Origin of the sequence: Methylobacterium sp. J-090 (assembly GCF_022829345.1) — a bacterium.
GTDB lineage: Bacteria > Pseudomonadota > Alphaproteobacteria > Rhizobiales > Beijerinckiaceae > Methylobacterium.
In genome coordinates, this window is record NZ_JAKSXV010000075.1 from 115,344 (window position 1) to 170,710 (window position 55,367).

Below are 55,367 nucleotides of genomic sequence, written 5' to 3' on the forward strand. Positions count from 1 at the left end.
GGCTCACCTCGTTCTTGAAGCCGGGGGTGTGGCAGTCGGTGCAGGTGCGGGTGTCGCTGCGGCGCTCGCGGAACAGGGTCTCGGTGTTGCGGCCGCCCTGGCGGTCGACGGTGAGCACGATGGCGGGGGCACCGGCCTTCTCGGCGCGCTTCACCAGGGCCTCGGTCACGGCCCAGTCGTCGGTGGGGTACAGCATGTACCAGACGGGCGAGCCGCGCTCCTTGATCACGTCCTCGATGGAGGTGCTGCCCACGGTGGACAGGATCATCTGGTGATTCTTCGCCTTGCAGGCGCGGGCCACGGCGCCCTCGGCCTCGGGATGGAACGCACCCTGGCTGCTGATGGGTGCCAGGGCGATTGGGCTGCCCCAGGTCTCGCCGAAAATCTTCACCGTGGTGTCGATCTTGCGCACGTCGATGAGGCGGCGGGCGCGGATGGCGATCTTCTCGAAGCCCTCGCGATTGGCCTTCAGGGTCTCGTCGCCGTCGACGCCGCTGGCGAGGTAGCCGTAATGGGCCGGGGGCAGGGCCTTCTTCGCCACCGCCTCGAAATCGAAGACATTCAGCGCCTGGGCGGGATTGGCGATGAGGTCGCCGTCCATCACGGGGGCCTGCCGGAGGACGTCGTAGCTCTGGGCCAGGGCCCCGGACGTGCCGGCGGCGAGGAACCCGGCCACGGCGCTGATCGCCCCGGGCGCGAGGATCGGGCTGGCCGACAGGAACTCCAGCAGTTTCCTGCGATTGAGCGCGGTGTTCTCGCCGTTATTCTGCTGATTGAGTCGTGACATAGGAAATATCTATCTCGCTGGCCGAAGTCGATCAATTGTCGTTTTGATCTATTCGAATTCCAGGGCCAACCGACCGCAGTGCAAACCAGGCATGTTGCAGTGCAAATTTCCGGGGTGTGTCCCGGCTGCATCCCGAGGTTGAGACGCGCGTCAGCCCCGGGGCCCGTAGAGGATCACCCCGGCGCCAGCGAGGCACAGGGCGGCCCCCAACCCGTCGAACCGATCGGGCCGCTGGCCTTCCGCGCCCCACATCCACAGGAGCGAGGCCACGATGTAGAGGCCGCCATAGGCGGCGTAGGCGCGGCCCGCCGCCTCGCTCTCGACGCGGGTGAGGAGCCAGGCGAACAGCCCCAGCGCCACGGCCCCCGGCACGAGCCACCAGGCCGAGCGGCCGAGGCGCAGCCAGGCCCAGACCGAGAAGCAGCCGCCGATCTCGAACAGGGCGGCGGCGGCGTAGACGAGGACCGTCATTGGGCGGTGAACCGGTAGGTGGTTGTGGCCCCGAACCGCTCGCCCGGGCGCAGGGTGGTGCTCGGAAACTCCGGATGATTCGGCGCGTCGGGAAACCCCTGCGCCTCGAAGCATACGGCGTCCCCGGCCCGGTAGAGCCCGCCGCCCGAACCCGTCACCGTGCCGTCGAGCATGTTGGCGGTGTAGAGCTGGAGGCCCGGCGCGGTAGTCGCCACGGTGAGGTGCCGGCCGGTTCCCGGATCGTGGGCCGTGGCGACGGGGCGGACGGTGCCGGGATCGCGCAGCACGAAGGTGTGGTCGTAGCCCTTGCCCCGGACGAGCTGCGGGTCCGCCGCGCGGATGCGGGCGCCGAGGGCCGTGGGCGTGCGGAAATCGAACGGCGTGCCGGCGACGGACAGCCGCTCGCCCGTGGGGATCTGGCCTTCGTCGAGGGCCAGATACGCGTCGGCGGCGATCGTCACCACATGGTCGAGGACGCTGCCCGCCCCCTCGCCGGCGAGGTTGAAGTAGCCGTGGCTGGTCAGGTTGAGGATTGTGGGCCGGTCGGTCCAGGCTTCGTAGGCGATGGACAGGGTCTCGTCGTCGGGCAGGCTGTAGGTGATCCGCACGTCGAGGGTGCCGGGGAAGCCTTCGTCCCCGTCGGGCGAGCGGTGGGCAAGGGTGAGCGCCGTGTCGGTGGCCGCCTCGACGCGCCAGACCTTGCGGTCGAACCCCTGCGGGCCGCCATGCATGGTGTTGCGACCCTCGTTGCGGGGCAGGTCGTAGGCCTGCCCGTCGAGGCTGAACCGGCCCCCCGCGATGCGGTTGGCGAAACGCCCGATGAGCGCACCGAAATGCGCGTCGCTCGCCTCGTAGCCGGCGAGGTCGGCAGCGCCGAGCACTACGTTGGCGAGCCGGCCCGCCCGGTCGGGCACCTCGATCCGGGTGACGATCCCGCCGTAATCCAGGATCTGCACGCGCAGGCGGCCGCACCCCAGGGTGTGGCGGGAGACGGCGTGTCCGTCCGAAGTGCGGCCGTAGGGCTCTGGTGTCATCGGGTCCTGCCCTCCGCCATGTGCGTTGCGCCGGGGTGAACGCATCCGGCGCCGGTTCGCTTCAGGGCGCCAGGGTTTCGTCGGGCGCGTCGCCCGAGAGCTGCATCCGGTGCAGGCGGGCATAGGCGCCGCCGCGGCGCATCAGATCATCGTGGGTGCCGGTCTCGGCGACGCGGCCGGCCTCCATCACCACGATGAGGTCGGCGTCGCGCACCGTCGAGAGGCGGTGGGCGATGACGAGGGTGGTGCGCCCGTGCATGAGGCGCAGGAGCGCGGCCTGGACGAGGCGCTCGGATTCGGAATCGAGCGCGCTCGTCGCCTCGTCGAGGAGGAGGATCGGCGCGTCCTTGAGGAAGGCACGGGCGAGCGAGAGGCGCTGGCGCTCCCCCCCAGAGAGGCGGCCGCCCGCCGGGCCGACGCGGAACGCGTAGCCCTCGGGCAGGCGCGAGACGAAGCCGTGGGCGGCGGCCGCCTCCGCCGCCGCCTCGATCTCGGCCTGACTCGCGCCGGGGCGGCCGAAGCCGATATTGGCCGCGATCGTGTCGTCGAACAGCACCACCTCCTGGGACACCACCGCGACGGCGCGGCGGAGCGAGGCGAGGGTGACGGACCGGATGTCCTGTCCGTCGATGGACACCGCCCCGGCCTCGACGTCGTAGAGGCGCGGCACGAGGTTGAGGAGCGAGGATTTCCCCGAGCCCGAGCGCCCCACGAGGGCCACGGTGGCGCCGGCCGGCACGGCGAGGTCGATGCCCTCCAAGGCCGGGGCGTCGGGGCGGTAGCGGAAGCGCACGTCGGTGAAGCGGATCGCCCCGCCCGCGACCTGCAATTCCCTGGCGTCGACCGCCTCGCGGATCACCGGCGCCTCGTCCATGAGGGCGAAGTAGCGCTGGAGCGCCGCGCCCGCCTCCTGCAGGATGGCGTTGAGGGTGCCGAGCGCGCGGGCCGGCTGGGCGGCGAGCAGCAGGGCGGCGACGTAGCCGGTGAAATCCCCCACCGTGCGCTCGCCCGACATCACCCGCTGGCCGACCAGCACCAGCACGGCGGCCACGGCGAAGCCGCCGCCGATCTCGAGCAGAGGATCGAGGCGCCCGCGCGCGTTGGCGGCCTTCATCTTGAGGCGCCGCACCTCGTCGAACGCGCCCTGCGCCCGGCCCTTGAGGTAGCCTTCAAGCGCGTAGGTCTTGGCGATGCGGGCGCCCTGCAGGCTCTCGGAGATGAGGCTCGCGGTCAGCCCCATCTGCTCCTGCGTCGTCGTCGAGACCCGGCGCAGCTTCTTGCCGACGCGGCCGATGGGTCCGGCGACGAACGGCACGGTGACGCCCGCCACCAGGGTGAGGAGCGGGTCCATCCAGACCAGGGCCGCCACCAGGGCGATGAGCATGGCGATGTCGCGCAGGAGCACCGTCGAGATGCGGGTCAGCGCCTCCTTGATGAAGGTGAAATCCGTGGTGAAGCGCTGGGTGAAGGCCGCCGGGCTCTCGCGGCCGAGCTGGGCGAGATCCGAATCGATGAGGTGGGCGTAGAGCGCCGCCTGCATGTCGGCCTCGACTCGCGTCACCACCCGGTTGGTCAGCACCGTCTGGCCGAACAGGGCGAAGCCCCGGATCGACGTGATGGCGATGACGATGAGGGGACCGTAGGCCAACGCCGCCGTGTCCTTGCTGTCGAAGGCGTCGAACGCGCCCTTGATCAGCGCCGGGTAGAACCCGGTCGCGGCGCCCACGATGGCGATGAGCACGAGCACCACGGCGAGCGTCGCCCGGTGGGGGCTCAACCACTCGCGCCAGACGCGGCCCAGGAGGGGGAGGGTATCACCCCTCAGGAGCGGCCGACGCGCCATGTTGTTTCGTACGTCCCAACGCCCTTGCACACAGGCCCGGCCGGTGTTTGCGGCCGGGGGATCGAGAGATCAAGTCGGAGCATCCAGCCTTGGCAATGTGATAATGTTACATTACTGGCTTGAGGCACCCTGATCCGAGGACTCTTGCCGATGCCCCGTGGACGCCTCCCGACCGGACTGCCGATGGCGTTCGCCCTGCTCTTCGCCGCACTCTGCGGCGCGGCGCCGGCCCTGGCCGCGTCCGAGAAGCTGGGGGTGGTGGCGACGTTCTCGATCCTCGGCGATCTCGCCGCGCAGGTCGGCGGCGAGCGGGTGGCGGTGACCACCCTGGTCAAGCCCGATGCCGATGCCCACGGCTACGCGCCCGCGCCGAGCGACGCCCGGACCCTGGCGGCGGCCGACCTCGTCGTCGTCAACGGCCTCGGCCTGGAGGGCTGGATCGACCGCCTGATCAAGGCGTCCGGCGCGAAAGCGCCCGTGGTGGTGGCCTCGAAGGGGATCAAGCCCATCGAGGAGGCCGACGACCACGGGCACGGCCACGCCCACGACCATCACGCCGATCCGCATGCCTGGCAGAGCATCGTCAACGCCAAGGTCTACGTCGCCAACATCCGCGACGGGCTTAGCCGGCGCGATCCGACCCACGCGGCGGAATACGCCGCCCGCGCCACGGCCTATCTCGGCGAACTCGACGCCCTGGAGGGCGAGGTCCGCGCCACCATCGCGAAGATTCCCCCCGCGCAGCGTCGGATCATCACCACCCACGACGCCTTCGGCTACTTCACGGCGGCCTACGGCCTCACCTTCATCGCACCGCAGGGGGTCTCGACGGACAGCGAGGCGAGCCCGCGCGACGTGGCCCGCATCGTCCGTCAGATCCGGGCGGAGAAGATCCCGGCGGTGTTCCTCGAGACCATCGCCGACCCGCGCCTGATGGAGCAGATCGCCCGCGAGAGCGGGGCCGCCCTCGGCGGCAAGGTCTATTCCGACGCCCTGTCGGGCCCGGACGGCCCGGCGCCGACCTACGTGGCGATGATGCGCAACAACCTGAACGCCTTCGCCAAGGCGCTCGGCCCGCGCTGACGGTTTAGCGCCGCGCCTCGGTGGCCATGCGCAGGGCGAGGCCGGCCAGCACCGTGCCCATGAGCCAGCGCTGCGCCACCTGCCAAGCCGGGCGGCCGCCGAGGAACACTGACACCGACCCGGCCCCGACGGCGATGAGGGCGTTGACGCCGACGCTCACCACGATCTGGATCGTGCCGAGGACGAGGGCCTGGGCCAGGACGCTGCCGCGCGCCGGATCGATGAATTGCGGCAGCAGCGACAGGTACATCACCGCGATCTTGGGGTTCAGCAGGTTGGTGACGAACCCCATCGCGAACAGCCGGCGCGGGCCGTCATGGGGCAGGGCGCGGGCCGCGAACAGGCTGCGTCCGCCCGGCCGCACGGCGTTCCAGGCGAGATAGAGCAGGTAGGCCGCCCCGGCCCAGCGCAGGGTGTCGTAGGCGAACGGCACGGCCAGCAGCAGGGCGGTGATGCCGAAGGCCGCGCACAGCATGTAGACGAGAAAGCCCAAGGCGACGCCGCCGAGCGAGATCAGGCCCGCCCGCGGCCCCTGCGCGAGGGAGCGCGAGACGAGGTAGATCATGTTCGGCCCCGGCGTCAGCACCATGCCGAAGGAGACGAGGGCGAAGGCGAGGAGGCTGGACGGTTCAGGCATGGACCGACGGTAGGCGCGCATCATGCTCCGGACCAGGGACAGTTCTTCGCCATAGCGCCGGACAGTCAGGGTCGGCCGAGCGCCTTCGCGAGTTGCGCCAGGAGGGAGCCGGCCTCCCGAAATTCGAGCGTCACGGGCAGCACCGCGACCCGCGCGGAAAAATCCGGCGGCAGGCGGACATGGTCCTTGTGGGTGGTGACGAGCTCGGCCCCGAAGCTTGCCGCCTCTGCCGCGAGGGCGGCGATTTCGGCGCGCGTGTAGGAATGGTGGTCGGCGAAGGCGCGTGTGCCAGCGACCTCGGCGCCGGCCTCCCGGAGGGTCGCGAACATCTTCTCGGGCCGGCCGATCCCGGCGAAGGCCAGCACCCGGCGCCCCGTCCAGTCGCCCCCGGGCACGAGACGGGCGCGGTGGACGGGCAGGCCGCGCCGGAGGGCGTCCTCCGCCACGGCCTCCCCAGCCGCACCGGCCCCGACGAGGACGAGGCCGTGGACGTGACCCCATTGCCGGGCGAGCGGCACCCGCAGGGGGCCGGCGGGGAACACGTGCCCGTTGCCGACGCCCGCACCCGCATCCACCACCGCGAGGGACAGATCCTTGGCGAGCGCCGGGTTCTGGAGCCCGTCGTCCATCACGATCACGTCGGCGCCGTGCGCGACGCAGAGGCGCGCTCCGGCCACGCGGTCGCGCGCCACGATGGTGGGGGCGTGGCGGGCCAGCAGCAGGGGCTCGTCGCCGGTCTCGACGGACCCGTGCCGGTCGGGATCGACGCGCACCGGGCCGGCGAGGTGCCCGCCATAGCCGCGCGTCAGGAAGGCGGGAGCGGCACCGAGCCCGCGCAGCAGCTCGGCCAGCGCCAGGGCGGTGGGCGTCTTGCCGGCGCCGCCGAGGGTGAAATTGCCGACGCACAGGATGGGGCAGGGGCCGGCCGCGCCCGGACGGTCCATCCGCGCGGCGCTGCGCCGGCCGTAGAGGGCGGCGAAGGGCGCGAGCGCCCGCGCGGCGGGGTGCTCCGGCCCGGCATCCCAGAAGGCCGGCGCGCGCATCAGGCGCGGCTCACTGGGCCGCCATGGCGGTGAGCCGCATCTGCGCGATGAACGGATCGAGCACCGCCAGGGTGCGGTCGACGGCGCCCTCGAACGGTGCCAGGGCCGCCGCCCCCGCCCGGGCCATGGTGTCGATGCGGGTCGGATCGGCGAGGAGGTCGGCGAGCGCCGCCGTGAGGTCGGCCTCGTCGGCGACGCAGCGGGCGCCGCCGGCCCCGTCGAGCGCCCGGTAGACCTGGGTGAAGTTGAAGATGTGGGGCCCGTGCAGGACGGCGGCGCCCAGGCGGGTCGGCTCGATGGGGTTCTGCCCGCCCCGCTCCACCAGGGATCCGCCAAGATAGACCAGCGCGGTCAGGCGGTAGAACAGGCCGAGTTCGCCGAGCGTGTCGGCGACGTAGAGGTCGACCCCGCCATGCGGGCGTCCGCCCTGGGAGCGCCGGGCGCTGCGCAGGCCTTCCGCCGCGGCGCGGGCGACGACGTCGCCGCCGCGATGGGGATGGCGCGGCACCACGATGGTGAGGAGCCTCGGCCAGCGTTGCTTCAAGGCCGCATGGACGCGGGCCGCCATGGCGTCCTCGCCAGGATGGGTGCTGGCCGCGACCCAGACCGGGCGGTCGCCGAGGCAGTCGCGCAGGTGGGCGAGTTGCTGCTCGTCCACGGGGGGCACGTCGGAATCGTATTTGAGGTTGCCCGACACGCCGACCCGTGGGGCTCCGAGCTGGGCGAAGCGCGCCGCATCCTCGTCCGTCTGCGCGAGGCAGACCGCGATGCGCGACAGGAGGGCGCGGGCCGTGCGCGGGCTGCGGCCCCAGCCCCTGTACGAGCGCTCGGACATCCGCCCGTTGACGAGGATGAGGGGGATCGCGCGCGCGTGCAGGCCGACCAGGGTGTTGGGCCAGATCTCGGATTCGGCCACGAGGGCGAGGTCCGGGCGCCAATGGTCGAGGAAGCGCCCGACCCAGCGCGGCGCGTCGAGGGGCACGTACTGGTGCACGGCGCCCGAGGGCAGGCGGCGGCCGATGAGGTCGGCGGCGCTGCGGGTGCCCGTGGTGACGAGGACGGAGAAGCCCCGGGCGATCATGCCGTCGACGAGGCCGACGAGGGAGAGGATCTCGCCGACGCTGGCCCCGTGCATCCAGACGAGGCGGCCGATGGGGCGGGCGCGACCCGGCAGGCCCCGGCGCTCCGGCAGGCGCCCGGGGTCCTCCTTGCCCTGATGCGAGCGCCAGGCCAGCAGGCCGGCCACCGCCGGCTCGCCGACCATGAGCCCGTAGCGATAGACCTGGAGGATCGCCGTGAGCGGCGGAGCCTTCGGGGAGGCGCCTTGCGCGGGCATCCTCATGCGGGATGTCCGACGCGGTCGGGGCGTCCCACGAGGGTGTAGGCGCGGTCGTGAACGCGGTTCATCTCCGCCTCGACGCGCAGCCGCAGGGCCTCGAACACCTCGGGCTCGGCGTCGCGCGGCACCCGGATCGGCGTGCCGAACACCATGGCGCCCCGGCCGAACGGCAGCCCGAAGCAGGCGCGGTCCCAGCTGTTCAGCCGCAGATGACGGCTCGTGACCACGGCCACGGGCACGATGGGTCGGCCCGAGAAGCGGGCCAGCGTCAGGATGCCGGCATCGCAGCGGCGCGAGACCTTCGGCACGTCAGCGCTGAAGGCGACGGACTCGCCGTTCTTCAGGGCGCGCAGCATGGCGCGCAGGCCCTCGGCGCCGCCCTTGGCCTTGACGTCGCGCACGGCCCGCCCGCGGGCCCCCGACGCGCGGATCACCCGCACCCCCATGCGCTCCAGCGCGAGGGTGTTGATGTTGCCGTCGGCCGAACGGGAGATGATCGTGGCGATGCGGTCGTGGGGCCGGCGCATGAACGAGATCATCGTGTGCTGGCCGTGCCACATGCCGGCGATGAACGGCCCGAGGTCATCGAGCCACGGATCGGGATCGGCCGGCTCCACGGTGAAGCGGTTGGTGGCGCGCACGAGGCGCAGGTAACCGCCCGCCACACGGCCGAGGGCCTGCTGGACCGCCGGGGCGCGGCCGATGCGCTTGAGGACACTCATGGAAAAACGCCTTCGCGGCGCCGCTCGCGGCCTGCCCCGGTGCGAGGTCCGGGGAGAACGGCCCTTGGCCGGCGCCGGGCGGTGTCTAGCGCCGTTCCCCCGGCCGACGCAACGCCGTGCACCCGCGCCGCGAGGGTGACGAACGCCCCTACAACCCTCAAATCCCGGCCACCAAGCGCAAAACCTCATTGTTTGGATCAGTTCCAATCTATAGATTGGAACTGATCCAAACTGGAGTCCGCGCGATGATCCTCGATGCCGGCGCCGAGCCGCCCGCTCCCAAACTCGCCCTCGACGCGGCGGCCGAGGCCCACCGGGCCTATGTCCTGCGTTACGTGCAGCCAGCGCTGGCCGGCCTCATCGACGGCTCGGTCTCGACCCTGGCGCCGATCTTCGCGGCGGCCTTCGCCACGCACAGCAACGGGGCGACCGTCCTCGTCGGGCTCGCGGCCTCCATCGGCGCCGGGATCAGCATGGGGTTCACCGAGGCGCTGTCCGACGACGGCTCCGTCACCGGGCGCGGCTCGCCGTGGATGCGCGGCCTCGTCTGCGGGGCGATGACCGCCGTGGGCGGGCTCGGACACACGCTGCCCTATCTCATCCCCGACACCTGGCCGAACGCGTTCGCCCTGGCGACGGGCCTCGCCATCCTCGTGGTGGTAGTCGAACTCATCGTCATCGCCGGCATCCGCACGCGCTACATGGCCACACCCTTCTGGCGAGCGGCCCTGCAGGTGGTGCTGGGCGGCGCCCTCGTCCTCGCGGCCGGCGTCGTGATCGGGAGCGCGTAAGGGCAGTCCGGGTTGACCCCGGGGACGCTTGTGGCGATGCGGAGGAAATTTCCCAGCCGAAACGGACACGCATGTTCCGCCTCGCCCACATCACCGACCCGCATGTCGGGCCGCTGCCGCGCCCGGGCCTGCGCCAGCTCTTCAGCAAGCGGGCCACCGGCTACGTGAACTGGCGGCGCGGCCGCAAGCACGCCCACGACATGGACCTTCTCGCCGCCCTCGTGGCCGATCTCCGGGGCCAGCCCCACGACCACATCGCCTGCACGGGGGATCTCTGCAACATCGGCCTGCCGAGCGAGTGGGCGACGGCGCGGGTGTTCCTGGAGGCGCTGGGCGCCCCGGAGGCGGTGAGCTTCGTGCCGGGCAACCACGACGCCTACGTGCGCGGCTCCCTCGAAGGGCTGCTCGCCGCCTGCGGCGCCTGGACCACGGACGACGACGGCACGGCGGGCGTGTTCCCCTACCTGCGCCGGCGCGGGCCCGTGGCCCTCATCGGCCTGTCCTCGGCGATCCCGACGAAGCCCTTCGTGGCGAGCGGACGCCTCGGACCGCCGCAGATCGTGGCGGCGCGCGGCATGCTCGAGCGCCTCGGCGCCGAGGCCGAGCCGCCCTGCCGGGTGGTGATGATCCACCATCCGCCTCACCCGGGGGGGGCCTCGTCGGGGCGGGAACTGAAGGATGCCGAAGCGTTCATGGCGATGATCGGGCAGGCCGGGGCCGACCTCATCCTGCACGGCCACAACCACCTCGGCAGCGTGCATTTCGCGGCCGGTCGGGGCGGGCGGCCCGTGCCGGTGGTGGGCTGCACCTCGGCCTCCGCCCGCGAGGGCGGGCCCAACCGGCGGGCGAGCTACTACCTCTACACCATCGCGCCGTCGGCGGACGGCTACAGCATCACGGGGCAGGAACGCGGCCTGACGGAAGCCGGCCTCATCGACGATCGCGGTCCGCTGCGTCTGACACCGGCGTGAGCGTACCCCGCGAAACGCCCGGTCAGGTCGGCTCTCGTCCTCGGCATGGCAGAGCAGCGGGCGTTCAATGCGAGACGGAGTTTCGTGAGACACCCCGAGCGTCGCCCGCGTGCGGGCGACGCGGCGATCGTCCGGTCAGGCAGAGAGCCCGACTGGCGGATTGGCAACCCCGAGGGCCGCGAGAAGACCGAGATCGGCCTCGTAGCGCTCGGCCTGCATGCGGGTGAGGCCGCTCACCAAGACTTCTGTCCCACGGTATACAGTATACGTGCCGTCGTGGGTCGGCTTGACGCGAATCGTCTGGGACATGGCAAGCACCTTGTCTCGAGTTATCGACGTTGAACGCTGTGGAAGGCCGGATGGTAACCCAAACTTAAGCCGAAACAAGCGCCCCGGCCCGCCGCACACACGACTTTCGATGCGGCGGCGCGCCATCGCGGCGGAGAATACGGCGAAAAGGGGGTGAATTTCCCAAGCCTTTCAAAGGCGCGCGCGATTTTGCACTGCGCCGTCGACAAGGCTCTAGCCTCAACTTATTTTGGCACGAGACGACTATGCTTAGCCGCAGAAGAAAATGCAGCGAAGCTAATCTTCTAAAATTTCCGAGATCCGGAGGAGGATTGGCGCGCCCACGGGGAATCGAACCCCGGTCTGATCCGTGAGAGGGACCTGTCCTAACCGCTAGACGATGGGCGCGGTCTTCAATCCTACGCGACACCTGTCAGGTGCCCGCGTCGCTTCCGGTCGTTCCGATCCGTTAGGGACCGTCCGGCGGGGGAAGCTTCCCGGCGGTGTGGCGATCGTATAGCGACGGTCCCGCGAGGGGGCAAGTGCCCCCGGACGTGATTTTGCGTGGCCCGTCCGGGCCGCGGTCTTCGAAGCGGAGGGACGATCGTTGCAGCAACCAGAGGACCGTCGGGCGACGCTCGCCGACGATGTGACGCCGGAGCGCCTCGACCGCGCCCTGGCGCGGGCGTTTCCCGACGTGTCGCGGGCGCGCCTGCAGGAGCTCATCCGGACGGGTCAGGTCAGGCGCAACGGAGGCGTGGTGCTCGACCTGTCGGTCAAGGTCGGGCCGGGCACGGAGCTCGCCGTGACGATTCCCGAAGCGGTCGCGCCGACGCCGCGGGGCGAGACCCAGGACCTCGTCGTGGTCTACGAGGACGACGACCTCATCGTCATCGACAAGCCGGCGGGCCTCGTGGTGCATCCGGCGCCCGGCCACGATTCCGGCACCCTGGTCAACGGCCTCATCGCCCATTGCGGCGACAGCCTGTCGGGCATCGGCGGGGTCCGGCGTCCGGGCATCGTCCACCGCCTCGACAAGGACACGAGCGGCCTCCTCGTGGTGGCCAAGAACGACCGGGCCCACAAGGGCCTGACGGAGCAGTTCGCCGATCACGGCCGCACCGGACCCCTTGAGCGGGTCTACCGCGCCCTGGTCTGGGGCGTGCCGGAGCCGCGCGTGGGCACCATCGACGCCTATCTCGCCCGCAGCCAGCGCAACCGCGAGAAGATCGCCGTAGTCCGGGCCGAGACCGGGCGCGAGGCCATCACCCACTACCATGTCGAGGAAGCCCTCGACGCCATGGGCCTCGTCGCCCTGGTCCGGTGCGAGCTGGAGACGGGCCGCACCCACCAGATCCGGGTGCACATGAGCCATCGCGGCCATCCGCTCCTCGGGGATTCCGTCTACGGCAGCGCGTTCAAGACCAAGGCATCCCGCCTCGGGGACGAGGCCCGCGCGGCGCTCCTGTCCCTCGGGCGGCAGGCCCTGCATGCCAGCGTCCTGGGCTTCGCCCATCCGCGCACGGGGGAGACCCTGCATTTCGAGAGCCCGCTGCCGCCGGAGATGGAAGCGCTCCTGACGGCTCTGCGAAAGAAGGGCGCGACGACCTGAATTCTCGCGCATCGATGCTTACCGAAGGCCGGTAGCCACCTTTCGGGTCGATGTTTCGAGGCCGCGTGGCCCATCGGCCACGGTCAAGCCCCGGCCCGATGGGGGTGCGGAACGGCACCGCCGGACGCGGCGTTTCGTGCCACCCATGACCGAACGGCGACATCGCGCGTTGACTGCGATGTTCGCGCACCGGGTCGCCTTCCGGCGTTTCGCGTTTCCCGGTAGACATGGGGAATCGAAGCGCTGGCTCAAGGGAGCGGCGGTTCGAATCGGGTCCGCCCCGTCGGGGGACCATTCAGGGAGATGACACCATGGCCGGCGCATTGCCCGTGCTCGCCACCGAGGGTGGCCTGTCGCGCTACCTCGATGAGATCCGCAAGTTCCCGATGCTCGAGCCGAACGAGGAGTTCACGCTCGCGAAGGACTGGCGGGAGAAAGGCGACCGTGGCGCGGCCCACCGCCTCGTCACCTCGCACCTGCGCCTCGTGGCCAAGATCGCCATGGGCTATCGCGGCTACGGCCTGCCCATCGGAGAGGTCGTGTCCGAGGGCAATGTCGGCCTGATGCAGGCGGTCAAGCGCTTCGAGCCGGACAAGGGCTTCCGGCTCGCCACCTACGCCATGTGGTGGATCAAGGCGGCGATCCAGGAATACATCCTGCGCTCGTGGTCCCTCGTGAAGATGGGCACCACCGCCAACCAGAAGAAGCTGTTCTTCAACCTGCGCAAGGCCAAGGGCCGCATCTCGGCCCTGGAAGAGGGCGACCTCAAGCCGGACCAGGTGGCGCAGATCGCCGTCAAGCTCGGCGTGCCCGAGCAGGAGGTGATCGACATGAACCGTCGCCTCTCCGGCGACACCTCCCTCAACGCCCCCTTGCGCGAGGAAGGCGAGGGCGAGTGGCAGGATTGGCTCGTGGACAACAGCCCGAGTCAGGAGACGGTGCTCGCCCGCGAGGAAGAGGGCCAGAACCGGCTCTCGGCCCTGCGCGACGCCCTCTCGGTCCTCAACGCCCGCGAGCGCCGGATCTTCGAGGCCCGGCGCCTGGCCGACGATCCCATCACCCTGGAGGATCTGTCCGGCGAGTTCGGCGTGTCGCGCGAGCGCGTGCGCCAGATCGAGGTTCGGGCCTTCGAGAAGATCCAGGAGGCGGTCAAGCGCAACCTGGCCTCCCGCGAGGCTCCGCGCTCGGCGGCCCACGCCTGACCCAGGCCCTTCCGGCGAATGGCGGCCCGATGCCTCGGGCCGTCATTCGCGTCAGCGCCACTGCGCGAAGGCCTTTTCCATCACTTGAGTCCCGGCGGCGCCCTTCTCGAAGTTGAGGATTGCGCGCGAACCGCTACTGAACTTCACCGCCAGTTCCATCCAGTTCCGGTGCAGCAGCAGGTCGGTGTTCCGGTCGATGTCGTTGCGCAGCGACGACAGGCCGATAAGGAACAGGTTGTCCCGGACCCGCACGGGCAGGCCCGAGACCGGCGAACCGCGGGTGTTCTCCTCGTCCTTGGCCTGAAGCAGTCCGATATCCTGCACCGTCCGGCGCGCGGCGTTGGCACTGTCCGTCGTGAAGACGAGTTCGATGGTGTGCGAGGCCGGCAGGGTCGCGTCGAGGTTGCGCTTGATCGTCATCGCCAGGGTGACCCCGGCATCCGGGAACTCGACATTGGCCCGCACGGCCGTCTCGAGGGGCTGGCCGCGCTCGCCGTTGACGGTCTCCAGACGCCACAGGACGCGGCCCTGGATCGTCGTCGGCTGGGCGTTGGTGGCGGAGGTGTTCTCCTCGTAGAGGACGGCGCGCTGCGCCACGGTGACGTCGGGCGTAGCGGCACTGGGGCTCGCCGGCGCCGGGGCGGCCCGGGTCGGCGCGGCCGGCGGGGCGACGGCCTCGCCCCCGATGCGGTCGGCATACTTGCTCTCGGTACCCTCCGGCACCGTGTCCTGCTGCTCGGTGGCGACGGGTTGCAGATCCGCCGGCTTGTCGCGCAGGAGGAAGGCCGCCACGGCGATGAGGCCGATGACCGTGAACAGCACCGCGCCCACAACGGCATTGCGCAAGAGGCGCGACCGCCCGGCGCGTGGCGAGACCACGTCGATGCGCGGGCGCTGACGCCCGCCGGCGGGATCGGCCACGAGGTCGCCCGCCGCCGGCTCCGGGGGGGGCTCGACGGGTGCCTGGACCGCCTCGGGCGCGGGGGCGAGCGGAGCGGCCGAAGGCCGGCCCTTGCGGGCCTGGATCGGGATGATCGGCGCGCCGGCGGGCGGCTCCGGCGGCATGAAGGGCGTCGCGCGAAGATCGGGCGGGGGCGCCGGGGGCAGGAATGGCGGCGAGGCCGGCTCCGGCGGTGCGGCCGGGGCGCCGACACGAAGGGGCTCGGGCTCGGGCCCTGGCTCCGGCGGCGCCGCTTCGGGCAGGGCCGGCGCGGCTTCCGTCGGGACGGGCGGAGCGGGTTCGGGGATCGGCTCGGGCTCGAACTCGGGCTTGGCTTCAGGCTTCGATTCGAGCACCGGCTCCGGAGCGTGCTCGGTCTCGAGGCGGTCGATGGCGGTCTCGAGGGCGTGGGCCTCGATGTCGATATCCGCATCCGAGAGGGGCGGGTCGAGGGAGCGAAGCTGCCCGATCAGGGCGCTGCGCGCACGCTCGTAGACGGCCTTGCGCAGGGCCGGCGAGCGGTCCGGCATCGCTTCGAGGGCGCGCGCCAGGAGGGGGTAGTAGTCGGCCATCGTGACTTGGGTCCGCTCGCTCTCGGGCGGGACGGCGCCCCCCGCCCGAGAGCGGATGCGCCGCCCATCCTCTCAGACGCGTTAATCCTCGAAGGGGCTGTGCATCAGGATGGTGTCGTCGCGCTCCGGCGAGGTCGAGAGCAGCGCCACCGGCGCGCCGATCAGTTCCTCGATGCGGCGCACGTACTTGATCGCCTGGGCCGGCAGATCGGCCCAGGAGCGGGCGCCGGCCGTGGTGCCCGACCAGCCCTCGATGGTCTCGTAGATGGGCTCGACCTTGGCCTGGGCCGCCTGGTTGGCGGGCAGGTGGTCGAGGATCTGATCGCCGAGGCGGTAGCCGGTGCAGACCTTGATGGTCTCGAACCCGTCGAGGATGTCGAGCTTGGTCAGCGCGATGCCGTCGATGCCCGAGGTCTTCACGGTCTGGCGCACCAGCACGGCGTCGAACCAGCCGCAGCGGCGCTTGCGCCCGGTGTTGACGCCGAACTCGCGGCCCTTGGCGCCGATGGTCTCGCCGATCTCGTCGAACAGCTCCGTGGGGAACGGGCCCTCGCCGACACGGGTGGTGTACGCCTTCGCGATGCCCAGCACGTAGCCGATGGCCGACGGGCCCATGCCGGAGCCCGTCGCGGCCTGGGCCGCCACGATGTTGGACGAGGTCACGAACGGGTAGGTGCCGTGGTCGACGTCGAGGAGGGCGCCCTGGGCGCCCTCGAACAGGATGCGCTTGCCGGCCCGGCGCTCCTCGTCGAGGAGCTTCCAGACGGTGTCGGCGTAGGGGAGAATCGTGGGCGCGATGGCCTTGAGCTCGGAAAGCAGGGCGTCGGCATCGACCTCCTCGATCCCGAGGCCCCGGCGCAGGGCGTTGTGGTGGGTGAGCACCCGCTCGATCTTGGCGGCGAGCGTGCTCTCGTCGGCGAGATCGACCACCCGGATGGCGCGCCGGCCTACCTTGTCCTCGTAGGCCGGGCCGATGCCGCGCTTCGTCGTGCCGATCTTGAGGCCGGCGTTGGAGGTCTCGCGAAAGTGGTCGAGTTCGCGGTGCAGCGGCAGGATCAGCGTGGCGTTGTCGGCGATGCGCAAGGTCTTGGGCGAGATCTCGACGCCCTGGGCCTGGAGCCGGGCGATCTCGTCGACGAGGTGCCACGGATCGACCACGACGCCGTTGCCGATGACCGAGAGCTTGCCGCCGCGCACCACGCCCGAGGGCAGCAGGGCCAGCTTGTAGGTCACGCCGTTGATGACGAGGGTGTGGCCGGCATTGTGCCCGCCCTGGAAGCGCACCACCACGTCGGCCTGCTCGGAGAGCCAGTCGACGATCTTGCCCTTGCCTTCGTCACCCCACTGGGCGCCTACGACGACGACGTTTGCCATTCACCCAAGACCTGTCCGGAGGACCCGCGCGAAAACGATCCGGCCCTGACAAGCCGGATCGCCCCACGATCCTCGGGTCTTTCCGCGATCCGTCGGCGGAAATCAAGCAAGGGGCCGGTTCGGCCCCGAATCGCCGGGGGACTACGGGTCTGCCGGGCTACTTCGCCTCCGTACCCGGCTCGCGCCCGGGCAGGTCGCCCGGCTTGATGATCGGCATGGAGCCGGGGTTCGGATCGGGCGGGCGCACCACCAAGCCGGGCGCCGTGTTGGAGGGCGGCGTGATGACGCCGTCGTTCTTCTCGAGGCGGTCGCTGAGGGTGCCGCCGGTGCCGGGGGGACCGGCATCGGGTTGGATCTTGTCGGGGACCGGGCTGCTCGGTGCGGTCGCCTGGGCGAAGGCGGCGGTCGCCAGAAGGCTCAGGCCGGCGGCCAGGGGCCAAATCATACGCATCGGGACACCTTTTCGGACTCGGACATGTCCCGAAAGAACCGATGCGGCGGCGATGCGTTCCTGCTCGCGGATGTACGCGACCGCCCTCAGGCGTCCGCGCGCGCCAGTTCCAGGTACAGTTCACGCAGCCGCACCGTATGGGGGCCGGGAGCGCCCGTGCCGATCGGTAGCCCGTCGAGTTCCACCACCGGCATCACGAAGGCCGAGGCGCTGGTGTAGAAGGCCTCCTGGGCCGCATGGGCCTCGGCCACGGAGAACAGGCGCTCCTCCAGGGCGAGGCCGGCCTCTTCGGCGAGACGCAGGACCGCCTGCCGGGTGATGCCGGGCAGGAGCGCCGTGGAGAGCGGACGGGTCACGAGGGTGCCGCCGGCGGTGACGATGAAGGCCGTGGAGGACGAGCCCTCCGTCACGGCGTCGTCCTCGACCATCCAGGCTTCCGCCACACCGGCGGCGGCGGCCTGCTGCTTGGCCAGGACCTGAGCGAGCAGGGCGATGGACTTGATGTCCCGGCGCTTCCAGCGGAGGTCCGGAACGGTGATGACCCGGGCGCCCTTGGCGGCCAGGGGATTGGCCGCCACGGTCTTGGCTTGGGTGAACATCATCACCGTCGGCTTGGTGCCGGCCGGCGGATAGGCGAAGTCGCGCTCGTACACGCCGCGCGTCACCTGCATGTAGACGAGGCCCTCGGTGACGCCGTTGCGGGCGACGAGCTCCGTCTGCAGGGCGACCCATTCGCCAAGCGTGTGCGGGTTGGCGATGTCGATCTCGCCCAGCGAGCGATCGAGGCGGGCGAGGTGCGCTTCGTTGTCGACGAGACGGCAATCGAGGATCGCCGAGACCTCGTAGATTCCGTCGGCGAACAGGAAGCCGCGATCCATGATCGGCACCCGCGCCTCGTCGAAGGGCAGGAAGTCGCCGTTGAGGTAGACGATGCGGGGGTTCGACACGGGCTGGACCTCTGGTCGCCGGAGCGGCTGTGGTTCGACGCAGGAATCGTGCGATGGAGCTCAGGCCGCCCCGAAGACTCGCGAAAAAATCGTGTCGACGTGCTTGAAGTGGTAGCCGAGGTCGAAGCAATCCTCGATCTGCTCGGGAGTCAGTGCGGCGGTGACGTCGGTGTCGGCCTTGAGCAGGGTGAGGAAGTCGCCCTCGCCGCGCCAGACCGGCATGGCGTTGCGCTGGACCAGCCGGTACGAATCCTCGCGGGAAACGCCGGCCTGGGTCAACGCCAGGAGCACGCGCTGCGAGTGGACGAGGCCGCCGAGCTTGTCGAGGTTGCGCTGCATCTGCTCGGGGTAGATCAGCAGCTTGTCGATGACGCCGGTGAGGCGGCCCAGGGCGAAGTCCAGGGTCACGGTGGCATCGGGGCCGATCATCCGCTCGACGGAGGAGTGCGAGATGTCGCGCTCGTGCCAGAGGGCGACGTTCTCCATGGCGGGCAGCGCGTAGGAGCGCACCATGCGGGCGAGGCCCGTGAGGTTCTCGGTGAGCACGGGGTTGCGCTTGTGCGGCATGGCCGACGAGCCCTTCTGCCCTTCCGAGAAGAACTCTTCCGCTTCCAGTACCTCCGTGCGCTGGAGGTGGCGCACTTCGATGGACAGGCGCTCGACGGAGCTCGCCACGACACCGAGAGTCGCGAAGAACATGGCGTGGCGGTCGCGCGGGATCACCTGGGTCGAGACCGGTTCGGGCGACAGGCCCATGGCCTTCGCCACGTATTCCTCCACGCGCGGATCGATGTTGGCGAAGGTGCCGACCGCCCCCGAGATGGCGCAGGTCGCCACTTCCTCGCGCGCCGTCACGAGGCGGGCGCGGTTGCGCTCGAACTCGGCGTAAGCTTGCGCAAGCTTGAGCCCGAAGGTGACGGGCTCGGCGTGGATGCCGTGCGAGCGGCCGATGGTCGGCGTCATCCTGTGCTCGAAGGCCCGGCGCTTGATCGCGGCGAGCAGGGCGTCGACATCGGCGATGAGCAGGTCGGCGGCGCGCACCAGCTGCACGTTGAAGCAGGTGTCGAGCACGTCCGACGAGGTCATGCCCTGGTGGACGAAGCGCGCCTCGGGGCCGACGATCTCGGCCAGATGCGTCAGGAAGGCGATGACGTCGTGCTTCGTCACCGCCTCGATGGCGTCGATGCGCGCGACATCGAACACCGCGTCGCGGCCCTTCTCCCAGATCGTGTCGGCGGCGGTTTTGGGCACCACGCCGATCTCGGCGAGTGCCGTCGTGGCGTGGGCCTCGATCTCGAACCAGATCTTGAAGCGGGTCTCGGGCGACCAGATCGCGGTCATCTCGGGGCGGCTGTAACGGGGGATCATGGGCGCCTCGAAATTTTCGCGATGCGAAGTGTGATGAGGGGCGCCTAGCATGGGCGAGGGGGCCGCCTCAACCGCGTGTCCCCCTCGGGCGTCTCAGGCCCGGGCGATCCGCGCGATCCAGGCCTGGGTCGTCGTCACGTCGGCCTGGGACAGGCCGTGGCCCACGCGCAGAACCGTGTGCTCGACCCGGGCGCCGGATGCGCGGAGGCGGTCGGTCAGCGACCGCACGTTCGCCTCCGGCACGATGGGGTCCTGCGCACCCGAGAGCATCAGGACGGGCAGGCCCGTGAGGTCGGGCTCCGGGAGCACGGCGAGCGGCCGCATCGGACGCAGGAGCACGGCCCCGGCGAGGACGCCAGGATGCAGCAGCAGAACGGCGGCGGCGATGTTGGCGCCGTTGGAGAAGCCGAGCGCCACGGGCGCGGGGAGACCGTAGGCCGCCCGCGCCCCGGCGACGAAAGACGCGAGATCGGCCGCGCGCCGGCGCACGTCGTCCTCGTCGAACACGCCCTCGGCGAGGCGCCGGAAGAAGCGCGGCATCCCGTTCTCCAGCACGGGTCCGCGCGGCGACAGCAGGGCCGCCCCCGGCGCCACGGTGCGGCCGAAGGGCAGGAGGTCCGATTCGTCGCCGCCGGTGCCGTGGAGGACGAGCAGGGGCGGGCGGTCGGCCGCCGTCGCCGCCTCGAAGCGGTGGACGAAGGCGAGGGCGGTCGGGTCGGGCGCGGTCATGACGATCCTCCGGGCGATTGTTTGGAAGGGCGGCCGGCCCACTGGATGCGGGCCGGGGCGAAGGAACGGGAGATGTCTGGTCGCAACGAATCGAAAGGCCGCGACAGTGCTCCCTCTCCTGAAAGGAGAGGGGACCCGCGATTCACCTCAGCTTCCCGCCAGAGGTGCAAACGTGGCGAGTTGATTGACCGGAGTTCACCTCAAGCGAGGGGCGGCAGGGCTGCCTCGATCCGAGCGCGGTGCGGCTCCAGGCCGGTGGGGAGCTTCAGCCTGGTGCCGAGCTCGGCCACGGTCTCGTCCGCGTCGAAGCCCGGCACGTCGGTGGCGATCTCGAAGAGCACGCCGCCGGGCTCGCGGAAGTAGACCGAGCGGAAATAGGCCCGGTCGCGCTGCTCCGTGACGCCGAGGCCGTGGCGCGTGGTCAGCGCCTCGACCATCGCCGCCTGCGCGGCGTCGTCCGCCGCCCGGAAGGCAATGTGGTGGACGGAGCCCGCGCCCTGACGACCGCGCAGGAACTCGCCGACCGCCCGCAGGGTGACGAACCCGCCCTCCGCGGCACCGCTGGCGTAGCGGGTGGAAGAGCCCTCCCGCGCATCCTCGGTGAAGCCGAGAACGTCGGTGAGGATGGCGGCCGTCGGCTCCGCCTCGCCGAGCAGCAGGGTGACGCCGTGCAGGCCCCGGATGGCATGCTCGGCCGGCACGTCAGCGCCGGTCCAGGCCGGCGCATCGCCCGCCTCGGCGACGCCGACGAGGGCCAGCATCATCCCGTCGGGATCGCGCAACCGCAGGGTCGGCTGGCCCATCACCGCGACGGGGGCCTCGTGGGTGACGCCTTTCGCGACGAGGCGCTGCACCCACCAGCCGATGGCGGCGCGCGGCACCCGGAACGCGGTCTCGCCCGTCTCGCCGACGCCGACCCGGCCGGGGGCCGCGTGGGGGATGGGGAAGAACGTCAGGATCGTGCCGGGCCGGCCGGTCTCGTCGCCGTAATAGAGGTGGTAGGTGCCCGGATCGTCAAAGTTGACGGTCTTCTTCACCAGCCGGAGGCCGAGGGTGTCCGTGTAAAAGTCGAGATTGCGCGCCGCCGAGCCGGAAAAGGCGGTGACGTGGTGGAGGCCGTGGTTGCTCATGGCATTGTCTCCTTCTGCTGGAAACAAGATGGCCCTTGCCGCCCCCCTCGAAAACGGAAACGATGGAAACACATCGTTTCCGGAATTTACCCATGAAGCTCCCCGATTTCGAGGCCTGGGCGGTGTTCGCCAAGGTGGCCGAGACCGGCTCGTTCGGGCAGGCGGCCCGCGACCTCGGGGTCTCACCCGGCACCGTGTCGAAGGCGGTGGGACGACTGGAGGCCCGCATCGGCGCCCGCCTGTTCCACCGGACCTCGCGCAAGCTGGCGCTGACAGAATCGGGCCTCGCCGCGCGGGACGGCGCGGCCCGGCTCCTCGCCGAGGGCGAGGCGGCGGAGGCTGAGGCCCGCGACGGGGCGGCGGCCCCGCGCGGGCGGGTGCGGCTCGCCGCGCCCATGTCGTTCGGGGTGACGCACGTGGCGCCCCTGCTGCCGGACTTCCTGGCCGCGCATCCGGGCCTGACCATCGACCTGCATCTCAGCGACGCCCTCGTCGACCTCGTCGGCGGCGGGTTCGACATCGCCCTGCGCATCGCGGCCCTCGCCGATTCGTCCCTGCGCACGCGCCGGCTCTGCACGGTCCACCGCTCCCTCGTGGGCGCGCCGATTTATCTCGCGGCCCAGGGACGGCCGGAGCATCCGCACGACCTCGCCCGCCACGCCTGCCTCGGCTACGCCTACCTGCCGAGCCCCGACCGCTGGCGCTTCCTCGGCCCGGACGGCACCGAGGCCGTGGTGATCCCCGGCGGGCCGCTACGCGCCAACAACGCCGATGCGTTGGCGCCGGCCCTGCGCGCCGGGCTCGGCCTCGCGGTGCAGCCCGACTTCATGCTGTGGGACGACCTCGCCGCCGGGCGCCTGGAACGGGTCCTCCCCGGCTGGTCGCCGCCGCCCATCGCCCTCCACCTCATGACGCCGCCGGGCGATCCGCGCCCGGCCCGGGTCACGGCGCTGGCGGATTACCTCGCCCGCAGGCTGGCGGCGGCCCCGTGGGCGCAATCGGGTCCGCCCGTCACGGACTCTTCTTCGGATGCGGCGCGGGTCCCCTCTCCTGAAAGGAGAGGGACAGGGTGAGGTGTGTGGATTCTCCGGAGCGTTCGCACACCTCACCCCAGCCCTCTCCTTCCAGGAGAGGGGGCCTGTCGCACCTCACACGGATGCGAAGAGTCGTCCGGCTATCGGATCGAAGACATGCGTTCACGCCGCCGCGTCGGACGAGCGAAAGCCCTCGATCCCCTGGCGTTCCGGGTTGATGGCGGCGAGCGCGCGCTTGGCCGCCTCCAGGGGGTGCTCGGATTCGATGCGCACACCCTTGAGGTCTGGACTCTTGTAGACGGTGACGATGGTGTCCATCACCTCGGTGAGCGTCGTGCGCTTGTCCTCGGGCGCGGCGATGAGGAGCTGCAGGCCCCAGGCCTGGTAGAGGTCGACGAGGGCCTGGGAGTTGCGCACGTCGAGCTTCGAGAACGCCTCGTCGAGGAGGCAGAGGCCCAGCCCCGGATTCTCGTCGCCGGGCCGGTCGCCGGGGTAGTAGGCCGAGGCCAGCGAGGCCGCGATGGCGACGTAGAACGGCGCCTGCGCCTCGCCGCCGGACCCGCGCAGGGCCCGGTTCGACATGGTGGTGCGGTTGCCGGCGGCGTCGCGCATGCCGATCTCGTAGACGAAGTAGTTGCGGTAGTCGGCGAGCCGCGCCGCGCTCTCCTCGCCGGCGATGAGGGCGGAGATCTCCTCAATGGCCGCCGAGAGCGGGCCGTCGGGGGGCGTCGTGCCCTCGCCCGGCAGGATCGCCTGGGCGGCGTCGGGCGAGCGCGCCACTTCCGTCGCCAGCGCGTGGACGGCGGCGTAGCGCCGGTCGACGGCCGCCTCGAAGGCGTAGGTCTGGCCCGTGAAGGTCTGGCTCGACAGGCGCTCGTTCAGGGCGTCGAGGCGGGCGCGGACCCGCTCGAACTTGTCGGCGAGGCGCGTCAGCAGGTCCTCGGTCATCAGGCGACGCATCTCGCCCTCGGCCCGCACGGCCTGGTCGCGGTAGCGCCTGAGTTCATGGCCCGCGACTTCGTCGTAGGCCCGCCGGGTCCAGCCGTAGCCGAACGAGGCCGGGGCGTCGCCGCGCCCGAGGGGATTGTCGATGCGCCACTGCACGCAATACTCGGCCAAGTCCCGCTCGGCGGTGCGGCCCTGCGTGCGGGCCGTCTCCAGGGCCTCGCGGGCGGCGCTGCGCGCGGCGGTGGCGGCGGCCCCCAGTTCCTTAGCGTCGAGGCCGGCGAGGTCGGCGCGGGCCTTGGCCACGGCCCTCGGATCGAATCCCTCGGGGCGCACCAGCCGGATGCGGACGGTGTCGCCGCCGACCCAGCGGGCATGGGCCGCGCGCCGGGCCCCGAGGGCCGCACGGGCCGCCTCGCGGGAGGACGCGACCTTGGCCTTCAGGCCCGCCTCTTCGCCGAGCAGGGCGTCGCGCTTGGGCTCCAGCACTTGCACGAGTTCGGTGAGGTAGGCCGAGCGCTCCTTGGCAAGTTCCTTGAGCTCGGCTTCGAGGGCGCCCGTATCGGCCTTTTCCACACTCTCCCGCTCGGTGGTGAGGCTGCGGCGACGGCCCTCGATGGCGTCGCACTCGGCCCGCAGGCCGGGCAGATCGATGGGCGCCTCGGCCAGACGGAGTTTGAGCCCGGCGGCGATGCGGGCGGCCTCGCGCAGGACCCCGGCCTCGCCGCGCAGGCGCCGCGCCTCGGCCACCGCCCGCTCCATGGCGTCGCGCCCCTCCTGGGTCGGGCCGCGGCTGCCCCGCGTCATCATCAGCTGGACCGGGCGCACCACCGAATAGGCCATGCCGGACGTCGAGCGTCCGCTCGGCGCCACGGCGCGGCTCATATGGGCGAGGGCCGCGTCGTCGGGGGCGAGGTCGTAGCCGCCGAGACGCGCGGCGAGGAACGCCTCGGCATGGGGGTCGCGGGTCTCGATCATGCCGAGCGGGCCGTCGTCGTAGCGCCCGCCCCGGCGCCGGGCGGTGTCCGTGGTCTTGACCAGAAGGCAGCGATAGAACTGCGCCTTGCGGGCTTCGAGATGGGCGAAGGCCTGGTTCAACCGGTCGGGCTGGACCACCAGGGCCTCGCGGGCACCGCCGAGCAGGCCTTCCAGGGCCATGCCCCATTTCGGCTCGACGATCTCGGCGAGTTCACAGATCGGCACGGCGTCGATCCCGAGGCGCGCGAGCTCGTCGCGAAACGCCGCGACATCCGAGGACAGGCGCGCGCCCTTGGCCGCCCCGCCGCCGGCGAAGGGCGCCGACAGGGCCTGCGCCTCCGTTTCCGCCGCGCGGGCGCGCAGGGCCATGTCCTCGGCCGCCGTGTCGAGGGGGCCGGCGATGTCGGGCAGGTCGAGAAGCCCCGCCACCAGGGCACCGAGGGGACCGTCGGAGCGCAGGGTCTCCTCGGGCGGGGCCTCGCGGCGGAGCCCCGCGCGGGTGCAGGCCTCGACGAAGCGGGCGGCGCCTGCGTCGATGCGGCGGACCTCGCCGATCACCGCCGAGAGGCGGGCGACATCCTGGATCAGGCCGACGAGGCCGGTGACGCGAAGCGTCAGGTCGCGACGGTCGCGGGTGAGCACGGCGAGGCCGGCATCCGAGGCGGCGAGCCGCCCCTGCGCCAGGGTGCCGGCCATCATCGCCTTCTTCTCGGCGATCTCGCCGTCGATGTCGCGCACGAAGCCCTGGCTCGTCGTCACGCTCTCGCGGGCGATGCGCAGGCGCTCGGCCACATCGGCGAGGCCCGTGCGGGCGCCGGTGTACTCGACCACGCGGCGGCGGAGATCGGCGCCGGCGGCGCGCAGGTCGTCGAGGGCGGCCGACAGGCTCGCCTCGGCCCAGGTCTCGTAGCGGGCGAGGATGCGGCCGAGATGCGACAGGCGCCGCTCCAGCTCCTCGATGGTCTCGAGGAGGCGGCGCCAGTTCTCCACCGATTGCCGGATGCGGGCGACGTCGAGGGGCTCGGGCTCCAGCACGAAGGAGCGCACGAAGGCGGACGAATCGAAGATCGGCTTGAAGGCCACGGCGTTGGAGAAGGTGCGCAGGAAGTGGCGGGGTTCGGGCACGGGCGCGCCCTCGCGCAGGAGCCCGAGCACCTCCGCCGTGAAGCGCTCGCCCGAGGCGCGGAACTCCTCGAAGGTCTCGGAGCGGATGCGCAGGTCCTTGGCGATCTCGGCCCAGGGCGCGACGAAGGAGCCGTCCGGCGTCTCGCGGACGTAATCGGCGATCTCGAAGCGGTGGCCGGTGCAGACGAAGCGCGACAGGGTGGTCTCGCGGCTGTCCTCGGCCCGCGCGGCCAGCGCCAGCCCGACGGAGACGACGCGGCCCGAGACCGGGTTCTCGAACACGAGCACGATAAGGGTCTCGCAAGCCTCGCGGGTCGGGCGCCCGCCCTCGGCCGGGTCGCTGATCCAGCCGAGGCAGTAGTCCCGCACCGTGCGGGCGGAGCGGCCCGAGGCCGAGGCGTTGAGGGCCAGGCGGCTCGCGTTGTTGCCGGCCAGCACCGTCCCGACGGCGTCGAAGATCGTCGACTTGCCCGCCCCCGTCGGCCCGACGAGGGCCGTCGCGCCGCGAATGCGAATCTGCTCGCGCCGGATCAGGTACCAGTTCGAGAGGGCGATGTCGGTGAGGCGATACACGAAGGCCGGCTGATTTTTGCACGCTGCGAAGGATCGTCGGGCCTTCGGTCGCATGGGCGGGGGCGGCGAGGCAAGCCGGCCGGGGCGATCAGGCGGCGTCATCCCCGGCCGAGGCCCAGGCCCGGATATGCTCCATCCAGGCGTCGGGCGAGAGCACCGCGATCCCGGGCAGCACCATCAGGGGGGTCAGCTTTTCGGCCTTGTCGCGCTCGCCGAGGCGTAGGGCGCCTTTCCGCGAGAACAGGCGCAGGATCTCGAGGAGGCGGGTCTCCTCGGGCGGGTCGCTGCGGGTGGCGGTGCGGATCGATTCGGCGATGTCGTCGGTGGTGCACTCGACCACCCCGTCGGTGGTGACGCGGTGATCGCGCAGGCCTTCCTCGTAGGCCAGCCGCAGGGCGAGCAGCACCAGGGTCTCGTCCTTGCGCAGGCGTTCAGCCTGGCCGTCGTGGCGCACGCCGTCCGGGGGGACGCGCAGGAACACCATCTGGTCGCGGTGCGAGACCTCGAAACCGTACCCGAGGCAGGCGAAGTAGGCCTGGAAGAACGGCGCGTAGTGGCGGACGAGGTCGTAGGTCCGGCCGATGCCGGGGGTGCCCGAATAGACGCACTGGCTCTTCAGCAGCACCTGCAGGGCGCGGGTCAGCTCCTCGTCGGAGGGCGCGCGGGCACCCGGCGGCGGCGGCTCGTCGCCGTCGACGATGGCGCGGAAGGGTTCGAGCATGACGGTGGTCCGGGACGCGAACGGAGCGCCGTGTCTATCCGCCCGGGCGACGCGGCGCCAAGGGCTTCACACATCGCGCGGGATGCTCTGGTCCCCTCTCCTGGAAGGAGAGGGACAGGGTGAGGTGTGTGACCCTTTCGGAGAGTTCGCACACCTCACCCCAGCCCTCTCCTTCCAGGAGAGGGGGGACCAGTGCGCTTCACGCCAATTGAGGAAGCCCTTCCCTCGCCCGAGGTAGGACGCCGCCCGGCTCAGGCGGCGGCGGCTTCGGCCTTGAACAGGGAGATGCACTTGGTGTCCCGGTGCATGCTCAGGATCGAGGCCCGGTCGAGGGACGGGTTGGCGGCGAGCACCCGGCGGACCTCGGCGACGATGCTGTCGTAGCGGCCCGCGTCGTAGTTCTGCTCCAGGGGGCTGACGGCGATGTAGGTCTCCACGACCAACACCCGCTCGCAGCGTTCACGCCCGACCTCGACGGCGACCCAGGCGGATTTGATCAAGCACTTGCCGGACACCATGGCCCATCTCCCGAAGACGCCGCGTTCTTTCTTCCCGCGTGTCTTCCGCCAGGATGAACCTTGTCTTCGCCGATGCCAAGGGCAGTCGTTATTCGGCCCACCACAGTCCTGCTCAGATCGAATATTGCAGCGCAGCAATCAACGGGCGCGCTCCAGCAGGAAATCCGGGCAGTCGAGCCAGCCGTTGGCGACGCGGCCCTCGACGCGGGACAGGCGGTAGCGCCCACCCAACACGCCATCGAACATCACGTCGATCTCGCGCAGGCGCTGGAACACCACGAAGGCGTCGACATCGGTGATCCGCATCTGCGAGCCCCGGATGGCACCTTTGCGCCCGAGCCTGTCCTCGACGAACTCCGCCATCCGGTCCGGCGTCACGGCGACCCGGTGCCGGAACGCGTCCTTGGCGGCGATGAAAGCCTCCACGGCCGGATCGAGGACAATCTCCGGCAGGGGTTCGCAATCGATGGGCGGGCGCTTGAGGCGGGGGGCGTAGAGATGCACGGCGCCGATGGGCGGGCGCAGGAGCGAGATCCCGGCCGGCGGCATGTCCATCATCGCCGCGTCGGCCCCGGCGACGGCCCGGAGCGCCGCGGCGGTGCGCTCGATCCGGTCGGAATCGCGGTGGTCCATGTAGCGTAAAGCAGCCGCGATCCGCCGCTCCAGGCGGGCGACGATGTCGGCCACCGCGTCGAGGTGGCGGTCGAGGCCCTCGAAGATCGCCAGGATCTCGGCGAGATCCGCGCGCACGGCCCTCTCGGCCGCCTCGACATCGGGCGCCCGGCCCTCGCGCAGGCCCGCCTCCGCCAGGGCCCGCAGGGTGAGGGGATCGCGCAAGGCGCGGCCCGCCTCGCGCACGATGCCGGAGCGGAACCGGAACGGGTTCAGGCGGGTGTGCAGGGTGCGGTAATCGCTGACGATGTGGCGGGCCACGAACTCGTCGAAGTAGAGCCGGAAGGCCGCGCGCTGGTCCTCCTGCGCCAGGATGCGCGCCTCGATCTTGCGCATGGAGCCGGCCAGCGTCCGCAGGTGGCTGAGGAAGGCTCGCGACGCCTTGGCGGCGTTGACGAGGGCCTCGGAGCGCTCGGCCGGGTTGGCGGTGGCGCTCTCCAGGCTGCCGAGCACGTCGAGGACGGCGCCGCCGTAGGAACGGGTCTCGCCCCGGTCGAGGCGGGCGAGTTCCTCGATGAGGATGCGGGCCTCGGGGTCGAAATCCACCACCGGGACGTAGCGCTCGCGCCGCTCCACCAGCCAGCCGGCCTCGAGCAGGCGCCGGTAGACGGCCGAGCGCCGTTCGATGGGATCGACGGGCGTGGTCTCGTCGTCGGCGATCTCCCCTTGGGCGAAATCGCTTGAGAAGTCGCCGATGGCGGCGAGCAGCTCGGTCTTGCGCAGGGGTTCGGCCGTGTCGCCGAACACCCGCGCGTGCAGGTGCAGCAGCAGGGCGGCGTTGAAGGCCCGGCTCGGGGAGGCAAGGGGCCGGAACAGATCGTCGGAGAGGCGGGTGAACAGCATGGGACTAAGGCGGACGACAACCCGGACGGGGCGCGCGTGTCAATCGCTCCGGTGCCGGGGACAGGACTGGCCGGGCGCCATCCTCCGGCAAGTGGGTGGCGGACGCGCCGTCGTGCTAGGAGCAGGGCAAGGCGCCGCGCGAAGGCGCCGCGAAAACATCACGGGAGACCCCATGCCGAAGCCGGAACGCCAAGAGCCCCGTGATCGCCAAGAGCCCCGTCCGCGCCAAGAGCCCCGTCCGCCCGAGCTCGTGACGCCGTGGCATACGCCGGGCCGCGCCGCCCTCCAGGCCGAGGCCCGGGCCTTCGCCCGCGACGTGGTGATGCCCATCGCCGACGACTGCGATCCGCAGAAGGCCGAGATGCCGCGCAGCCTCATCGCGCAGATGGCCGAGAAGGGGTGGTTCGGCATCACGATCCCGAAGGAGCATGGCGGCCTCGGGCTCGGGGTGTTCGAGTACTGCCTCGTGTCGGAGGAACTGGCGCGGGCGTGGCTGTCGGTGGGCAGCATCCTGGCCCGCGGCCAGGGACTCGGCACGCAGGTCCTCGACGATGCGCGCCGGGCCGAACTCCTCGCCCGCTCGGCGCGGGGCGACTGGATCGGCAGCATCGCCCTGTCGGAGCCCACCGCCGGCTCGGATCTGGCCGGGGTCCAGACCCGGGCGGTCCGCGAGGGCGACACCTGGGTGCTCACCGGCACCAAGCGCTGGGCGGGGTTCGCGCAAGGGGCCGACTTCGTCGAGGTCCTGGCCCGCACCCGCGATCCGGAGCCGGGCGAGTCGCGCTCGGCCGGCCTGGAGCCGTTCCTCGTGGTCAAGCAGCCGGGCACCTTCCCGGACGGGATGACCGGCCAGGTCATCGACAAGATCGGCTATCACGGCTTCCTCACCTTCGAGCTCGCACTCGACGGCGTGCGGGTGCCCGAGAGCGACCGGCTGACCGGCCTCTACGGCGACCAGGGCGCCGACGCGGATGCCGGCGGTTTCGCTTCGGTGCAGCGCGGCCTCAACATCGCCCGCGTCCACACGGCGGCGCGCGCCGTCGGCGTCGCCCGGGCGGCGGTGGAGGATTGCCAGCTCTACCTGCAGGAGCGCGAGCAGTTCGGCCACCCCATCGGCGATTTCCAGGCCCTGCGCTTCGCCCTCGCCGACATGGCGGCCGAGGTCACCCAGGCCCGTGCGTTCTGGCAGCAGGTGGCCCACCTGCTCGACGCCGGCGCGGCGGCCGAGAGCGAATCGGCCATGGTCAAGCTGCTCGCCACCGAGATGGCCGTGCGGGTGACCAACCAGGCGATGCAGCTCCACGGCGGAAACGGCTACACCACCGAGCGCCGGGTCGAGCGCTACTGGCGCGATGCCCGCCTCACCACGATCTTCGAGGGCACGAGCGAGATCCAGCGCCGGATCGTCAGCGACCGGATGCTGCCCCGGCCGTGAGACAAGCGTCCCGGACATGGGTCCGGGACGCTTGTCTCATCGCGCAGGCGCTACCCCTTCCAGCCCTTCAGGGCGGCGAAGGGGCTGCTCGACGGGTCGGGCGGGGGCGGATTGAGGATCGGCTCCACCTGGGCGACGGCGTCGGCGAGGGAGAAGGCGGAGCCCGTGGGCAGCTTGCCGCCGGCGGCGTCCTTGTGGCCGCCGCCGCGGAACCGGCGCGCGCCCTCGAGCGCCGTCTCGTCGTTGGAGCGGAACGACATGTTGCCGGTGCGCTGGACGTTGAGGACGCGCTTGGCCTTGCCCGCGTCCATGATGAGGTCGGAGACGCGCTGGAACGTGCCCGAATCGAGGCCGAACGACAGGTAGGTCCCGTCCGAGAGCGGCTGGAACAGGTCCGAGCGGGCGAGCACCCGGGCGATGCGCATGCGCGTGGTGAGGCGGGGGTCGTCGGTCCCGTCGCCGGCGAGGTAGCCGTCGACGATCCTCGTGCGGATGGCCCCGACCGCCGCTTCGAGTTCGGCCGGCGAGGCCCCGGCGCGCAGGCGGCCGGCGAGGGCGACGAGGAGGTCGCCGACGAAGCGGTCGTGCCAGGCATGGCCGATGGGGACGAGGTTGGAGACGTTGTCCCAGAACACCTCGTCGAGGGCGTGGCCGCCGGCGAAGGTCGGCCGGTCCTTGCGCCAGAGATCGACGGCGTCCACGGCCTCGACGAGGGCGAGGAGGTCGGCGTCGCCCTCCGTCGCGTCGGGCGCGTACAGGGCGCGGCGATGATAGGCGAGCTTCGTGGCGCAGCGGCCCTCGTCGATGAGGACGACGATGGCCGGGTCGTCGAGGTCGAACCGCATCACGCCCGGATCGTCGGATTCCGGCACCGGTTCGAGCGTCTGCTCGCGCAGGCGGTCGATGGACGAGGCGTGGTGGTCGAGGACGATGAGGCGGTGGCGCTCGGCCTCGGCCCGGCCCCGGTTCATCGTCGCGAAGTTGCGGATGAAGGTCACCGCCACGGGCTCGAGGCCGAGATCGGTGAGGATCAGGGTCTCGGGCTGGCGCGTCCGCCCGAGGCGCTTCAGCTCGCCCTCGACCACGGGGCCGACGTCGCTGTAGCGCGGCACGTGGACGATGCGGGCGACGGGCACGAAGCGCCCGACGATGGTGGAGGCGCCGTAGCCGTCGAGGTCGTGATGGGTGATCTGGGTGACGGTCAAGACGGGGTCCTCGGCGAGCGGCGTGCGCGGCTTATGACGCGTTTTCCCGCCGGCCGCGACCCGAACGGATCAGGTGGTCTGCTTGCGGGCGACCACGGCGCCGGCGAACAGGACGGCCGCGCCCCCGGCGATGAGGCTGATCATGAGGAGGCGGCGGGGCTGCTGGGCGGATTCGGCCTTCACCGGCTGGACGATCATGCTGAAGAACTCGACCTGCCGGCTGGCGATGATGCGCGAGCGCTCGTAGGCGGACAGGACCTTGGCGAAGTACTTCTCCGCCTCCTCGCGATCGCTCTCGAAGGCCTCGAACTTGGTCAGGGCATCGGCCAGGATGCGACGCTGCTCCGGGTCCTCGCTCGCCGACTGGCTCTCGATGCGGGCGATGGCGTCGTCGAGATCCTTGATCTGGGACTTGATGTCCACGATGCGGCGGGATTCCGGGCCGAGGTCGCGCTGGCCGAGGTTGAGCTGAACGGCGAGGTTGATGCGCGCCATGCGCAGCTCTCCGATCACCTTGAGATTGCTGTCGTTGGTCTTCTTGGCGTCGAGGATGCCCTCGCGGTTGCGCAGGGTCGCCATGGCGAGGCGGATCTTCGTCATCCGCTCCTCGGCGAGCTTCAGCTCGCGGCTGCTCTCGGCCACGGCGTCCGCCCGGGCACGGTCGCTGAGCGCGTTCACCATGCGCTCGCTCTCCTTGAGGATCGCCTGGGTGAGGGCGAGGGATTCGGCCGGGTCGAAGGCGTTGACCGTCAGGCTGATGATGCCCGAGCCGGTCTCGATCTTCGTGGTGACGCGCTCGTTCCAGTAGTGCACGAAGCGCTCGATGGGCTTGTCGGGGTCGAAACGCGAGAGGTAGTCGATGCCGTCCCGGGCGAACATCGCGCGCAGGGGCAGGTCCTTCTCCAGGACCTCGACCATCGGACGGCTGTGGATGTAGTTGACCGCCACCAGGCTGTCCTGCGCCACCATCTGGGAGACGACGCCCTTGCTGGTGCCGACCTGATCGGACGAGGCCTTGTCGGCGGAGCCCAGCGCCGGCCGCAGGGCGAAGCGGGCCTCGGTGACGTAGCGGTCGGAGGCGACGAGCCCGTAATAGATCCCCCCCAGCAGCGTCGGCAGGACGAAGCAGAGGGCGAACAGGATCGGGATGACGGGATCGGACTTGACGTGGCTCTGGTAGGACCGGATGCCCTTCTTGCGGTCGGCGAAGCGCGAGACGCGCGCGACCTGACGCAGGGATTCCGCCACGGCGTTCGAACGGTCGGCCGTGGTGACGGGCTGGCCCGTGGGGGTGCGGATCTCGACGCTCATGTCTCGACGCTCGTCCGTGCTTCGACGCTCATGGGCCTTCAGCCGTCCATTCCATTCGGGGCGCCGCGCCTTCCGCCGCGCACCGATGATCCTTAAGTCCGCTGCCGAAACGGCGAAAGCATGTCCGAGCCCGCCCCGCCAGGGACGGCCATCAGGCATTCAGGCGGCGATAGACCTCGATGGCGTCGTTGACGTCCTCGTACAGGATGGCGCGCCCGTTGATGAGCACGATGCCCTGCTGGCACCAGGTCCGGATCGTCTCCATGCCGTGGGAGACCATGATCACGTTGGAATTGACGCGGCGGGCGGCGAAGGCCTCCTCGCAGCGCTTCTGGAAGCGCGCGTCGCCCACGGCGGTGACCTCGTCGATGAGGTAGCAGTCGAATGGGATCGCCATGCTCATGCCGAAGGCGAGGCGCGAGCCCATGCCCGAGGAGTAGGTCCGGATCGGCACGTCGAGGTAGCTGCCGAGCTCGGAGAAATCCTCGACGAATTCGAGCACCTTCTTCGGGTCCTCGCCGTAGATGCGGGCCACGAAGATGATGTTGTCCCGGCCCGTCATCTGCGGATGGAAGCCGCCGCCGAAGCCGAGCGGCCACGACACCCGCATGGTGCGGTGGACGCGGCCCCGCGACGGCGCCTCGGTCCCGGCGATGAGGCGCATCATGGTGGACTTGCCGGCCCCGTTGATCCCGAGGATGCCGTAGCTCACGTTGGGCTTCAACGTGAACGACACACGCTCGAGGATCGTACGGCGGTGCCCGTCCGTCCGGTAGATCTTGGTGACGTTGTCAAAACGGATCACGGTCGGCTGGGCGCTCCGGGGGGCTCGTGCCCGGACGAGGAGCCGGGCGTACGGGGTGTCGCCCGCGAAAGCGGCGAATCTGAGGACCCTCGGTCCCGGCGCACCCGGGTGGGCGACGGCAAAAATCGACACGCCGCCCACGAACTTGAGCGATCGCGCCTTGCACCCCGCCGAACCGGCTTGTACAGCGTGCCACCCGCGGCATCGCGGCGACCCTGCAGGCCCCCGGTCCAACCACCTGGACGCCGTCGGTCGCGATGCGGGGGTTGGAGGGGTGGCCGAGTGGTTGAAGGCGCACGCCTGGAAAGTGTGTATACCGGAAACGGTATCGCGGGTTCGAATCCCGCTCCCTCCGCCACGTCTCACACGATACCGGTCTGAAGGCTGAATCGGGATGCGAATGCCCGGTCGGGGCGTGAGCGCCAATGGCCGCGACGGGAAAACCGGCCCCCGGACGCTTCGCTATTTCTCTGCGTGTCGCTCGCCTGATCTAGACAGCCTCTCCCATTGCCATGCCCATGGACGACGCGATCGCTGAGACGCGTGCGATCGGGCCAGTGAGCGCGAGAGGACGCCGATGCGTGTCTGCGGTGAAATTCTTCCGGGAGAACCTGTCGTCCAGACGTTCCGGGCGGAGGAGGACCACCTGTGCGGAATCGCCGTCCTCGTCGCCACGTATGGCGACGTCAGGCGGACCAGTGACCTCAGCATCGAGGTTCTTCGAGCGGACGATGCGCAGACCCCGCTCGCGCGCAAGACTATCAATCTCTCGACCGTGTACGACAATTCGTTCGTCGATGTGTTCTTCGATCCCGAGGAGACGTCCCGCGACGCGGTCTACGTCCTCCGCGTGAGTTCCGACGACGCCTCGCACGGAAACGCCGCCACACTCTATCTGTCCGACGGTACGGAGCGCATCGCCGGCCATCTCGCGTGCCGGGCCAACGGCCGGGCCAGCGAGGCGGACGGGCTCTTCGCCAAGCTGACCTATGCGCCGCCCGTCACGAAAGAGTCCGTGCCGCCGAGCCTGGAGATCAGCCTGATCACGCAGTGCAACCTGAACTGCGTTCACTGCATCTCGCGCGACACCCGAAAGACAGTCGGCCATTTGCGGCAATCGGTTCGGGACGACCTTTTGGCCTGGGCCGCTGATGGACGGCTGAAGACGGCCTACACCGATTTCAGCGGCGACATCCTCTGGGCCGATCAGAAGTTCGGCGGGGAACTGGGGTTCTTCATCGATCTCGACATCCCGTTCCATCTCGACACCAACGGGACGCATCTCACGGTGGACGCGGCCGACCGCCTGCTGGCCTCGAAGGTGACGTCGATCAACGTCTCCATCGATGCCGCGCGGGCCGAGACCTACAAGCGCATCCGCAAGGGATCGCCGCCGCTGGACACGATCTTTACCAACATGCGCATGCTGGCCGAGCGCCGTTCGGCCCAGGGGCGGGAGAGCATGAAGCTCTCGGCCGCCTTCGTTCTCATGCGGTCCAACATCGAAGAACTTCCGGACTTCGTGCGCCGCGTCCATGCAGCTGGATTCGATACGGTCAGGACGATCCATATGCAGGCCTATACGGCCGATAGGGATGCCGAGAGCCTCTGGTTTCACCGACAGACCTTCAACGATGTCCGTCTGCAGGCCATCGCGGTGGCCGACACCCTCGGCATCGAACTCTTCATCGATCGCCCCTTCGATGACCGCGCCGATCAGATCGGCACGTCCTTCTGCACGCTACCCTGGAAGGCCGCCTACCTCCTTGGCAACGGCGACGTTCTCGCGTGCTGTGTGCCCGGCTTGCGCATGGGCAACGTCTATGAAGAATCCATGGAGGCCATCTGGAACGGCCCGAAGTACCAGGCGCTCCGGCGGAGCGTGAATTCGAAGACGCCCCCGCCGTCCTGCCTCGCTTGTCCGTTCAATCGAAAGACGAACAATCCCCTCAGCTACACGCCGCACCACGTGATACGCGGGCGGGACTACACCCCGGCCGTGGGACTCGCGTGATGCCCGCCTACCGCTTCACCGTCACCATCGACGATCACACCCCGCACGAGCCCGTGTTCCGGCATCTGCGCGATGCCGATGCGGCTTACGACGAGGCGGGCCGGCTCGCGCGGGAGATCTGGGCGGCGAGCGGCGACCGGCGGCTGATGCAGGCGTTCGTCGCCGTCACCGATGCGGCGGGCGAGATCGTCCTCGAATTTCCCTTCTCGGAGGCCATCACGGCGCCCTGAAACGACAGCGGCGCCGGTGGCGGGAGGGCCACCGGCGCCGTTCGGGCCGTCGCGCGCGAAAAAATTCAGTCGAGCTGCGAGGCCTCGGGGCAGGCGGCCCGGATGGTCTCCGGCAGGGCGGCGAAATCGATGTAGCCGGCCTCGCGCGCCATGGCGTCGAGGGCCGACACGGCGTCGGCGGCGCTGCCGGTCCACAAGACGGCACCATTGGTCTTCTGCTTGATCTGGAAGATGCTCATGATGCGTTCGCCCAGGCTGCTGTAGGATGCTTGAGGTCAGAACGCGCGAGGGCCGCCGCGGTTGCGGCGATGCGCGCGCGCCTTCGTTTTTCCCGCCGCGTCGCCTATGATCGCGGGCCGGAACGATGCGGGAACGCCTTGAAAAGGCCGGTGTCGGACGTCACGGCTCCGTGCCTTCATCACCGGCCCGGTGGGCGCAGGACGAGCGAATCCAGAGTCTCATGCGCGCGCGACACCTCCTGCCGGCCTTCCTGCCCGCACTCTTCGCGATCCAGTTCGCCGCGCACGCCGCCGAGACCGCCGCCGTCCCCGATGCGGCGGCGCTGGCGCCCGCCGTCACGGTGGCGGCGGCCGAGGCGCGCGAGGTGGTCGAGCGGGCCGTGGTCACCGGCACCCTGATGCCCCGCGACGAGATCCTGGTGGCGCCCGAGATCGAGGGCACCCGCATCACCGAACTCCTGGTGGAGGAGGGCGCCCGGGTGGAGAAGGGCCAGCCGCTCGCTCGCCTGTCCCTGGAGATGATTGTCACCCAGGAGGCCGCCAACGCCGCCGCCCTGGCGCGGGCCGACGCCGCCATCGTCCAGGCCCGCAGCCAGATCGTCCAGGCGGAAGCGGCGCAGACCGAGGCCAACCTGTCCCTCGAGCGCGCCCGCAGCCTGGTGAAGACCGGCAACGCCACGGCCGCCGTGCTGGAGCAGCGCGTCTCGGCCGCGCAGGGCGGGGAGGGGCGTCTCGCCGCCGCCCGCGGCGGGCTCCAGCTCGCCGAGGCCGACCGGGCCACCGCCCGCGCCCAAGGGGCCGAGATCGCCCTGCGGCGCGCCCGTACGGACATCCGCGCGCCGGAGGGCGGCATCGTCAGCCGGCGCACGGCCCGGGTCGGCGCCACGGCGAGTGCCGTCGGCGAGCCGATGTTCCGCCTCATCGCCCGGGGCGAGATCGAGCTCGAGGGCGAGATCCCCGAAGTGTCGATGCCGCGCCTGAAGGTCGGCGATCCCGTCATCCTCGAGGGCGAGGAGGGCCGGACCCTGACCGGACGCGTCCGACGCATCGACCCGGAGGTCGACCGCATGACCCGGCTGGGCCGCGTCCGCATCGCGCTGGCGCCCGACCCTTCCTTACGCATCGGCGCCTTCGCCCGGGGCAAGGTCGAGGTTGCGCGCCGGCGCGGCGTCGCCGTGCCGCTCTCGGCGGTGCTCTACGCCACCGACGGGGCCGCCTCGGTGTTCGTGGTGAAGGACGACCGGGTCGAGGCCCGCCGGATCGTGCCGGGGCTCGCCGCCGACGGCATCCTGGAGGTCCGCTCGGGCGTCGAGGCCGGCGAGGCGGTGGTGGCGCGCGCCAGCTCCTTCCTGCGTCACGGTGATCTCGTGCGGGCGGTCCGGCCGGCCGCGAAGGCGGCGGATGCGACGCCGCCCCAAGACGCACCGCGCTGAGATCGGACCCGCCGCCATGCGCCTCAACGTCTCCGCCTGGGCCATCCGCAAGCCGATCCCCTCCATCGTGCTGTTCCTGGTGCTGGTGGTCCTCGGCCTCGTCAGCTTCCGCGCCCTGCCGATCACCCGGTTTCCCAATATCGACATTCCCATCGTCGCCGTCACGGTGACGCAGGCCGGCGCCGCCCCGTCCGAACTGCAGACGCAGGTGACGAAGGTCATCGAGGACGCGGTCGCCGGGGTGAAGGGCGTCAAGCACACCCTCTCGGCCATCACCGAGGGCATCTCCACCACCACCATCGAGTTCCGCCTCGAGACCAACACCGACCGGGCGGTCAACGACGTCAAGGACGCCATCTCGAAGGTGCGGGTGAACCTGCCGCGCACCATCGACGAGCCGATCATCAACCGGGTCGAGATCGCCGGCCTGCCGATCATGATCTACGGCGCCGCCGCCCCGGCGATGACGCCCGAGGACCTGTCCTGGCTCATCGACGACGTCATCGCCCGCCAGATCCAGGGGGTTAAGGGGGTGGGCGGCGTCGAGCGACTCGGCGGCGTCGCCCGCGAGATCCGCGTCACCCTCAAGCCCGACCGCCTGCTGGCGCTCGGCATCACGGCGGCGGACGTGAACCGGCAGCTGCGCCTCACCTCCGCCGACATGGCCGGCGGGCGCGGCGAACTCGGCGGCCAGGAGCAGTCGATCCGCACGCTGGCGGGTGCGGCGAGCCTCGACACCCTCGCCCAGACCTCCATCGTCGTGCCGGGCAACCGCAAGGTCCGCCTCGACGAGCTCGCGACCCTGGTCGACGGCGCGGAGGAGCCGCGCACCTTCGCCCGCTTCAACGGCGAGCCGGTGGTCGCCTTCGCCATTTCGCGCGCCACGGGGGCGAGCGACGCCGAGGTGGCCACCGCCGTGGGCAGGAAGATCGACGAGCTCAGGGCCAGGCACGAGGGCGTGCGCTTCGACCTCATCGACACCTCCGTCACCAACACGGTGGGCAACTACCATTCGGCGATGCTGAGCCTCGTCGAGGGCGCGGCTTTGGCCGTCATCGTGGTGTTCATCTTCCTGCGGGACTGGCGCGCGACCCTCATCGCCTCCATCGCCCTGCCGCTGTCGGTGCTGCCGACGTTCTGGATCATGAACACGCTGGGCTTCTCGCTCAATGCGGTGAGCCTGCTCGCCATCACCCTCGTGACCGGCATCCTCGTCGACGACGCCATCGTGGAGATCGAGAACATCGTCCGGCACATGCGCATGGGGAAATCGCCCTACCGCGCGGCGCTCGAAGCGGCCGACGAGATCGGGCTCGCCGTCATCGCCATCACGGCGACCATCATGGCGATCTTCGCGCCCGTGTCGTTCATGAGCGGCATCGCCGGGCAGTACTTCAAGCAGTTCGGCCTCACCATCGCGGCCGCCGTGTTCATGTCGCTGCTCGTGGCGCGGCTGATCACACCGCTGCTGGCCGCCTACTTCCTGCGCGATCACGGCCCCGAGGACGAGCGCGAGGGTCCCGTCATGCGGGCCTATACCCGCGTGGTGGCGTGGTCCGTGCGCCACAAGTTCATCACCCTCGTGGTCGGTCTGGCGTGCTTTGCCGCCTCCATCCTGTCGACGCGGCTCCTCCCGGCGGGCTTCCTCCCGGCCGAGGACGCGGCGCGCACCATCTTCGTCGTGGAGCTCCCTCCAGGGGCGCGCCTCGCCGACACCACCCGGGTCAGCGACGGCCTCGTCGACCGGATCAGGACCCTGCCCGAGGTGCGCAGCGTCTTCGTCGACGGCGGACGACAATTGCCGGGCAAGAAGGAGGTGCGCCTTGCCACCTTCACCATCAACCTGACGCCGAAGAACGCGCGGCACCGGACCCAGAAGGAGATGGACGTCGCCATCGGCGCCCTCCTGCGCCAAGAGCCGGACATCCGCTCCTGGGCCCTGCGCGAGAGCGGCCAGCGCGACCTCACCCTCATCGTCTCGGGGCCGGACAAGGCCGTGGTGGCCGACGTGGCGGCCCAGCTCCAGCGCGAGGCGGCGGCGGTGCCCCACCTCGTCAACGTGCTGTCCACCGCGCCGCTGGACCGCACGGAGATCCGCATCCGCCCCAAAGCCGGGGTCGCGGCCGATCTCGGCGTCTCCACCGACCTCATCGCCGAGACCGTGCGGGTCGGCACCATCGGGGACATCGGCGCCAATCTCGCCAAGTTCAACGCGGTCGATCGGCAGGTGCCGATCCGCGTGATGCTGCCCGAGCGCCTGCGCGGCGATCTCTCGCAACTGGAGACCCTGAAGGTACCGGTGAAGGGCGGAGCCTCCGTGCCGCTCTCGACGGTGGCCGATCTCAGCCTCGGGCGCGGGCCCACCGCCATCGACCGCTACGACCGCGCCATCCGCGTGGCGCTCGAGGCCAACATGGAGGGCTCGGACGCGCTCGGCTCCCTCATCGCCGCCGTCCTCGACCTGCCGGCGGCCAGGAACCTGCCGCCGGGTGTGGTCATCCGCCAGACCGGCGACGCCGAGGTCATGGGCGAGGTGTTCGAGGGCTTCGCGCTCGCCATGGGCGCCGGCCTGATGATGGTGTTCGGCGTCCTCGTGCTGCTGTTCGGCAACTTCCTGCAGCCGCTCACGATCCTTTTCTCCCTGCCGCTCTCCATCGGCGGGGCGATCCTCGGCCTGCTCATCTTCAACAAGCCCATTTCCATGCCGGTGGTCATCGGCATCCTCATGCTCATGGGCGTGGTGACGAAGAACGCCATCATGCTCGTCGATTTCGCCATCGAGGAGATGGCCGCCGGCGTCGACCGCGCCACCGCCATCATCGATGCCGGGCGCAAGCGCGCGCGGCCCATCGTGATGACCACCATCGCCATGGCGGCCGGCATGGTGCCCTCGGCCATGGCGCTCGGCATCGGCGGCGAGTTCCGCGCCCCCATGGCCATCGCGGTCATCGGCGGCCTCATCGTCTCGACGGGCCTGTCCCTGATCTTCGTGCCCGCGATCTTCGTCCTCGTCGACGACCTCTCGCGCCTGTTCGTGCGCGGGTTCGCCCGCTTCATCGGCCGCAAGGACGAGCCGGAAGACGGCCCCTTCGCCCTGCCCCCGGCCTTGGCCAACGACCGGAAAGGTTTTCCGCCGCGCATCGCGGCGGAGTGATCCGGCGTCCGCTCGATCAGAGCGGTAGCTGGATCATACCTCTTCTGGTTGATCACCTCGGATCGAACGGTCGCATCGGTGCTCCCTCTCCTGGAAGGAGAGGGTTGGGGTGAGGTGTGGGACATCTCCGAAAAGGTCACACACCTCACCCTGTCCCTCTCCTTCCAGGAGAGGGGACCCCCGTTTTACCGACTCACCGACCTGATCAAGCGGAGCCCGTATCAGACAAGCTCTCGCGGCGCTTGAGGGAGCCCAACTCCGCCATCCCGAAGGGATCAACCGGATCTGGCATGAGCATACGCGGTGTCTCGACGTACGATCCCACCCGCCCCCTCATCCTGAGGTGCCGCGAAGCGGCCTCGAAGGATGAGGTCGAGAAGGGACAAGCGAACTGGCTCAAACCCGATCAGAAGCGCCCCATCGTCCTCGAAACGAAAACGGCCCGAACCAGAGGTCCGGGCCGCGACATCGGATCGTGAAAACCTAGAGAAAACTCAGGCGCGCTCGGCGAGGCGGCTGGCGCCGTAGCAGAGGCCGCCGGCGATGATGAACAGCACCACGAAGGTCTTCACGGTGGAGTAGAACAGCGCCGGCTCGATGCCCGCATCCGTGTAGAGCAGCAGGCCGATGGCGGCGATGGGCAGGAGCAAGAGGGTCAGGAGCGGGGTCAGCGGGTTCATGGGGTCACTCGGCCTCGACGCGGACCCGGCATGCCGGCCCGTGGGTTCATGATTGCGGTCATGTCCTTAGCACCCCGGGCGGCTTCGCGCCAAGGCCACCCGGCCTCACGCCGGAATCCGCACGGTGGCGCGCAGGCCGCCGAGGGGCGAGTCGTGCAGGCTGACGTCGCCGCCATGCGAACGGGCGATGTCGCGGGCGATGGAGAGGCCGAGGCCCGAGCCGCCGGCATCCTGGCGCGCGTCGTCGAGGCGCACGAACGGCTTGAACACCTCCTCGCGCTGATCGAGGGGGATACCCGGCCCGTCGTCGTCGATGGAGACGAGGAAGCTGCGGACCTCGCGCCGCCCCACCACCGCGACGGTGTCGCCGTAGCGGGCGGCGTTGGCCGCGAGGTTGAACAGGCAGCGACGGATGGCGTCGGGCCGCAGGGTGACGTGCGCGTCGCCCTCGATCTCGACGGCCTCCACGTGGGCGCCGAGGCGCTCCACATCCGTGCGCAGGTCCTCCAGCAGCGCGCGCATATCGGTGGGCACCGCCGGCTCGCTGGAATCGCCCCGGGCGAAGGCGAGGTAGGCCTCCAGCATCCGGCTCATCTCGTCGACGTCGCGCTGGAGGTCCTCGACGTCCGCCGTCTGGTCGATGAGCGCCAGGGTCAGCTTGAACCGGGTGATGATGGTGCGCAGGTCGTGGCTCACGCCGTTGAGCATCGTCGTGCGCTGCTCCATGGCCCGCTCGATGCGGCGCTTCATCTCGATGAAGGCGTGGCCGGCCTGGCGGACCTCGCGGGCGCCGCGCGGGCGGAACTCGATCTCGCGGCCCTTGCCGAAGCTCTCGGCCACGGCGGCGAGCCGCAGGATCGGCTTGATCTGGTTTCGCAGGAACAGGATCGCGACGCCGAGCAGCACGAGGGACGAGCCGCTCATCCACAGGAGGAAGATGTGCGAGTTCGAGGCGTAGGCCATGCTGCGCCGGGCCGTCACCCGCATCACCCCTTCGGGGATCGCGACCCGGATCTCGATGAGGCTGGAGCGGCCGACCGTGTCGATCCAGTACGGCCGGCGGATCTGGCGCTTGATCTCGTCGGACAGGACCTCGTCGAGGATCGAGAAGAACGGCCGCGGGCCGGCGACGGGGAGGGTGGCGCCCTTCAGGATGTCGAGGTCGAGGTTGAGCCGCGTCCCGGCGATGCGCGTGAGGGTCTCGGCGTCCTTGTCCTGGGGGTAGCTCTCGTAGACGTCGATGAGGGCGGCGACATCCGCCGTCACGGCGGCCGAGAGGCGCCGGGTCACGAGCTGCCAGTGCCGCTCCATGAAGGTGTAGGCGATCACCGATTGCAGCAGCACCACGGGGGCGATGATGATGATCAGCGAGCGCGCGTAGAGGCCCTTCGGGAGCACGTCGCCGATGGCGCGGCTGAAGAGCCGCCACAGGCGGCGCGGCGGCGGCATCCGGGCGAGCGCCGCGAGCAGGCGATTCAGCGGGCGCGCCTGCGACATGGGCGATCAGTCGACGGCGAGGCGGTAGCCGACGCCCCGCACGGTCTGCAGGAACAGGGGGTTGGCCGGATCGACCTCGGTCTTGCGGCGCAGGCGGTTGATCTGCACGTCGATGCTGCGCTCGGCCGCGAGGCCGCCGGCGCCCGCCAGGGCCTCGCGCTCGACATTGGCGCCGGCGGCCTGCGCCAGGACGGTGAGGATCTCGCGCTCGCGCTCGGTGATGCGGATGGTCTCGTCGGCCCGGCGCAGCTCGCCCCGGTCGATGCGGTAGGAGAACGGCCCGAAGGTCACGGTCTCGAAGCCGGGCTCGCGGGCCGGGGACCCTTCCGCGCGCCGCTTGATGATGTTGTTGAGGCGCAGGATCAGTTCGCGCGGCTCGAAGGGTTTCGGCAGGTAGTCGTCGGCGCCGATCTCGAGGCCCATGACCCGGTCGTTGGGGTTGGAGCGGGCGGTGAGCATCAGGATCGGCACCCGCGAGGTCTCGCGGACCTGGCGGGCGTAGTCGAACCCGCTCTCGCCGGGCATCATCACGTCGAGCACCAGGGCGTCGAACACGAAGCACTGCGCCTTGGTGCGCGCCTCGGCGACGTTGGCGGCCGCCGTGACCCGGAACCCCTGCTCGTAGAGAAAGCGGGTGAGAAGCTCGCGCACCCGGCGGTCGTCGTCGACCACGAGGACGTGCGGCGCGTGGTCGGGCAGCTCGACGCTGGCCTTGAGGCCGGGGAGGGACATCAGACGGCGCTCCGGGCGCGGCGGGCCATGAGGCGGCGCACGGTGGCGCGCTCCTCGGGCTCGATCATGGCGAGCAGGAAGTTCTGGGCCGAGACGGCGCCGCCCTCCGAAGATCCGCCCTCCGATGCCGCGCCCGCCGGCTCGGCCAGGGCCCGCGTCACCCGGTGGGTCTGCACGCGGATGAGGTCTCCGGCGAGCGCCGTGCCGCGCGCCGTGCAGAACAGCAGCCGCTGGCGACGGTCGCTCGTGCCGGTCTTCTGGACGATGTAGTCCTGTTCGATGAGATCCTTGAGCACCCGGTTGAGACTCTGCTTCGTGATCCGCAGGATATCGAGAAGTTCGGCGATGGTGAGGCCCGGGTAGCGGTCGACGAAGTGCAGCACCCGGTGATGCGCCCGGCCGAACCCGTATTGCGCCAGGATGCGGTCCGGGTCACCGACGAAATCGCGGTAGGCGAAGAACAGCAATTCGATGAGGTCGTCGCCCGGGCTCTGGGCCGGAGGGCTCTGGCTCGGGACGGACGCATCGCCGCCGGCCGTCGGGGTCGCGGGGAGGATCACGTCGGGGGCGGCCTCGGTTTATGTCAGTGTTATTGACATATTTCAGGCGCGTTGCTACCCGTCAAGCCTTCCGGTAGGGCGTCACGACTCGTGGCACGACTCGTGGCACGTCCCGCCGCACGACCTCCCAGCACCCATCAGACGCCGGCTTCGAGGGCAAGCCCGCGTGTCGAGGAAGCCCGCCATGTCCCTGATCCCGTTCGACGCGCGCGAGGGCACCATCTGGTACGATGGCGTGATGGTGCCGTGGAAGGACGCCAAGATCCACGTGCTGTCCCACGGCCTGCATTACGGCTCGTCGGTGTTCGAGGGCGAGCGGGCCTATGGCGGGCGCATCTTCAAGAGCCGCGAGCACGCGGAACGCCTGCTGCGCTCGGCCGAACTCCTCGACTTCAGGATTCCCTACACGGCCGACGAGATCGAGGCCGCCAAGGACCTCGTCCTCAGGACCAGCGGGCTCACCGACGCGTATCTGCGCCCGGTGGCGTGGCGCGGCTCGGAGATGATGGGGGTGGCGGCCCAGAACAACACCATCCACCTCGCCATCGCCGCCTGGGAATGGCCGAGCTACTTCGATCCCGAGACCAAGATGAAGGGCATCCGCCTCGACATCGCGGATTACCGCCGGCCCGATCCCCGCACCGCCCCCTCCACCTCCAAGGCGGCGGGCCTCTACATGATCTGCACCATCTCCAAGCACCGGGCCGAGAACAAGGGCTACGCCGACGCTCTCATGCTCGACTGGGAGGACAACGTCGCCGAATGCACCGGCGCCAACGTGTTTTTTGTCCGCGACGGCGTGATCCATACCCCGTTGGCGGATCGCTTCCTCAACGGCATCACCCGCCAGACGGTGATCGAACTCGCCCGCCGCCGCGGCATCGAGGTGGTGGAGCGGCGCATCCTGCCGGCCGAGCTCGAAGGCTTCTCGGAGTGCTTCATCACGGGGTCGGCCGCCGAGGTGACGCCGGTGTCGGAAATCGGCCCGTACCGGTTCGTGCCCGCCGCCCTCACCAAGACCCTGATGGACGATTACACCGCGGAGGTTCAGCCGAAAGCCGTCGCGGCCTGACGGGTCCCGCCCCGGCCCCGCGAGGGCCGGGGCGACGGAACCGGGAGGCCGGCCGCCGCGTTCCCTTGGAACATTCCATGAACGCGAGGCGACCATGACCAAGGCTGCTGAGAAGGCCGTCGACACCGACGAGACCAATCCGAAGATCGATCCGAAGGACACCTCGAACCAGATCAAGGACCCGAGCGAGTGGACCACGGGCGGCGAGCCGATGACGGGCGCCCAGGCCTCCTACCTCAAGACGCTGTCGGAGCAGGCCAAGGATCCCGACGCCTTCGCGCCCGACCTCGACAAGGCGGAGGCCTCCCAGCGCATCGATGCCCTTCGCAAGGACACCGGCAAGGACACCAGCAAGTAGGCGGGCGAGGGGGACGCCGAGCCGGCTTTCGGTGGATACGATCCCGATTCCGGAATGGGGTTAAGCCCCCGGCAACACCCCACCCCCTATCGTCGGTCGGCTACGATGCGGACCGGGGAACCTTCGGGCGATGACGAGACAATCGAACGGGGGTGAAGAAAACGACGGCGTCGGCGAAACCCGGGCCGTCCGGCGACTCCTCGCACGGTTCGCCGGGGGCGAAGGCGGTGCCACGGCCGTGGAATACACGTTCCTCGTCGCCTTCGTCGCCCTCGGTATCCTGGCGACCGTGCGTGCCTATTCCGACAAGATGGTCCTGGTCTACCAAACCCTGGCCACGGCCGCGAAGGCGCCCTGACCGAACCGCCTCAGCGGTCGCGTCCCCCGACCTTGGGCGACGGGATGCCGTCCTGTTTGCCCGTCCGGCCACCCTCCTGCCAGAACGTATCGAACAGGGTCTGCATCGCCTTGGCGTTCTCCTGCTGAACGTCGAGGCCCGTCTGGAACATCTGCTGGAACAATTCGAAGGGGGCCGCGTCGTTGGTGGGCGGGGCGGCGGGCGGCGCTGCGAGCCGCGTCGTACGGGCGCTGCCACGCGCCGGCGCGGGCCGCGCTGCCGGAGACTTCGCCGGGGAGGCTTTCGGCGCGAGGGCGCCCCCGGCCGTCATGAAGGCGTTCACCATGTCGGTCCAGTAGGGGTTCGGGGGGAATCCGAACGCGTTCGGCGCGGGCGCCGGGGCAGCGGCCTGCGGGGTCTGGTTGATCATCACGTGGACGATGCCCGCCACGATCATCCCGGCCATCACCGGCAGCATCTGCTTGAGGACGGGCGTGGCGATGCCGCTCGCCCCCGCCGCCTGCTGGAGGACCGCCTGGCTGAGATGCGGCGAGCCGAAGAGCTGGCTGACCAGCATGTCCATCTGCGGCGAGGCGGACGCGCGTGGCGCCGCGGCACCGGCACCCGCGAGGCTGAACAGGTGCGCGAATCCCGTCGGGTCGTTGGCGGCGTTGCGCTGGAGCCCCATGGTGAAGGCGGGCAGCAGCGCCTCCATGGCCCGACGGGTCTGGTCCTGCGACAGGCCGAACTGCTGTCCGAAGCCCTGAGCGCCCGGACCGGCCTGCGCCTGGAGGATATCGAACAGGTTGAACATGGGAGGCCTCGTGGACGGACGGGTGGCGCCGCTCCGGGTCGCGTACTCGGTGATGCGCCCGCAAGTCTGTCGCATCGCCGGTTGACTTACCAGCCCGCCGGCGGCGATGCCCCCTCCCGAACGCCCCGAATGCCCGTCCGCGACGGGATTTCACGCCGAAACCCGCAGCCGCCGCCCGAAAAGGTGCCCCGATGCGCTTTCCCGCGCCCCTCATTCCGGCGCGTCTGGTGCGTCGCTACAAGCGCTTCCTCGCCGACATGGAGCTCGCGGACGGCAGCCTCGTCACGGCGCATTGCGCCAATCCGGGGGCGATGCTCGGCCTCCTCGCCCCAGGGGCCCGCACGCTCCTCTCCGCCTCCACCAACCCGTCGCGAAAACTCGGGTTCTCGTGGGAGCTCGTGGAGGCCGACTTGGCCGGCGGGCGGCAATGGGTCGGCATCGACACCCAGCGCCCCAACGCCCTCGTGGCCGAGGCCTTCGCCGCCGGCACCCTGCCGCCGCTCGCCGCCTACACCAGCCTCAAGCCGGAGGTCCGCTACGCCGCGGCGAGCCGCGTCGACTTCCTGGCGCAGGGCGAGGGGCTCGTGCCCTGCCACGTCGAGGTGAAGAACTGCCACCTCCTGCGCACACCGGGGCTCGCCGAGTTTCCCGACTGCACGGCGGCCCGCAGCGCCCGGCACATGGCCGATCTCGCCGGGGTGGTCGCCGAAGGCGGACGGGCCATGCTCATCGTCGTCGTCCAGATGCGGGCGACCCGCTTCGACGTGGCGCGCGACATCGATCCGGCCTTCGATGCCGCCTTCCAGGCCGCCCGTGCGGCCGGCGTCGCGGTCCACGCCCATCGCTGCCGGGTCGATCCGGAGGGCGTCACCCTCGCTGAGGCGATCCCCGTCGTCGGGTGAGGCCGATCAGGCGGCGCGCTCGAAGATGAGGTTGAGGCGGGTGCGCGCCAGCAGCCGGTAGCCGTTGGCCTCCAGCAGGCCCGGCAGGTCGATCTGCCACTGGTCGGTGCCGTTCTCGACGAGCAGCAGGCGCGGATGGAGCGAGGCCGGCGCGTTGCGAAAGAACGGCTCGAGGATGAGATCCTCGGCGCCCTCGACGTCGAGCTTGATCGCGTCGATGCGGGTGATGCCCTCGCCCTGGGCGAGATCGAGGAGGGTGACGGCCGGGACCCGGATCTGCGCGCCCTCGTTGGTGCCGACGATCTTCAGGCTCGATTCGCCCCGGTTGCGCGGATCGACGAACAAGGTGAGCTCGCCGGCCTTGTCGGCGACCGCGCAGGCCACGGCCTTGACGGTGCCGAACGGGTTCTGGGCGATGTTGTAGGTCAGCCGATCGAACACGTCCGGCTGCGGCTCGACGGCGAGGATGCGGGCGCGCGGGCCGGCGAAGGCCGCCACGAACAGCGCGTAGGCCCCGATATTGGCGCCGATGTCGAGGAAGGTGCAGCCAGGCTCCAGCCGGGCCCGGAGGAGGTCGCGCTCCTCGGGATCGAAGAATTGCGGCGTGAACAGCACCTTCTTCTCGCAATTGTTGTTGTACGGGTAGAGCCGCATCCGGGCGCCGAAGCGCTCCACGTCGAGGGGTTTTCCGCGCAGGAGGCCGATGCCGACCCGACGCAGGAACAGGGCGAGGCGCCGGGCGCCCCAGCTTCCGTACGAGAGCCGGCCCGTGCGCTCGGCAATGCGCGCGACGAGGCCGGTGGGGGCATAAGTGCCGTAGGGCTGCGTGTCCTTCATCGCCGGGGGTGATGCCAGCCCGATCCGGCCGGGGCAAGCGGCGCCTGCCGCGAAGGGCTTCCCTCGGCCGCGCGCACGGACCACAACAGCGTCCGTCCCGCCCAATGCCGTACCCCGAGCCCCCAATGCAGACCTTCCTCTCCGACGGCGTCCGCATCGCCTACCTCGACACGCCCGCCGAGCAGGCCCCGAACCAGGAGGGAGCCGGCGACCCGATCCTGCTGATCCACGGCTTCGCCTCGAACCACGCCGTGAACTGGGTCAACACCCAATGGGTCAAGACCTTGTCCAAGGCCGGGCGCCGGGTCATCGCCCTGGACAATCGCGGCCACGGCGAGAGCCAGAAGCTCTACGATCCGGAGGCCTACGGCTCCGACCTCATGGCGCAGGACGCAGCCCGGCTCCTCGACCATCTCGGCATCGAACGGGCCGACGTGATGGGCTATTCCATGGGTGCGCGCATCGCGGCCTACCTCGCCCTCGACGAACCGTCCCGCGTGCGCTCCCTCCTCATCGGCGGCCTCGGCCTGCACCTCGTGGAGGGCAGGGGCCTGCCCGACGGCATCGCGGAAGCGCTGGAGGCGGACCCCGGCGCGCCGGCTCCGAACCCGACGGCCGCCGCCTTCCGCACCTTCGCCGAGCAGACGAAGAGCGACCTCAGGGCGCTGGCCGCCTGCATGCGCGGCTCGCGCCAGACCCTGTCGCGGGCCGAGGTCGCCGAGATCCGGGCGCCGACCCTCGTCACCGTCGGCACCCTCGACACGGTCTCGGGGCCCGGCCCCGCCCTCGTGGCGCTCATGCCCAACGCCCAGTCGCTGGAGCTGCCGAACCGCGACCACAGCACGGCGGTGGGCGACCGGGGGCACCGCGCGGGCGTCCTCGCCTTCCTCGACGCGCGGCCGTGATCGGGTCTGCCGGGAGACGCCCCCGCCTCCCGGCCGATCACCTCGAATGGGAAGGTCGCAACAGGCTCCCTCTCCTGGAAGGAGAGGGGACCCGCGCTCGTCACTGACCGGATGATTGCCGGAGACGGCATGAGAAACCGCTTGGCCTCGGCTCCGTCGTGACGCGCGCTCAGCTCTTGAGGCGGTAGCCGGTCCGAAAGATCCAGGTGACGCCGGTAAGACACAGGGCGAGGAAGACCAGCGCCATGGTCAGACTCACCCCGATGCTCACATCGGAATTGCCGAAGAACGCCCAGCGGAACCCGCTGATGAGGTAGACCACCGGATTGGCGAGACTCAGGGTCCGCCAGACCGGCGGCAGCATGTCGATGGAGTAGAAGCTGCCGCCGAGGAAGGTGAGCGGCGTGATGATGAGCAGCGGCACGAGCTGCAGCCGCTCGAACCCGTCCGCCCACAGTCCGATGAGGAAGCCGAACAGGCTGAACGTCACCGCCGTGAGCACGAGGAAGCCCACCATCACGAACGGATGCTCGATGCGGATCGGCACGAACAGGGTCGCGGTGGCGAGGATGATGAGGGCGATGAGGATCGACTTCGAAGCCGCCGCGCCGACGTAGCCGAGCACGATCTCGAGGGGCGAGACCGGCGCGGACAGGATCTCGTAGATCGTGCCGGCAAAGCGCGGGAAGTAGATGCCGAACGAGGCGTTGGCGATGCTCTGGGTCAGGAGCGAGAGCATCATCAGGCCGGGCACGATGAAGGCGCCGTAGGCGACCCCGTCGACGGAGGCCATGCGCGAGCCGATGGCCGCGCCGAACACCACGAAGTACAGCGCCGTGGCGATGACGGGCGCGACGATGCTCTGGAGGGCCGTCCGCCAGAAGCGGGCCATCTCGAAGCGGTAGAGGGCGCGGACCGCGTACCAGTTCATGCCCGTTCCTTCACGAGGTCGACGAAGATGTCCTCCAGGGAGGACTGGCTGGTGTGCAGGTCGCGAAAGCCGATGCCGCTGCGGGCGAGGTCGGCGAGAAGCCCGGTGAGCCCGGCGTCGCCCTTGGTATCGTAGGTGTAGACGAGCTCGCGCCCGCCCTGCGCCAGTTCGAGGTCGTGGCCCGAGAGCGCCGGGGGGACCTCGGACAGCGGGGCGTCGAGGTGCAGGGTGAGCTGCTTCTTGCCGAGCTTGCGCATGAGCTCGGCCTTGTCCTCCACGAGGATGATCTCGCCGTTGCGGATCACCCCGACCCGGTCGGCCATCTCCTCAGCCTCGTCGATGTAGTGGGTGGTGAGGATGATGGTGACGCCCTGATCGCGCAGGCGGCGCACGAGGCGCCACATGTCCTGGCGGAGCGCCACGTCGACACCGGCGGTGGGCTCGTCGAGGAACAGGATCTGCGGCTCGTGGGCGAGCGCCTTGGCGATGAGGACGCGCCGCTTCATGCCCCCCGACAGGGTCATGATCCGGCTGTCCTTCTTGTCCCACAGGGAGAGGTCGCGCAGGACCCGCTCGATATGGGCCGGGTCGGGGGGAAGTCCGAACAGGCCCCGGCTGAAGCCCGTGGTCGCCCACACGGTCTCGAAGGCGTCGGTGGTGAGTTCCTGCGGGACGAGGCCGATCTTGCGCCGGGCGGCCTTGTAGTCCGTGTCGATGCAGTGTCCGTCGACGTGGATGCTCCCCTCGCTCGCCGTGACGATGCCGCAGACGATGCTGATGAGCGTGGTCTTGCCGGCCCCGTTGGGACCCAGCAGGGCGAAGATCTCGCCCTTGTGGATGTCGAGGGAGATGGTCTTCAGGGCGGCGTGGCCCGAGGCGTAGACCTTGGACAGGTTGGCAATCGAAATGATCGGCGGCATCGGGTCTCCGCTGGGGGGCGTGCGCGTCGGCCGGCTTCTAGCACGCCCGGCCGGGGCGTCCGAAAACGAAAAAGCCGCCTCGCGGCGGCTTCCTCGTCAGTCGATGGAGGGGACGCCTAGGCCCGCAGGCGGGTGCGGACCTCGCCGAGGCTCTGGCGGACCAGATCCTGCGCCGCATCGCCCTGCATGCGCTCGCGCAGGATGACCTCAGAGACCTTCACGGCGGCGTCGGCGGCGGCGGCCCGGACCTGGGCGGTGGCCTGGACCTCGGCCTGGGCGATCTTCGTCTCGGCCGATTGGGTGCGGCGGGCGATGAACTCGTTCAGGCGGGCATGGCCCTCGTCGGCGATGCGCTGGGCCTCGGCGCGGGCGCCCGAGACGATGGCCTCGGCTTCCGCTTCAGCGGAGGCGCGGCGCTTCTTGTAGTCGGCGAGCACGCCGGCCGCCTCCTCGCGCAGGCGGCGGGCCTCGTCGAGTTCGGCGCGGACGCGCTTGGCCCGGCCGTCGAGGCCGTTGGTGATCTGGTTGAAGCCGCCGACCTTCCAGACCACGGCCATGAACAGCACGAAGGCGACTGCGACCCAGAATTCGGCTTCCAACAACATGCTCGTCGTCCCAACTCGATGGCGCCCGGGGCGAATGCCCGCATTGGGCGAAACCGTCTCCGCCCCGGTCGGGCGGTGCGGTCGCTAAGGTGTGGTGGCGCGCCCGCTCAGTGCGGAAGCGCGACGCTGTCGAGGGCCTTGGCGAGGGCCGCCTCGTCGGGCGAGCGGCCGGTCAGGCGCTCGACGATGGCGGACGCCGTCTCGCCGGCGATGCCGCGGACATTGCCCATGGCCTCGGCGGTGCGGCTGCGGATGGTGGCCTCGGAGGCGGCGATCTTGGCGTTGAGCTCGGATTCAAGCGCCTTGCGCTTGGTCTCGGCCTCCTGCGTCAGGGCCGTGCGGGTCTCCAGCGCGATGGCCTGGGCCTTGGCCTGGGCGTCGCTCAGCGACTTCTCGTAGGCGGCGCCGGCGGCGTCGGCCTCGGCCTTGAGGCGCTGGGCCTCGTCGAGATCCGTCGACAGACGCGCGGAGCGGTCGTTCAGGATGGACTGGATGCGCGGCAGGGCGATCTTGTCCATGAGGTAGTAGAGCAGCCCGAAGGCGAGGGCGAGCCAGATGAGCTGGGACGCGAAGGTGTGGCTCTCGAAGGGCGGAAAGCCGCCGCCATGCTCGGAGGCCGGCGTCGCGGCGAAGCCTTCACGCGTTGCGGTCGGATGAGCCGGCTGAGCCATGACGTCCTTCGGTCGAATCGGGGGCGGTCAAATCGGAAGGGTGGGACCGGACGCGTCTCGCATCCCCTCGGGGATGCCCGCGTCCGGTCCGGTCGCGGTTCGCGGTCTTAGACGGCGAACAGGAGCAGCAGCGCGACGAGCAGCGAGAAGATGCCGAGCGCTTCCGTCAGGGCGAAGCCGAGGAGCAGGTTGCCGCGCTGGCCGTCGGCGGCCGACGGGTTGCGAAGCGCACCGGCGTAGAACTGGCCGAAGAGGTTGCCGAGGCCGATGGCGGCGCCCGCCATGCCGAGACAGGCGAGGCCGGCACCGATGTACTTGGCAGCTAAGGGATCCATCAAATTGCTCCTGGTGTCGGTTCGGTGTTGCGTGGAGAGAAATCCGGACCGCGAGGGCGAACCGGGGACGGAAGGGGTGGCCCCGACCTAGTGGCCCGGGTGCAGCGCGTCGCTGAGGTAGATCGAAGCGAGCGTGGCGAAGACGTAGGCCTGCAGACCGGCCACGAGGAACTCGAGGGCGGTGACGGCGACGCTGAGCGCCAGCGGCAGGGGCGAGATCGCGCCCCAGGCGCCCGCGGCGAGCAGGGCCGGCACGAAGCCCGCGAAGATCTTGAGGGCGATGTGGCCGGCGAGCACGTTGGCGAACAGACGCACCGCGAGGCTGATGGGGCGCGAGATGAACGACACGATCTCGATGGCGACGATCATCGGCAGGAGCCAGCCCGGTACGCCGGAGGGCACGAACACCTTCAGGAACTTGGTGCCGTGGGCCATGAACCCATAGACGATCACGGTGCCGATCACGAGGAAGGCCAGCGCGAAGGTGACGATGATGTGGCTGGTCACCGCGAACGCGTAGGGGATCATACCGAGCATGTTCAGCACGAGCACGAACATGAACAACGAGAAGATCAGCGGCATGAACCGCTCGGAGCCGTGGCCGGCGGACTGGCGCAGGGTCGAACCGATGAACTCGTAGAACACCTCGGCCATGGACTGCATCCGGCCCGGCACCACCGAGCGCTGCGCGGTCGCCACCACGGTGATCAGCGCGATGATCCCGACTGCGGCGAACATGTACAGGGCCGATTGCGTGAACGCGATCTCCTGGTTGCCGATATGACCGAACGAGACGAGCGGCTTGAGCTCGAACTGGTGGATCGGATCCATCTTTACGGCCATTGCCGCTCCCGTCCTTCTGAAACCCCGGACCTGCGGGGTCCGCCACCAAAAACCGCGCGAGCGGCATGCCTTACACAGCCGCGAGCGGCGTTCTCGCAGGACCGCTAGCGGTCCTGTTTCGTCGTCGGCGCCTTCGGGAGAGCGCCCGAGACACGCATGACGTTGTAGACGCCGGTCAGGAAGCCCAGCATCAGCAGGACGATCAGGCCCCAGGGTTTCGTCCCCAGGAAATGATCGCACATCCAGCCGAGAATGCCCCCCGCCAGGACGCCGGCGATGAACTCCGTCGAGAGCCGCATCGCCTGGCCGAGAGGAGAGGGCCCGGTCGAAGAACCGGGACGCGGCGAAGGACCGGGAGGGGCGCTCGGCCGCTTCCGCTCGATCTGCGTCTCGAGACGTCTGAGCCTCTGGGAGAGGTCATCGTCCCGCGCTTGCTCCCTTTCGGCCCCGCGCTCACCCCCTGCGTCGTTGCCGCTCATACGCGAAAACTCACATTGGCGAGAGCGGAGAGAACCGGCCGGGACGCCTCCTTCAAGCGGGCGGCAACATAGTTTCGCCCACCTTGGGTGTCAAGGCGACCCCGGCACGGCTTAACACATTGCGCCCGTTCGCAAATTCGTTGTTTTGCTTGCGTGCCGAAAAAGCGACGCGTCAGGCGCCGAGAATCGGCTTGATCACCTTCTCCATGCCCTCGATGGACATCTCGCCGGTGTAGCGCTCGCCGTTGATGAAGAAGGTCGGCGTGGAATCGACCTTGAACGTGTCCATGCCCTTCTGCTTCACCGTGTTGATCGCACCGTAGAGCTTCTGATCCTTGAGGCAGGCCTCGAACTTGTCCTTTGAGAACCCGGCCTGGCGCAGCATCTGCTCCAGGGCATCCACGGGCGATTGCGGCTTCTGCACGTAGGCCCAGGCCTGCTGCTGGTCGAACAGCAGGTCGGTGATGGGGTAGTACTTCGCATCCCCGTCGCAGCGCGCCAGCATGAAGGCGGCGGTGGCGAGCGGATCGAGGGGGAATTCGCGCAGGGTGAAGCGCACCTTGCCGGTGTCGATGTAGCGCTCCTTGAGGAGCGGATACGTCGTCTTGTGGAAGGCGGCGCAGTGCGAACAGGTCATCGAGGCGTACTCGATGATCGTCACCTTGGCGTCCTTCGGTCCGAGCCAGACGTCGCCGAGGGGCCCGGGCTCCATGAGGGTCGAGAGGTTCGCCCCGCCCTGCGCGAACGCATCCAGGGTGAAGCGGGGCAGGAAGGCCGCCGCGCCGATGGCGAGGCCGGTGGCTTTGAGTGCGTCGCGCCGGGTGATCATGGTCGTGACAGGCTCCGCGTGCGGGCAAACGTATGGTCTGACGCCTGCGGTAGAATCTGCGGGCCGTCCTGACAAGGCGCGCGGCCGCCCGTCTCAGCGCCGGGGCACGGCTTTGTGGGCCGTGGCGACCACCGCCGTGCCGAGGCGGTCGAGGGCGTCGCGCAGGGCGTCGTCGTCGATCGTCCGGACCGCGAGCGCCACTTCGCCGCGGCGGACGGGATCGACCACGGGCGGCGGCACCGTCCGGCCGATGCGGTCGACCCGGCCCTGGCGCATGACGATCTTGGCGACGCAGGCCCAGCCGTAATGGGCGTTGACCCGCTGGATCACGATGGGAGCGAGGTGCTGGAGTTCGAGGGCGAACACGCCCTCCACCCGCACCACCAGGGTACCGGGATCGGGCCGGCCCTCCTCCTCGCGCCGGCGCCGGCGCGGCCATTCGAGCTTCGAGGGCTGGCAGTAGCGCGCCAGGCGCTCGCCGACGATCTCGG

53 protein-coding genes, 2 tRNA genes and 1 pseudogene (2 of these 56 cut by a window edge) are annotated in these 55,367 nt (G+C 70.3%); 17 read left to right on the plus strand and 39 right to left on the minus strand.

The features are described from left to right. From MKK49_RS11860 to MKK49_RS11875, 4 genes are all read right to left on the minus strand, one after another. Positions 1-787: the 5' portion of an alpha-hydroxy acid oxidase gene (locus MKK49_RS11860; protein WP_244028564.1), read on the minus strand. It extends 503 nt beyond the left edge of the window; 787 of the gene's 1,290 nt are visible here — the first part of the coding sequence; its start codon is at positions 785-787; the stop codon falls past the left edge of the window. Positions 788-937: 150 nt separating this feature from the next. Then, complete coding sequence (locus MKK49_RS11865) at positions 938-1,258, minus strand: YnfA family protein (RefSeq protein ID WP_244028566.1); 321 nt, start codon at positions 1,256-1,258, stop codon at positions 938-940. Then, positions 1,255-2,292: an aldose epimerase family protein gene (locus MKK49_RS11870; RefSeq protein ID WP_244028568.1), complete on the minus strand. Its 1,038-nt coding sequence runs from the start codon at positions 2,290-2,292 to the stop codon at positions 1,255-1,257. The genes MKK49_RS11865 and MKK49_RS11870 overlap by 4 nt, the downstream gene beginning before the upstream one ends. Before the next feature lie 61 nt (positions 2,293-2,353). Then, the gene (locus MKK49_RS11875; RefSeq protein ID WP_244028570.1) at positions 2,354-4,135 is read right to left on the minus strand and encodes an ABC transporter ATP-binding protein; all 1,782 of its coding nucleotides are present in this window, start codon (positions 4,133-4,135) and stop codon (positions 2,354-2,356) included. A gap of 150 nt (positions 4,136-4,285) precedes the next feature. Between MKK49_RS11875 and MKK49_RS11880 the strand changes: the two genes are divergently transcribed. Next, the gene (locus tag MKK49_RS11880) at positions 4,286-5,218 is read left to right on the plus strand and encodes a metal ABC transporter substrate-binding protein (protein WP_409565062.1); all 933 of its coding nucleotides are present in this window, start codon (positions 4,286-4,288) and stop codon (positions 5,216-5,218) included. A gap of 4 nt (positions 5,219-5,222) precedes the next feature. Here the strand turns inward: MKK49_RS11880 and MKK49_RS11885 are convergent, their stop codons facing one another. From MKK49_RS11885 to MKK49_RS11900, 4 genes are all read right to left on the minus strand, one after another. Beyond that, positions 5,223-5,855, minus strand: coding sequence for a LysE family translocator (locus MKK49_RS11885; RefSeq protein ID WP_244028572.1), 633 nt, complete (start codon positions 5,853-5,855; stop codon positions 5,223-5,225). Positions 5,856-5,920: 65 nt separating this feature from the next. Continuing rightward, on the minus strand, positions 5,921-6,898 hold the full coding sequence (gene lpxK, locus MKK49_RS11890; protein ID WP_244028574.1) for a tetraacyldisaccharide 4'-kinase: 978 nt from the start codon (positions 6,896-6,898) through the stop codon (positions 5,921-5,923). Positions 6,899-6,908: 10 nt separating this feature from the next. Continuing rightward, complete coding sequence (locus MKK49_RS11895; protein ID WP_244028576.1) at positions 6,909-8,240, minus strand: 3-deoxy-D-manno-octulosonic acid transferase; 1,332 nt, start codon at positions 8,238-8,240, stop codon at positions 6,909-6,911. After that, positions 8,237-8,959, minus strand: coding sequence for a lysophospholipid acyltransferase family protein (locus MKK49_RS11900; RefSeq protein WP_244028578.1), 723 nt, complete (start codon positions 8,957-8,959; stop codon positions 8,237-8,239). Before MKK49_RS11900 ends, MKK49_RS11895 begins: the two co-directional genes overlap by 4 nt. 314 nt (positions 8,960-9,273) lie before the next feature. Between MKK49_RS11900 and MKK49_RS11905 the strand changes: the two are divergent. Both MKK49_RS11905 and MKK49_RS11910 read left to right on the plus strand, forming a co-directional pair. Continuing rightward, positions 9,274-9,750, plus strand: a pseudogene (locus MKK49_RS11905) (VIT1/CCC1 transporter family protein); the annotation flags it as partial. A 71-nt stretch (positions 9,751-9,821) separates the two neighbouring features. Then, positions 9,822-10,721, plus strand: coding sequence for a metallophosphoesterase family protein (locus MKK49_RS11910; RefSeq protein WP_244028581.1), 900 nt, complete (start codon positions 9,822-9,824; stop codon positions 10,719-10,721). A gap of 621 nt (positions 10,722-11,342) precedes the next feature. Here MKK49_RS11910 and MKK49_RS11915 read toward each other — a convergent pair. Beyond that, a tRNA-Glu gene (locus tag MKK49_RS11915) sits at positions 11,343-11,417 on the minus strand. A 199-nt stretch (positions 11,418-11,616) separates the two neighbouring features. Between MKK49_RS11915 and MKK49_RS11920 the strand changes: the two genes are divergently transcribed. Both MKK49_RS11920 and rpoH read left to right on the plus strand, forming a co-directional pair. Then, complete coding sequence (locus tag MKK49_RS11920; protein ID WP_244028583.1) at positions 11,617-12,621, plus strand: RluA family pseudouridine synthase; 1,005 nt, start codon at positions 11,617-11,619, stop codon at positions 12,619-12,621. 311 nt (positions 12,622-12,932) lie between these two features. After that, positions 12,933-13,823, plus strand: coding sequence for an RNA polymerase sigma factor RpoH (gene rpoH / locus MKK49_RS11925; RefSeq protein ID WP_244028585.1), 891 nt, complete (start codon positions 12,933-12,935; stop codon positions 13,821-13,823). A 51-nt stretch (positions 13,824-13,874) separates the two neighbouring features. Here the strand turns inward: rpoH and MKK49_RS11930 are convergent, their stop codons facing one another. From MKK49_RS11930 to MKK49_RS11960, 7 genes are all read right to left on the minus strand, one after another. Beyond that, on the minus strand, positions 13,875-15,335 hold the full coding sequence (locus tag MKK49_RS11930; protein ID WP_244028587.1) for a histidine kinase: 1,461 nt from the start codon (positions 15,333-15,335) through the stop codon (positions 13,875-13,877). Positions 15,336-15,416: 81 nt separating this feature from the next. Beyond that, positions 15,417-16,709 (minus strand): adenylosuccinate synthase, encoded by a 1,293-nt coding sequence (locus MKK49_RS11935; RefSeq protein ID WP_244028589.1) that lies wholly within the window; start codon positions 16,707-16,709, stop codon positions 15,417-15,419. Between the two features lie 157 nt (positions 16,710-16,866). Next, positions 16,867-17,160: a hypothetical protein gene (locus MKK49_RS11940; RefSeq protein ID WP_244028591.1), complete on the minus strand. Its 294-nt coding sequence runs from the start codon at positions 17,158-17,160 to the stop codon at positions 16,867-16,869. An 86-nt stretch (positions 17,161-17,246) separates the two neighbouring features. Beyond that, positions 17,247-18,107, minus strand: a complete 861-nt coding sequence (locus MKK49_RS11945; RefSeq protein ID WP_244028593.1) for a D-amino-acid transaminase — start codon at positions 18,105-18,107, stop codon at positions 17,247-17,249. A 60-nt stretch (positions 18,108-18,167) separates the two neighbouring features. After that, the gene (purB, locus tag MKK49_RS11950) at positions 18,168-19,475 is read right to left on the minus strand and encodes an adenylosuccinate lyase (RefSeq protein WP_244028595.1); all 1,308 of its coding nucleotides are present in this window, start codon (positions 19,473-19,475) and stop codon (positions 18,168-18,170) included. A gap of 93 nt (positions 19,476-19,568) precedes the next feature. Next, on the minus strand, positions 19,569-20,204 hold the full coding sequence (locus tag MKK49_RS11955; protein WP_244028597.1) for an alpha/beta hydrolase: 636 nt from the start codon (positions 20,202-20,204) through the stop codon (positions 19,569-19,571). 200 nt (positions 20,205-20,404) lie between these two features. After that, entirely contained in the window at positions 20,405-21,334 is a 930-nt protein-coding gene (locus tag MKK49_RS11960; RefSeq protein WP_244028599.1) for a ring-cleaving dioxygenase, read from the minus strand. A gap of 92 nt (positions 21,335-21,426) precedes the next feature. Here MKK49_RS11960 and MKK49_RS11965 point away from each other — a divergent pair, with 92 nt between their 5' ends. Beyond that, positions 21,427-22,407, plus strand: a complete 981-nt coding sequence (locus MKK49_RS11965; protein WP_244028602.1) for a LysR family transcriptional regulator — start codon at positions 21,427-21,429, stop codon at positions 22,405-22,407. 123 nt (positions 22,408-22,530) lie between these two features. Here the strand turns inward: MKK49_RS11965 and MKK49_RS11970 are convergent, their stop codons facing one another. The 4 genes from MKK49_RS11970 to MKK49_RS11985 form a co-directional block, all read right to left on the minus strand. Next, a complete protein-coding gene (locus tag MKK49_RS11970; protein WP_244028604.1) occupies positions 22,531-25,989 on the minus strand; it encodes an SbcC/MukB-like Walker B domain-containing protein in 3,459 nt (1,152 codons plus the stop codon). A gap of 88 nt (positions 25,990-26,077) precedes the next feature. Further along, positions 26,078-26,710: a DUF4194 domain-containing protein gene (locus tag MKK49_RS11975; protein WP_244028606.1), complete on the minus strand. Its 633-nt coding sequence runs from the start codon at positions 26,708-26,710 to the stop codon at positions 26,078-26,080. Between the two features lie 251 nt (positions 26,711-26,961). Next, the gene (locus MKK49_RS11980) at positions 26,962-27,228 is read right to left on the minus strand and encodes a hypothetical protein (RefSeq protein WP_244028608.1); all 267 of its coding nucleotides are present in this window, start codon (positions 27,226-27,228) and stop codon (positions 26,962-26,964) included. Between the two features lie 138 nt (positions 27,229-27,366). Beyond that, positions 27,367-28,743, minus strand: a complete 1,377-nt coding sequence (locus tag MKK49_RS11985) for a Wadjet anti-phage system protein JetA family protein (RefSeq protein ID WP_244028610.1) — start codon at positions 28,741-28,743, stop codon at positions 27,367-27,369. Positions 28,744-28,915: 172 nt separating this feature from the next. Between MKK49_RS11985 and MKK49_RS11990 the strand changes: the two genes are divergently transcribed. After that, positions 28,916-30,178 carry an acyl-CoA dehydrogenase family protein gene (locus MKK49_RS11990; RefSeq protein WP_244028612.1) on the plus strand — a complete coding sequence of 421 codons (1,263 nt, stop codon included), beginning with the start codon at positions 28,916-28,918 and terminating at the stop codon, positions 30,176-30,178. Positions 30,179-30,228: 50 nt separating this feature from the next. Here the strand turns inward: MKK49_RS11990 and MKK49_RS11995 are convergent, their stop codons facing one another. From MKK49_RS11995 to MKK49_RS12005, 3 genes are all read right to left on the minus strand, one after another. Further along, positions 30,229-31,383 carry a dimethylmenaquinone methyltransferase gene (locus tag MKK49_RS11995; protein ID WP_244028614.1) on the minus strand — a complete coding sequence of 385 codons (1,155 nt, stop codon included), beginning with the start codon at positions 31,381-31,383 and terminating at the stop codon, positions 30,229-30,231. A 69-nt stretch (positions 31,384-31,452) separates the two neighbouring features. Then, entirely contained in the window at positions 31,453-32,694 is a 1,242-nt protein-coding gene (locus MKK49_RS12000; RefSeq protein ID WP_244028616.1) for a capsule biosynthesis protein, read from the minus strand. 151 nt (positions 32,695-32,845) lie between these two features. After that, positions 32,846-33,499 (minus strand): ABC transporter ATP-binding protein, encoded by a 654-nt coding sequence (locus tag MKK49_RS12005; RefSeq protein WP_244028617.1) that lies wholly within the window; start codon positions 33,497-33,499, stop codon positions 32,846-32,848. A gap of 268 nt (positions 33,500-33,767) precedes the next feature. Between MKK49_RS12005 and MKK49_RS12010 the strand changes: the two genes are divergently transcribed. The 3 genes from MKK49_RS12010 to MKK49_RS12020 all read left to right on the plus strand — a co-directional run bounded on the left by MKK49_RS12010 (position 33,768) and on the right by MKK49_RS12020 (position 35,743). Continuing rightward, a tRNA-Ser gene (locus tag MKK49_RS12010) sits at positions 33,768-33,857 on the plus strand. 219 nt (positions 33,858-34,076) lie between these two features. Next, positions 34,077-35,513, plus strand: a complete 1,437-nt coding sequence (locus tag MKK49_RS12015; protein ID WP_244028619.1) for a radical SAM protein — start codon at positions 34,077-34,079, stop codon at positions 35,511-35,513. Further along, entirely contained in the window at positions 35,513-35,743 is a 231-nt protein-coding gene (locus MKK49_RS12020) for a DUF6894 family protein (protein WP_244028620.1), read from the plus strand. The genes MKK49_RS12015 and MKK49_RS12020 overlap by 1 nt, the downstream gene beginning before the upstream one ends. A gap of 65 nt (positions 35,744-35,808) precedes the next feature. Here the strand turns inward: MKK49_RS12020 and MKK49_RS12025 are convergent, their stop codons facing one another. Next, positions 35,809-35,982, minus strand: coding sequence for a hypothetical protein (locus MKK49_RS12025; RefSeq protein ID WP_244028622.1), 174 nt, complete (start codon positions 35,980-35,982; stop codon positions 35,809-35,811). A gap of 221 nt (positions 35,983-36,203) precedes the next feature. Here MKK49_RS12025 and MKK49_RS12030 point away from each other — a divergent pair, with 221 nt between their 5' ends. Both MKK49_RS12030 and MKK49_RS12035 read left to right on the plus strand, forming a co-directional pair. Continuing rightward, positions 36,204-37,415, plus strand: coding sequence for an efflux RND transporter periplasmic adaptor subunit (locus tag MKK49_RS12030; RefSeq protein WP_244028624.1), 1,212 nt, complete (start codon positions 36,204-36,206; stop codon positions 37,413-37,415). A gap of 16 nt (positions 37,416-37,431) precedes the next feature. Next, positions 37,432-40,569, plus strand: coding sequence for an efflux RND transporter permease subunit (locus MKK49_RS12035; protein WP_244028786.1), 3,138 nt, complete (start codon positions 37,432-37,434; stop codon positions 40,567-40,569). 494 nt (positions 40,570-41,063) lie between these two features. On the opposite strand, the gene MKK49_RS12040 is transcribed toward MKK49_RS12035, so the two are convergent. The 4 genes from MKK49_RS12040 to MKK49_RS12055 all read right to left on the minus strand — a co-directional run bounded on the left by MKK49_RS12040 (position 41,064) and on the right by MKK49_RS12055 (position 44,038). Next, a complete protein-coding gene (locus tag MKK49_RS12040) occupies positions 41,064-41,249 on the minus strand; it encodes a hypothetical protein (RefSeq protein WP_244028626.1) in 186 nt (61 codons plus the stop codon). 105 nt (positions 41,250-41,354) lie between these two features. Beyond that, positions 41,355-42,698 (minus strand): ATP-binding protein, encoded by a 1,344-nt coding sequence (locus MKK49_RS12045; protein WP_244028789.1) that lies wholly within the window; start codon positions 42,696-42,698, stop codon positions 41,355-41,357. A 54-nt stretch (positions 42,699-42,752) separates the two neighbouring features. Then, positions 42,753-43,478 carry a response regulator gene (locus tag MKK49_RS12050; RefSeq protein ID WP_244028628.1) on the minus strand — a complete coding sequence of 242 codons (726 nt, stop codon included), beginning with the start codon at positions 43,476-43,478 and terminating at the stop codon, positions 42,753-42,755. Then, entirely contained in the window at positions 43,478-44,038 is a 561-nt protein-coding gene (locus tag MKK49_RS12055; protein WP_244028630.1) for a MarR family winged helix-turn-helix transcriptional regulator, read from the minus strand. The genes MKK49_RS12050 and MKK49_RS12055 overlap by 1 nt, the downstream gene beginning before the upstream one ends. Positions 44,039-44,222: 184 nt before the next feature. Between MKK49_RS12055 and MKK49_RS12060 the strand changes: the two genes are divergently transcribed. The 3 genes from MKK49_RS12060 (at position 44,223) to MKK49_RS12070 (ending at position 45,826) form a co-directional block, all read left to right on the plus strand. Further along, on the plus strand, positions 44,223-45,110 hold the full coding sequence (locus MKK49_RS12060; RefSeq protein ID WP_244028632.1) for a branched-chain amino acid aminotransferase: 888 nt from the start codon (positions 44,223-44,225) through the stop codon (positions 45,108-45,110). Positions 45,111-45,204: 94 nt separating this feature from the next. Further along, entirely contained in the window at positions 45,205-45,468 is a 264-nt protein-coding gene (locus tag MKK49_RS12065; protein WP_244028634.1) for a DUF3072 domain-containing protein, read from the plus strand. A 130-nt stretch (positions 45,469-45,598) separates the two neighbouring features. Continuing rightward, positions 45,599-45,826 (plus strand): Flp family type IVb pilin, encoded by a 228-nt coding sequence (locus MKK49_RS12070; RefSeq protein ID WP_244028636.1) that lies wholly within the window; start codon positions 45,599-45,601, stop codon positions 45,824-45,826. Positions 45,827-45,836: 10 nt separating this feature from the next. On the opposite strand, the gene MKK49_RS12075 is transcribed toward MKK49_RS12070, so the two are convergent. Further along, a complete protein-coding gene (locus MKK49_RS12075) occupies positions 45,837-46,619 on the minus strand; it encodes a DUF937 domain-containing protein (protein ID WP_244028638.1) in 783 nt (260 codons plus the stop codon). Positions 46,620-46,810: 191 nt separating this feature from the next. Here MKK49_RS12075 and sfsA point away from each other — a divergent pair, with 191 nt between their 5' ends. Further along, positions 46,811-47,521 (plus strand): DNA/RNA nuclease SfsA, encoded by a 711-nt coding sequence (gene sfsA, locus MKK49_RS12080; protein ID WP_244028640.1) that lies wholly within the window; start codon positions 46,811-46,813, stop codon positions 47,519-47,521. A gap of 6 nt (positions 47,522-47,527) precedes the next feature. Here the strand turns inward: sfsA and MKK49_RS12085 are convergent, their stop codons facing one another. Further along, on the minus strand, positions 47,528-48,358 hold the full coding sequence (locus MKK49_RS12085; RefSeq protein ID WP_244028642.1) for an FkbM family methyltransferase: 831 nt from the start codon (positions 48,356-48,358) through the stop codon (positions 47,528-47,530). Positions 48,359-48,483: 125 nt separating this feature from the next. On the opposite strand from MKK49_RS12085, the gene MKK49_RS12090 reads away from it, so the two are divergent. Beyond that, positions 48,484-49,263, plus strand: a complete 780-nt coding sequence (locus MKK49_RS12090; RefSeq protein WP_244028644.1) for an alpha/beta fold hydrolase — start codon at positions 48,484-48,486, stop codon at positions 49,261-49,263. A gap of 169 nt (positions 49,264-49,432) precedes the next feature. Here the strand turns inward: MKK49_RS12090 and MKK49_RS12095 are convergent, their stop codons facing one another. The 9 genes from MKK49_RS12095 to MKK49_RS12135 form a co-directional block, all read right to left on the minus strand. Beyond that, positions 49,433-50,194: an ABC transporter permease gene (locus MKK49_RS12095; RefSeq protein WP_244028646.1), complete on the minus strand. Its 762-nt coding sequence runs from the start codon at positions 50,192-50,194 to the stop codon at positions 49,433-49,435. Further along, complete coding sequence (locus MKK49_RS12100; protein WP_244028648.1) at positions 50,191-51,114, minus strand: ABC transporter ATP-binding protein; 924 nt, start codon at positions 51,112-51,114, stop codon at positions 50,191-50,193. The genes MKK49_RS12095 and MKK49_RS12100 overlap by 4 nt, the downstream gene beginning before the upstream one ends. Before the next feature lie 116 nt (positions 51,115-51,230). Next, positions 51,231-51,716: an ATP F0F1 synthase subunit B gene (locus tag MKK49_RS12105; protein ID WP_244028791.1), complete on the minus strand. Its 486-nt coding sequence runs from the start codon at positions 51,714-51,716 to the stop codon at positions 51,231-51,233. A 110-nt stretch (positions 51,717-51,826) separates the two neighbouring features. After that, entirely contained in the window at positions 51,827-52,390 is a 564-nt protein-coding gene (locus MKK49_RS12110) for a F0F1 ATP synthase subunit B' (RefSeq protein ID WP_244028650.1), read from the minus strand. 107 nt (positions 52,391-52,497) lie between these two features. Then, complete coding sequence (locus tag MKK49_RS12115; protein WP_018044493.1) at positions 52,498-52,725, minus strand: F0F1 ATP synthase subunit C; 228 nt, start codon at positions 52,723-52,725, stop codon at positions 52,498-52,500. A gap of 87 nt (positions 52,726-52,812) precedes the next feature. Continuing rightward, positions 52,813-53,568 carry a F0F1 ATP synthase subunit A gene (locus tag MKK49_RS12120; protein ID WP_244028652.1) on the minus strand — a complete coding sequence of 252 codons (756 nt, stop codon included), beginning with the start codon at positions 53,566-53,568 and terminating at the stop codon, positions 52,813-52,815. Positions 53,569-53,672: 104 nt separating this feature from the next. After that, on the minus strand, positions 53,673-54,047 hold the full coding sequence (locus MKK49_RS12125) for an AtpZ/AtpI family protein (RefSeq protein ID WP_244028654.1): 375 nt from the start codon (positions 54,045-54,047) through the stop codon (positions 53,673-53,675). Between the two features lie 172 nt (positions 54,048-54,219). Beyond that, on the minus strand, positions 54,220-54,876 hold the full coding sequence (locus tag MKK49_RS12130) for a thioredoxin domain-containing protein (protein WP_244028656.1): 657 nt from the start codon (positions 54,874-54,876) through the stop codon (positions 54,220-54,222). 93 nt (positions 54,877-54,969) lie between these two features. Then, on the minus strand, positions 54,970-55,367 hold the 3' portion of the coding sequence (locus MKK49_RS12135) for a DUF721 domain-containing protein (protein ID WP_056092428.1). Its footprint extends 100 nt past the window's final position; 398 of the gene's 498 nt are visible here — the last part of the coding sequence; the start codon falls outside the window, past its right edge; the stop codon is at positions 54,970-54,972.

Excerpts from the sequence above, each read along its gene's own strand:
- MKK49_RS11865 (WP_244028566.1), bottom strand. The coding sequence starts at position 1,258 with ATGACGGTCCTCGTCTACGCCGCCGCCGCCCTGTTCGAGATCGGCGGC.
- MKK49_RS11870 (WP_244028568.1), bottom strand. The coding sequence starts at position 2,292 with ATGACACCAGAGCCCTACGGCCGCACTTCGGACGGACACGCCGTCTCC.
- MKK49_RS11875 (WP_244028570.1), bottom strand. The coding sequence starts at position 4,135 with ATGGCGCGTCGGCCGCTCCTGAGGGGTGATACCCTCCCCCTCCTGGGC.
- MKK49_RS11880 (WP_409565062.1), top strand. The coding sequence starts at position 4,286 with ATGCCCCGTGGACGCCTCCCGACCGGACTGCCGATGGCGTTCGCCCTG.
- MKK49_RS11885 (WP_244028572.1), bottom strand. The coding sequence starts at position 5,855 with ATGCCTGAACCGTCCAGCCTCCTCGCCTTCGCCCTCGTCTCCTTCGGC.
- lpxK (WP_244028574.1), bottom strand. The coding sequence starts at position 6,898 with ATGCGCGCGCCGGCCTTCTGGGATGCCGGGCCGGAGCACCCCGCCGCG.
- MKK49_RS11895 (WP_244028576.1), bottom strand. The coding sequence starts at position 8,240 with ATGAGGATGCCCGCGCAAGGCGCCTCCCCGAAGGCTCCGCCGCTCACG.
- MKK49_RS11900 (WP_244028578.1), bottom strand. The coding sequence starts at position 8,959 with ATGAGTGTCCTCAAGCGCATCGGCCGCGCCCCGGCGGTCCAGCAGGCC.
- MKK49_RS11910 (WP_244028581.1), top strand. The coding sequence starts at position 9,822 with ATGTTCCGCCTCGCCCACATCACCGACCCGCATGTCGGGCCGCTGCCG.
- rpoH (WP_244028585.1), top strand. The coding sequence starts at position 12,933 with ATGGCCGGCGCATTGCCCGTGCTCGCCACCGAGGGTGGCCTGTCGCGC.
- MKK49_RS11930 (WP_244028587.1), bottom strand. The coding sequence starts at position 15,335 with ATGGCCGACTACTACCCCCTCCTGGCGCGCGCCCTCGAAGCGATGCCG.
- MKK49_RS11935 (WP_244028589.1), bottom strand. The coding sequence starts at position 16,709 with ATGGCAAACGTCGTCGTCGTAGGCGCCCAGTGGGGTGACGAAGGCAAG.
- MKK49_RS11940 (WP_244028591.1), bottom strand. The coding sequence starts at position 17,160 with ATGCGTATGATTTGGCCCCTGGCCGCCGGCCTGAGCCTTCTGGCGACC.
- purB (WP_244028595.1), bottom strand. The coding sequence starts at position 19,475 with ATGATCCCCCGTTACAGCCGCCCCGAGATGACCGCGATCTGGTCGCCC.
- MKK49_RS11955 (WP_244028597.1), bottom strand. The coding sequence starts at position 20,204 with ATGACCGCGCCCGACCCGACCGCCCTCGCCTTCGTCCACCGCTTCGAG.
- MKK49_RS11960 (WP_244028599.1), bottom strand. The coding sequence starts at position 21,334 with ATGAGCAACCACGGCCTCCACCACGTCACCGCCTTTTCCGGCTCGGCG.
- MKK49_RS11965 (WP_244028602.1), top strand. The coding sequence starts at position 21,427 with ATGAAGCTCCCCGATTTCGAGGCCTGGGCGGTGTTCGCCAAGGTGGCC.
- MKK49_RS11975 (WP_244028606.1), bottom strand. The coding sequence starts at position 26,710 with ATGCTCGAACCCTTCCGCGCCATCGTCGACGGCGACGAGCCGCCGCCG.
- MKK49_RS11980 (WP_244028608.1), bottom strand. The coding sequence starts at position 27,228 with ATGGTGTCCGGCAAGTGCTTGATCAAATCCGCCTGGGTCGCCGTCGAG.
- MKK49_RS11985 (WP_244028610.1), bottom strand. The coding sequence starts at position 28,743 with ATGCTGTTCACCCGCCTCTCCGACGATCTGTTCCGGCCCCTTGCCTCC.
- MKK49_RS11990 (WP_244028612.1), top strand. The coding sequence starts at position 28,916 with ATGCCGAAGCCGGAACGCCAAGAGCCCCGTGATCGCCAAGAGCCCCGT.
- MKK49_RS12000 (WP_244028616.1), bottom strand. The coding sequence starts at position 32,694 with ATGAGCGTCGAGATCCGCACCCCCACGGGCCAGCCCGTCACCACGGCC.
- MKK49_RS12015 (WP_244028619.1), top strand. The coding sequence starts at position 34,077 with ATGCGTGTCTGCGGTGAAATTCTTCCGGGAGAACCTGTCGTCCAGACG.
- MKK49_RS12020 (WP_244028620.1), top strand. The coding sequence starts at position 35,513 with ATGCCCGCCTACCGCTTCACCGTCACCATCGACGATCACACCCCGCAC.
- MKK49_RS12025 (WP_244028622.1), bottom strand. The coding sequence starts at position 35,982 with ATGAGCATCTTCCAGATCAAGCAGAAGACCAATGGTGCCGTCTTGTGG.
- MKK49_RS12030 (WP_244028624.1), top strand. The coding sequence starts at position 36,204 with ATGCGCGCGCGACACCTCCTGCCGGCCTTCCTGCCCGCACTCTTCGCG.
- MKK49_RS12035 (WP_244028786.1), top strand. The coding sequence starts at position 37,432 with ATGCGCCTCAACGTCTCCGCCTGGGCCATCCGCAAGCCGATCCCCTCC.
- MKK49_RS12040 (WP_244028626.1), bottom strand. The coding sequence starts at position 41,249 with ATGAACCCGCTGACCCCGCTCCTGACCCTCTTGCTCCTGCCCATCGCC.
- MKK49_RS12045 (WP_244028789.1), bottom strand. The coding sequence starts at position 42,698 with ATGCCGCCGCCGCGCCGCCTGTGGCGGCTCTTCAGCCGCGCCATCGGC.
- MKK49_RS12050 (WP_244028628.1), bottom strand. The coding sequence starts at position 43,478 with ATGTCCCTCCCCGGCCTCAAGGCCAGCGTCGAGCTGCCCGACCACGCG.
- MKK49_RS12060 (WP_244028632.1), top strand. The coding sequence starts at position 44,223 with ATGTCCCTGATCCCGTTCGACGCGCGCGAGGGCACCATCTGGTACGAT.
- MKK49_RS12065 (WP_244028634.1), top strand. The coding sequence starts at position 45,205 with ATGACCAAGGCTGCTGAGAAGGCCGTCGACACCGACGAGACCAATCCG.
- MKK49_RS12070 (WP_244028636.1), top strand. The coding sequence starts at position 45,599 with ATGACGAGACAATCGAACGGGGGTGAAGAAAACGACGGCGTCGGCGAA.
- MKK49_RS12075 (WP_244028638.1), bottom strand. The coding sequence starts at position 46,619 with ATGTTCAACCTGTTCGATATCCTCCAGGCGCAGGCCGGTCCGGGCGCT.
- sfsA (WP_244028640.1), top strand. The coding sequence starts at position 46,811 with ATGCGCTTTCCCGCGCCCCTCATTCCGGCGCGTCTGGTGCGTCGCTAC.
- MKK49_RS12085 (WP_244028642.1), bottom strand. The coding sequence starts at position 48,358 with ATGAAGGACACGCAGCCCTACGGCACTTATGCCCCCACCGGCCTCGTC.
- MKK49_RS12090 (WP_244028644.1), top strand. The coding sequence starts at position 48,484 with ATGCAGACCTTCCTCTCCGACGGCGTCCGCATCGCCTACCTCGACACG.
- MKK49_RS12095 (WP_244028646.1), bottom strand. The coding sequence starts at position 50,194 with ATGAACTGGTACGCGGTCCGCGCCCTCTACCGCTTCGAGATGGCCCGC.
- MKK49_RS12100 (WP_244028648.1), bottom strand. The coding sequence starts at position 51,114 with ATGCCGCCGATCATTTCGATTGCCAACCTGTCCAAGGTCTACGCCTCG.
- MKK49_RS12110 (WP_244028650.1), bottom strand. The coding sequence starts at position 52,390 with ATGGCTCAGCCGGCTCATCCGACCGCAACGCGTGAAGGCTTCGCCGCG.
- MKK49_RS12115 (WP_018044493.1), bottom strand. The coding sequence starts at position 52,725 with ATGGATCCCTTAGCTGCCAAGTACATCGGTGCCGGCCTCGCCTGTCTC.
- MKK49_RS12120 (WP_244028652.1), bottom strand. The coding sequence starts at position 53,568 with ATGGCCGTAAAGATGGATCCGATCCACCAGTTCGAGCTCAAGCCGCTC.
- MKK49_RS12125 (WP_244028654.1), bottom strand. The coding sequence starts at position 54,047 with ATGAGCGGCAACGACGCAGGGGGTGAGCGCGGGGCCGAAAGGGAGCAA.
- MKK49_RS12130 (WP_244028656.1), bottom strand. The coding sequence starts at position 54,876 with ATGATCACCCGGCGCGACGCACTCAAAGCCACCGGCCTCGCCATCGGC.